41 protein-coding genes and 2 tRNA genes (1 of these 43 running past the window's edge) are annotated in these 57,671 nt (G+C 63.6%); 26 read left to right on the forward strand and 17 right to left on the reverse strand.

What is annotated here, in order from left to right; genetic code table 11:
* Positions 1 to 561 (reverse strand): ribonucleotide reductase N-terminal alpha domain-containing protein (locus tag Q1M07_RS08685; RefSeq protein WP_366984032.1); only part of this gene is annotated, 561 nt, incomplete at its 3' end.
* A gap of 335 nt (positions 562 to 896) precedes the next feature.
* Positions 897 to 2,315 carry a bifunctional enoyl-CoA hydratase/phosphate acetyltransferase gene (locus Q1M07_RS08690; RefSeq protein WP_300453049.1) on the reverse strand — a complete coding sequence of 473 codons (1,419 nt, stop codon included), beginning with the start codon at positions 2,313 to 2,315 and terminating at the stop codon, positions 897 to 899.
* A gap of 431 nt (positions 2,316 to 2,746) precedes the next feature.
* Between Q1M07_RS08690 and Q1M07_RS08695 the strand changes: the two genes are divergently transcribed.
* The 7 genes from Q1M07_RS08695 (at position 2,747) to Q1M07_RS08725 (ending at position 9,925) form a co-directional block, all read left to right on the forward strand.
* Positions 2,747 to 4,588 carry an NAD(P)H-dependent oxidoreductase subunit E gene (locus tag Q1M07_RS08695; RefSeq protein ID WP_300453051.1) on the forward strand — a complete coding sequence of 614 codons (1,842 nt, stop codon included), beginning with the start codon at positions 2,747 to 2,749 and terminating at the stop codon, positions 4,586 to 4,588.
* A complete protein-coding gene (locus Q1M07_RS08700; RefSeq protein ID WP_300453053.1) occupies positions 4,585 to 5,328 on the forward strand; it encodes a 2Fe-2S iron-sulfur cluster-binding protein in 744 nt (247 codons plus the stop codon). Before Q1M07_RS08695 ends, Q1M07_RS08700 begins: the two co-directional genes overlap by 4 nt.
* A 1-nt stretch (position 5,329) precedes the next feature.
* Complete coding sequence (locus Q1M07_RS08705) at positions 5,330 to 5,884, forward strand: NADP oxidoreductase (protein ID WP_300453055.1); 555 nt, start codon at positions 5,330 to 5,332, stop codon at positions 5,882 to 5,884.
* An 8-nt stretch (positions 5,885 to 5,892) separates the two neighbouring features.
* Positions 5,893 to 7,368, forward strand: a complete 1,476-nt coding sequence (locus tag Q1M07_RS08710; protein WP_300453057.1) for a Ni/Fe hydrogenase subunit alpha — start codon at positions 5,893 to 5,895, stop codon at positions 7,366 to 7,368.
* Between the two features lie 20 nt (positions 7,369 to 7,388).
* Positions 7,389 to 7,907 (forward strand): hydrogenase maturation protease, encoded by a 519-nt coding sequence (locus Q1M07_RS08715; protein ID WP_300453059.1) that lies wholly within the window; start codon positions 7,389 to 7,391, stop codon positions 7,905 to 7,907.
* A 149-nt stretch (positions 7,908 to 8,056) separates the two neighbouring features.
* The gene (locus tag Q1M07_RS08720; RefSeq protein WP_300453061.1) at positions 8,057 to 9,469 is read left to right on the forward strand and encodes a citrate transporter; all 1,413 of its coding nucleotides are present in this window, start codon (positions 8,057 to 8,059) and stop codon (positions 9,467 to 9,469) included.
* A gap of 30 nt (positions 9,470 to 9,499) precedes the next feature.
* Positions 9,500 to 9,925 carry a universal stress protein gene (locus tag Q1M07_RS08725; RefSeq protein WP_300453063.1) on the forward strand — a complete coding sequence of 142 codons (426 nt, stop codon included), beginning with the start codon at positions 9,500 to 9,502 and terminating at the stop codon, positions 9,923 to 9,925.
* Positions 9,926 to 10,042: 117 nt separating this feature from the next.
* On the opposite strand, the gene Q1M07_RS08730 is transcribed toward Q1M07_RS08725, so the two are convergent.
* On the reverse strand, positions 10,043 to 10,459 hold the full coding sequence (locus tag Q1M07_RS08730) for a universal stress protein (protein ID WP_300453171.1): 417 nt from the start codon (positions 10,457 to 10,459) through the stop codon (positions 10,043 to 10,045).
* A gap of 170 nt (positions 10,460 to 10,629) precedes the next feature.
* Here Q1M07_RS08730 and Q1M07_RS08735 point away from each other — a divergent pair, with 170 nt between their 5' ends.
* On the forward strand, positions 10,630 to 11,973 hold the full coding sequence (locus Q1M07_RS08735; protein ID WP_300453065.1) for a citrate transporter: 1,344 nt from the start codon (positions 10,630 to 10,632) through the stop codon (positions 11,971 to 11,973).
* Positions 11,974 to 12,056: 83 nt separating this feature from the next.
* Here the strand turns inward: Q1M07_RS08735 and Q1M07_RS08740 are convergent, their stop codons facing one another.
* Together Q1M07_RS08740 and Q1M07_RS08745 are read right to left on the reverse strand one after the other, a co-directional pair.
* Positions 12,057 to 13,304 (reverse strand): hemolysin family protein, encoded by a 1,248-nt coding sequence (locus tag Q1M07_RS08740; protein ID WP_300453068.1) that lies wholly within the window; start codon positions 13,302 to 13,304, stop codon positions 12,057 to 12,059.
* On the reverse strand, positions 13,297 to 14,703 hold the full coding sequence (locus Q1M07_RS08745) for a hemolysin family protein (protein ID WP_300453070.1): 1,407 nt from the start codon (positions 14,701 to 14,703) through the stop codon (positions 13,297 to 13,299). The genes Q1M07_RS08740 and Q1M07_RS08745 overlap by 8 nt, the downstream gene beginning before the upstream one ends.
* A gap of 773 nt (positions 14,704 to 15,476) precedes the next feature.
* Here Q1M07_RS08745 and aceA point away from each other — a divergent pair.
* Together aceA and Q1M07_RS08755 are read left to right on the forward strand one after the other, a co-directional pair.
* Positions 15,477 to 16,775, forward strand: coding sequence for an isocitrate lyase (gene aceA / locus Q1M07_RS08750; RefSeq protein ID WP_300453072.1), 1,299 nt, complete (start codon positions 15,477 to 15,479; stop codon positions 16,773 to 16,775).
* Positions 16,776 to 16,908: 133 nt separating this feature from the next.
* Entirely contained in the window at positions 16,909 to 19,842 is a 2,934-nt protein-coding gene (locus Q1M07_RS08755; RefSeq protein ID WP_300453074.1) for an HD domain-containing phosphohydrolase, read from the forward strand.
* 919 nt (positions 19,843 to 20,761) lie between these two features.
* Here Q1M07_RS08755 and Q1M07_RS08760 read toward each other — a convergent pair.
* Positions 20,762 to 21,679, reverse strand: coding sequence for a LysR family transcriptional regulator (locus Q1M07_RS08760; protein WP_300453076.1), 918 nt, complete (start codon positions 21,677 to 21,679; stop codon positions 20,762 to 20,764).
* Between the two features lie 117 nt (positions 21,680 to 21,796).
* Between Q1M07_RS08760 and aceB the strand changes: the two genes are divergently transcribed.
* The 4 genes from aceB to Q1M07_RS08785 all read left to right on the forward strand — a co-directional run bounded on the left by aceB (position 21,797) and on the right by Q1M07_RS08785 (position 27,451).
* Positions 21,797 to 23,395 (forward strand): malate synthase A, encoded by a 1,599-nt coding sequence (gene aceB, locus Q1M07_RS08765; protein ID WP_300453078.1) that lies wholly within the window; start codon positions 21,797 to 21,799, stop codon positions 23,393 to 23,395.
* A 538-nt stretch (positions 23,396 to 23,933) separates the two neighbouring features.
* Complete coding sequence (gene gstA, locus Q1M07_RS18740) at positions 23,934 to 26,186, forward strand: glutathione transferase GstA (protein ID WP_366984036.1); 2,253 nt, start codon at positions 23,934 to 23,936, stop codon at positions 26,184 to 26,186.
* Between the two features lie 199 nt (positions 26,187 to 26,385).
* Positions 26,386 to 26,766, forward strand: coding sequence for an antitoxin Xre-like helix-turn-helix domain-containing protein (locus tag Q1M07_RS08780; RefSeq protein ID WP_300453080.1), 381 nt, complete (start codon positions 26,386 to 26,388; stop codon positions 26,764 to 26,766).
* Positions 26,726 to 27,451, forward strand: coding sequence for an RES family NAD+ phosphorylase (locus Q1M07_RS08785; protein WP_300453082.1), 726 nt, complete (start codon positions 26,726 to 26,728; stop codon positions 27,449 to 27,451). The genes Q1M07_RS08780 and Q1M07_RS08785 overlap by 41 nt, the downstream gene beginning before the upstream one ends.
* A 94-nt stretch (positions 27,452 to 27,545) precedes the next feature.
* Here Q1M07_RS08785 and tldD read toward each other — a convergent pair whose 3' ends face one another.
* From tldD to Q1M07_RS08800, 3 genes are read right to left on the reverse strand one after another with little or no spacing between them, the layout of a single operon-like run.
* Positions 27,546 to 28,994, reverse strand: coding sequence for a metalloprotease TldD (tldD, locus tag Q1M07_RS08790; RefSeq protein WP_300453084.1), 1,449 nt, complete (start codon positions 28,992 to 28,994; stop codon positions 27,546 to 27,548).
* 31 nt (positions 28,995 to 29,025) lie between these two features.
* The gene (locus Q1M07_RS08795) at positions 29,026 to 29,874 is read right to left on the reverse strand and encodes a carbon-nitrogen hydrolase family protein (RefSeq protein WP_300453086.1); all 849 of its coding nucleotides are present in this window, start codon (positions 29,872 to 29,874) and stop codon (positions 29,026 to 29,028) included.
* Positions 29,875 to 29,902: 28 nt separating this feature from the next.
* Positions 29,903 to 33,823, reverse strand: a complete 3,921-nt coding sequence (locus tag Q1M07_RS08800; RefSeq protein WP_300453088.1) for a YhdP family protein — start codon at positions 33,821 to 33,823, stop codon at positions 29,903 to 29,905.
* 170 nt (positions 33,824 to 33,993) lie between these two features.
* Here Q1M07_RS08800 and glnE point away from each other — a divergent pair, with 170 nt between their 5' ends.
* Positions 33,994 to 36,738 carry a bifunctional [glutamate--ammonia ligase]-adenylyl-L-tyrosine phosphorylase/[glutamate--ammonia-ligase] adenylyltransferase gene (gene glnE / locus Q1M07_RS08805; protein ID WP_300453090.1) on the forward strand — a complete coding sequence of 915 codons (2,745 nt, stop codon included), beginning with the start codon at positions 33,994 to 33,996 and terminating at the stop codon, positions 36,736 to 36,738.
* A gap of 47 nt (positions 36,739 to 36,785) precedes the next feature.
* On the opposite strand, the gene Q1M07_RS08810 is transcribed toward glnE, so the two are convergent.
* Both Q1M07_RS08810 and Q1M07_RS08815 read right to left on the reverse strand, forming a co-directional pair.
* Positions 36,786 to 38,795, reverse strand: coding sequence for an acyl CoA:acetate/3-ketoacid CoA transferase (locus tag Q1M07_RS08810; protein WP_300453092.1), 2,010 nt, complete (start codon positions 38,793 to 38,795; stop codon positions 36,786 to 36,788).
* 105 nt (positions 38,796 to 38,900) lie between these two features.
* Positions 38,901 to 40,181 carry a glycerate kinase gene (locus Q1M07_RS08815; RefSeq protein ID WP_300453094.1) on the reverse strand — a complete coding sequence of 427 codons (1,281 nt, stop codon included), beginning with the start codon at positions 40,179 to 40,181 and terminating at the stop codon, positions 38,901 to 38,903.
* 497 nt (positions 40,182 to 40,678) lie between these two features.
* Between Q1M07_RS08815 and Q1M07_RS08820 the strand changes: the two genes are divergently transcribed.
* The 3 genes from Q1M07_RS08820 to hslU are packed head-to-tail and all read left to right on the forward strand — an operon-like array spanning position 40,679 to position 43,786.
* Entirely contained in the window at positions 40,679 to 41,890 is a 1,212-nt protein-coding gene (locus Q1M07_RS08820; protein WP_300453096.1) for an STAS domain-containing protein, read from the forward strand.
* Between the two features lie 25 nt (positions 41,891 to 41,915).
* Positions 41,916 to 42,452, forward strand: coding sequence for an ATP-dependent protease subunit HslV (hslV, locus tag Q1M07_RS08825; RefSeq protein WP_300453098.1), 537 nt, complete (start codon positions 41,916 to 41,918; stop codon positions 42,450 to 42,452).
* Positions 42,453 to 42,454: 2 nt separating this feature from the next.
* Positions 42,455 to 43,786, forward strand: coding sequence for an ATP-dependent protease ATPase subunit HslU (hslU, locus tag Q1M07_RS08830; RefSeq protein ID WP_300453100.1), 1,332 nt, complete (start codon positions 42,455 to 42,457; stop codon positions 43,784 to 43,786).
* Positions 43,787 to 43,819: 33 nt separating this feature from the next.
* Here the strand turns inward: hslU and Q1M07_RS08835 are convergent, their stop codons facing one another.
* Both Q1M07_RS08835 and Q1M07_RS08840 read right to left on the reverse strand, forming a co-directional pair.
* Complete coding sequence (locus Q1M07_RS08835) at positions 43,820 to 44,248, reverse strand: universal stress protein (protein WP_300453102.1); 429 nt, start codon at positions 44,246 to 44,248, stop codon at positions 43,820 to 43,822.
* Positions 44,245 to 44,988, reverse strand: a complete 744-nt coding sequence (locus Q1M07_RS08840) for a TerC family protein (protein ID WP_300453104.1) — start codon at positions 44,986 to 44,988, stop codon at positions 44,245 to 44,247. Before Q1M07_RS08840 ends, Q1M07_RS08835 begins: the two co-directional genes overlap by 4 nt.
* Before the next feature lie 343 nt (positions 44,989 to 45,331).
* Here Q1M07_RS08840 and Q1M07_RS08845 point away from each other — a divergent pair, with 343 nt between their 5' ends.
* Positions 45,332 to 47,122 carry a diguanylate cyclase gene (locus Q1M07_RS08845; RefSeq protein ID WP_300453106.1) on the forward strand — a complete coding sequence of 597 codons (1,791 nt, stop codon included), beginning with the start codon at positions 45,332 to 45,334 and terminating at the stop codon, positions 47,120 to 47,122.
* A gap of 60 nt (positions 47,123 to 47,182) precedes the next feature.
* Here the strand turns inward: Q1M07_RS08845 and tcdA are convergent, their stop codons facing one another.
* Positions 47,183 to 47,980: a tRNA cyclic N6-threonylcarbamoyladenosine(37) synthase TcdA gene (tcdA, locus tag Q1M07_RS08850; protein ID WP_300453108.1), complete on the reverse strand. Its 798-nt coding sequence runs from the start codon at positions 47,978 to 47,980 to the stop codon at positions 47,183 to 47,185.
* A 328-nt stretch (positions 47,981 to 48,308) separates the two neighbouring features.
* Positions 48,309 to 50,474, reverse strand: coding sequence for an exonuclease domain-containing protein (locus Q1M07_RS08855; RefSeq protein WP_300453110.1), 2,166 nt, complete (start codon positions 50,472 to 50,474; stop codon positions 48,309 to 48,311).
* Positions 50,475 to 50,649: 175 nt separating this feature from the next.
* Between Q1M07_RS08855 and gltX the strand changes: the two genes are divergently transcribed.
* From gltX to Q1M07_RS08870, 3 genes are all read left to right on the forward strand, one after another.
* Complete coding sequence (gltX, locus tag Q1M07_RS08860) at positions 50,650 to 52,068, forward strand: glutamate--tRNA ligase (RefSeq protein ID WP_300453112.1); 1,419 nt, start codon at positions 50,650 to 50,652, stop codon at positions 52,066 to 52,068.
* A 115-nt stretch (positions 52,069 to 52,183) separates the two neighbouring features.
* Positions 52,184 to 52,259 (forward strand) — tRNA-Ala (locus tag Q1M07_RS08865).
* A gap of 21 nt (positions 52,260 to 52,280) precedes the next feature.
* Positions 52,281 to 52,356: transfer RNA gene (locus Q1M07_RS08870), tRNA-Glu, on the forward strand.
* Here Q1M07_RS08870 and Q1M07_RS08875 read toward each other — a convergent pair.
* Together Q1M07_RS08875 and Q1M07_RS08880 are read right to left on the reverse strand one after the other, a co-directional pair.
* Positions 52,316 to 52,813, reverse strand: coding sequence for a D-aminoacyl-tRNA deacylase (locus Q1M07_RS08875; protein WP_300453175.1), 498 nt, complete (start codon positions 52,811 to 52,813; stop codon positions 52,316 to 52,318). The two genes, Q1M07_RS08870 and Q1M07_RS08875, sit on opposite strands and share 41 nt — an antisense overlap.
* Before the next feature lie 165 nt (positions 52,814 to 52,978).
* Positions 52,979 to 53,938, reverse strand: coding sequence for a cation diffusion facilitator family transporter (locus tag Q1M07_RS08880; protein WP_300453114.1), 960 nt, complete (start codon positions 53,936 to 53,938; stop codon positions 52,979 to 52,981).
* Positions 53,939 to 54,092: 154 nt separating this feature from the next.
* Between Q1M07_RS08880 and Q1M07_RS08885 the strand changes: the two genes are divergently transcribed.
* From Q1M07_RS08885 to napA, 4 genes are all read left to right on the forward strand, one after another.
* Positions 54,093 to 54,296: a hypothetical protein gene (locus tag Q1M07_RS08885; protein ID WP_300453116.1), complete on the forward strand. Its 204-nt coding sequence runs from the start codon at positions 54,093 to 54,095 to the stop codon at positions 54,294 to 54,296.
* 13 nt (positions 54,297 to 54,309) lie between these two features.
* The gene (locus Q1M07_RS08890; RefSeq protein WP_300453118.1) at positions 54,310 to 54,666 is read left to right on the forward strand and encodes a cell division protein ZapA; all 357 of its coding nucleotides are present in this window, start codon (positions 54,310 to 54,312) and stop codon (positions 54,664 to 54,666) included.
* A 530-nt stretch (positions 54,667 to 55,196) separates the two neighbouring features.
* Complete coding sequence (locus Q1M07_RS08895) at positions 55,197 to 55,445, forward strand: chaperone NapD (protein WP_300453120.1); 249 nt, start codon at positions 55,197 to 55,199, stop codon at positions 55,443 to 55,445.
* Between the two features lie 7 nt (positions 55,446 to 55,452).
* A protein-coding gene (gene napA / locus Q1M07_RS08900; RefSeq protein WP_300453176.1) for a nitrate reductase catalytic subunit NapA crosses the window boundary here: on the forward strand, positions 55,453 to 57,671 show its 5' portion. The gene runs 301 nt beyond the window's last position; 2,219 of the gene's 2,520 nt are visible here — the first part of the coding sequence; its start codon is at positions 55,453 to 55,455; its stop codon lies off the right edge, out of view.

The following is a 57,671-nucleotide window of genomic DNA, read 5'->3' on the forward strand; positions in this document are numbered from 1 at the left end:
CACACCCATCTGCGCGCCGCGCCGCGAGCCGGCCGATTCGACCGTTTCGCACGAGCGGTCGAAGACGCGCATGTACGATACCGGTCCGGAGGCGCGCGACTGCGTTCCTTTGACGAGCGCGCCCATCGGGCGGATCGACGAAAAGTCGTAGCCGACGCCGCCGCCGCGACGCATCGTTTCGGCCGCTTCGGCGAGTGCGCTGTAGATGCCCGGTTTGCCGTCGACGATCTCGACGACCGAGTCGCCGATCGGTTGTACGAAGCAGTTGATCAAGGTCGCCGCCAGCGTCGTGCCTGCCGCCGAGTTGATCCGGCCGGCGGGAACGAAACCGTTTTCCTGCGCCCACAGGAAGCGCGCTTCCCAGTCGGCACGCGGCTTCTCGTCCTCGCGCACGGCAAGCGCGCGCGCCACCCGTCGCCGCACATCGTGCACCGACGTCTCGTTGCCCTTGGCGTACTTCTCGACCAATACCTCGCCCGAGATCTCCTGTTCCGCCAGCGGAAGGTTAACGGGCGCTTCGGCGATGGCCGACAGCGGCAACTGGTGTACGAGCTGGTTCATGGGCTGTCCCTCGGGCATGGGTGGTCAACAGGGCGGGGCTGGAATGCCGGCTGTGAACGCCTTTTCCGGCACGCGTACCGGCCAGCGGGCAGACGCCGGGGGCGGGCAAGACCAAGGCTGTTCGCCGGCTCAACAGCCAATAAACTACTACATGTAGTTGTTCAGCGCAACAACATCACTAGATGTAGTTTCCCGACCGGTAACAGCCAGAATGGCGGAAAGACCTTGAAATCACGGCCTTGCATCGCTTTCGCAGCGCACCGCCGGTTGGCGCGGCGCTACGGCAGATCGCGCCAGCGCCAGGCGAGGTGAGCTTCGGACGAAAGCGCCCGCTATCAGTTCACCTTCTCCCGCTTGCGATTGGCGTGCGCGATCAGCGCTGCGATGACGCACGAGGCGATGCGCGTTTCGGCGGTATCGGCGCGGCTCGTCAGGACGACCGGGACGCTGGCGCCGAGAACGATACCGGCACTGAGCGCATTGGCCAGGTACTCGAGCTGCTTGGCGATCATGTTGCCGGACTCGAGGTCGGGAACGACGAGGATGTCGGCCCGCCCGGCCACGGCCGAATCGATACCCTTGGTCTTGGCGGCGACGATCGAGACGGCATTGTCGAAAGCCAGCGGGCCGTCCAGCAGACCGCCCTTGATCTGGCCGCGATCGGCCATCTTGCACAACGCGGCGGCGTCCAGTGTCGACTGTATCTTCGGGTTGACCGTTTCGACCGCCGAGAGAATCGCCACCTTGGGTTCCGGCGTGCCGATGATGTGCGCCAGGTCGATGGCGTTCTGGATGATGTCGACCTTGTCCTGCAGCGTCGGGAGGATGTTGATCGCCGCATCGGTAATCATGATCGGTCGCGGATAGGTCGGTACATCCATCATGAAGACGTGACTGATGCGGCGCGCCGTGCGCAGGCCACCGGCCCGCGAAACGACTTCGGCCATCAGTTCGTCGGTGTGCAGACTGCCCTTCATCAGCGCCTCGACGTCACCGCTGCGGACCAGGGTGACGGCCATCGCCGCGGCTTCGTGACTGTGCTTGACGTTGACGATGCGGTGCGATCCGAGGTCGAACCCGTTCTCTTCGGCAACCGCCCGGATTCTCTGCTCCGGTCCGATCAGGAAGGGGTCGATCAGCTTTGCCTCGGCGGCCAGCAGCGCACCGCGCAGCGACTCTCGGTCGCAGGGGTGAACGACCGCCATGTCGATCGGCGCCAGTCCCTCGGCGCGAGCGACGAGCACTTGCAGGCGGGCGTATTTGTCCGAAATAGTGATTTCCGGCATCACTGTCCGCTTGGTACGGATCTTAGCCGCCGGTGCCAGCACCTCGGCACTGCCGGAGACGACCAGCAGACCTTCCTGATTGAGGCAGGCACAATCAAGAATGATGTGCTGGTTGTGAGCGAACTTCTGCCGGACGGTCACGGTGACGGTGATCGTGTCGCCGATCGTCACGGGCCGCGCAAAGTGCAGGGTGGACTCGATGAGGACGGTTCCCGGACCCGGAAACTGCGTACCGAGAATGGTCGACAACAGCGACGCCGACCACATGCCATGCGCGATGAAATCCCTGAACAGCCCGCTGTGCCTGAAATCGGCGTTGGCCAGCGCGGGATTCATGTCGCCGGACATCAACGCAAACAGCTTGACGTCCTCCGGGCGCAGCGTGCGCAACAGCGAAGACGTGTCGCCGACGTTGATTTCGTCGTAGGGCCGACTTTCGAGATATTCCAGAGAGGTCTCAAAGTGCATGCTGGTTCTCCGAATGGTGCGCCGAAGGAAAGCCAGGGGCGGGTCGAGAAAACGCCCGACACCACGCCTGACTCAGTGGCTCATCCGGTGACCGGCCAACCCCGCTGGCCGACCGTAGGCCACCGCCGGTCGGCAAAGAGGCCGATAGTCTGGCCAGCAACGCCGCCCTGCCCTTATTATGCTGCAACGCACCACGGAATGGTAGGGGCGCGTTGAGCAAAGTTGCTCGGCCGCCGGAACGCCGCACCGGGGCTTTCGCCCTGCTCGCCACGCCAGTTCACCCGCATGGGTGGAAGGTCGCCAAGCGCTTGCAGCGCACGACGAATGGCCCTTTTTAACTCGCCCTTTGACCTGGATCAGCCCGCGTCATGGTCAAGGTACTACACTTCATGCAAGCGTATGGGAAACCGCCATGACCGCAGGAGGCCACCGTGACGGACGAAGGCATTGAAACACGACGGGTCGAGAAGTTGCTGTTGCCGATCCTCGACGGTCATCGACGCGATGCCGGCCGACTGGTGCAGATCCTGCGCCAGGCGCAGGAGGCTCTGGGCTACCTGCCGGCGGCCGCGCTGACGGTCATCGCCCGCGCCGTCGACCTGCCGCGCGCCCGTGTGGAAGGTGTCGCGGGGTTTTATTCCTTCTTTCATCAGAACCCGGTCGGCCACTATCGCGTGCTGTTCTCGGACAACATCACCGACCGCATGCTGGGCAGCGCCGAACTGATAGACCGCCTGTGCAACAAGCTGTGGATAGAGCGCGGCAAGGTCTCAGAGGACGGTCTGGTCAGCGTCGACACCACGTCCTGTACCGGCATGTGCGACCAGGGGCCGGCACTCCTGGTCAACGGGCGCGCCCTGACGCGCCTGTCGGCCGAGCGGGTCGACCGCATCAGCGAGCTGATTCGGGGGCAGGTGCCGCTGGCCGACTGGCCGCCGGACTATTTCGTCGTTGCCGACAACATCCGGCGGCGCGACGCCCTGCTGAACACCCAATGGCCAGCCGGCGAAGCCTTGCAGGCAGCAATCGCGCGCGGTGCCGAAGCGATGTTGTCCGAAATGAAACTCTCCAATCTGCGCGGTCGCGGCGGCGCCGGCTTCACGACGCACATCAAGTGGGAGTCGGCGCGCCGCGCGACCTGCCGCCATGAACCTGCCGCGCGCTATGTGGTTTGCAACGCCGACGAAGGCGAACCGGGAACCTTCAAGGATCGTGTCCTGCTCTCCAACTATGCCGACCTGCTGTTCGACGGCATGAGCGTGGCCGGCATCACGATCGGCGCCCAGCAGGGTCTGGTATACCTGCGCGGCGAGTACGCCTATCTGCTGCCGGCTCTGCGGGCGAACCTGGAACGTCGGCGCCAGAGCGGCCTCCTCGGGCCGGCGCTGTGCGGCCATCCGGATCTGGCTTTCGACATCGACATCCATCTCGGCGCCGGTGCCTACGTCTGCGGCGAGGAGACGGCGCTGCTCGAGTCGCTCGAAGGCAAGCGCGGTGTGCCGCGTGTGCGTCCGCCTTTCCCGGTCAGCGAAGGTTATCTCGGTCAGCCGACTGTCGTGAACAACGTCGAGACGCTGTGCAAGGCGGCGTTGATCGCGGTCCATGGCGGCGCCTGGTTTGCCGGCCTCGGCACCAAGCAGTCGACGGGGAGCAAACTGCTGTCGATCTCGGGCGACGTCGAATCGCCGGGGATTTACGAGTACCCCTTCGGCGTCTCGGTGGCCCAGGTGCTCAACGACTGCGGCGCCGGAAATGCGCAGGCGGTGCAGGTGAGCGGCCCCTCGGGAAACTGCCTGGCGATGCACGAGTTCTCGCGCCACATCGCTTTCGAGGACGTTCCGACGGCGGGCGCCTTCATGGTCTTCGGGGCGCACCGCGACATGTTCGAAGTGGCGCGCAACTTCGCCCATTTCTTCGCTCACGAGAGTTGCGGCTTTTGCACACCATGTCGGGTCGGCACGTCGCTGGTCGCCAACTGCATGGACAAGATCGCCAACGGCCTCGGCTCGCAATACGATATCGGCGAAATTTTCAAGATCCACCGCCTGCTGCACGCCGCCAGTCATTGCGGGCTGGGGCAGGCGGCGTGCAATCCGCTGTTCGATACTCTCAACAAATTCCGACCGGCTTATGAACGACGTCTGCGCTCGCTCGATTTCGAGCCCGCCTTCGACCTCGACCAGGCACTGGCCAGCGCCCGCCAGATGACCGGGCGAGACGACCCGGCGGCGCATTTCGGTCTGGCCGCCCGAGTGACAGGAGTCGAGCCATGAATGACGTCAGCCAGCCGCCCAGCCTCCTGCTCGACGGACTGCCCGTGCCGTTCCGTGACGGGCAGACGATCATGGACGCCGCGATGGCGGCCGAGATCTTCATCCCCCATTTGTGCCATCACCCCGAGTTCAAGCCGCAGGGCAGTTGCAAACTCTGTACGGTGAAGGCCAACGGCCGTTACGTCTCGGCATGCACCATGCCCGCCAGGGACGGCATGGAGGTCGAGAACAACTCGCCGGATCTCAACGACAAGCGGCGAACCATGTTGCAAATGCTGTTCGTCGAGGGCAATCACTTCTGCCCGTCGTGCGAGAAAAGCGGCGACTGCATGCTGCAAGCGCTGGCCTACGAACTCGAAATGCTGTCGCCGCACTTCGAACAGTTCTATCCCGACCGGCCGGTCGACGCTTCGCACCCCGATGTCTTGCTGGATTTCAACCGCTGCATTCTCTGCGAGTTGTGCGTGCGCGCGAGTCGCGATGTCGACGGCAAGAACGTCTTCGCGCTGTCCGGGCGCGGAATCACGAAACACCTGATCGTCAATGCCGAATCCGGTCGCCTGGCCGATACCAACTTCTCGCTCGCCGACCAGGCCGCACACGTCTGTCCGGTCGGCGTGATCCTGGAAAAGCGCCGCGGTTTCGCGGTGCCGATCGGTAGCCGGCGCTACGACGTCGACCCGATCGGCATGCAGGTCGAGCGCTTGGCGACGCGCAGCGCGACCGAAGAGGAGGCCTGAAATGGACACCGCCGTGCCAAGCCGCAAGCTCCGTCTGGCAACGACTTCGCTGGCCGGCTGCTTTGGCTGCCACATGTCCTTCCTCGATATCGACGAACGCCTGCTCGAACTGGTCGAGCGCGTCGACTTCGACCGTTCGCCGCTCACCGACATCAAGACCTGCGGTCCGTGCGACATCGGCCTCATCGAAGGCGGCGTCTGCAATGCCGAGAACATCCACGTGCTGCGCGATTTCCGTCGCCATTGCAAGGTGCTGATCGCGATCGGTGCCTGTGCCGTCAATGGCGGTCTGCCGGCGCAGCGCAACCATCTCGATCTCGGGCTCTGCCTGCAGGAGGTCTATCTTACGGCGCCGGGCAACGTCGGCCGGCAGATTCCCAACGATCCCGAACTGCCGCTGCCGCTCGACAAGGTCCACCCGATCCACGAGGTCGTACGCATCGACTATTTCATTCCCGGTTGCCCGCCGGCGGGCGATGCAATCTGGAAGTTTCTCACCGACCTGCTCGAGGGGCGCACGCCGCGTCTCGGGCATCCGCTGCTGCATTTCGACTGAGACAGACCATGGCCAGCGAGACTTTCGAACTCGAAACCGCCGCCGACGCCGGCACGCTGCGCCGGGTGGCAATCGACCCGGTATCGCGCGTCGAGGGGCACGGCAAAGTGACGCTGCTGCTCGACGAAAACGATCAGGTACGGCAGGTCCGCCTGCACATCGTCGAATTCCGCGGTTTCGAAAAGTTCATCCAGGGCCGGCCCTACTGGGAGGTGCCGGTGATGGTCCAGCGCCTGTGCGGCATCTGCCCCGTTTCCCACCATCTGGCGGCGGCCAAGGCGCTCGACCATGTGGTCGGCGCCGACCGCCTGACGACGAGTGCCGAGCAATTGCGCCGGCTGATGCACTACGGCCAGATTCTGCAATCGCATGCGCTGCATTTCTTCCATCTGTCGTCACCCGATCTGCTTTTCGGTTTCGACAGCGAGGTCGGCCGACGCAATATCGTCGGCGTCGCCGCCGCCCACCCCGAGGTCGCCCGAAAAGGCGTGCTGTTGCGCAAGTTCGGCCAGGAAGTGATTCGCCTGACGGCCGGCAAACGCGTTCACGGCACCGGCGCGATTCCCGGTGGCGTCAACCGCGCGCTCAGCCGCGAGGAGCGCGACGACCTGCTGGCCGACATCTACACGATCATCGGCTGGAGCCGGCAGGCCGTGCAACTCGTGAAGCGACTGCATGCGGCCGACCCGACGCTCTACGATACCTTCGGCACCTTCCGTTCGAACATCCTGTCGCTGGTCGGCGCCAACGGCGCGCTCGATTTTTACGAGGGCCGTCTGCGCGCGCGCGATGCCGACGGCCGGATTATCGTCGACGGCGTACACGTCAAGGACTACGTGAATCTGATCCGCGAGGAAGTCAAACCGTGGAGCTACATGAAGTTTCCCTTCCTCGCCGCACTCGGGCCACGCGACGGCTGGTACAAGGTCGGACCGCTGGCACGCGTGCAGAATTGCGACTCGATTCCTACGCCGCTGGCCGAAGCCGAGCGCCGCGAGTTCATCGACTATGGCCAGGGCAAGCCGATTCACGCGCCGCTGGCGTATCACTGGGCGCGCATGATCGAGATGCTGCACGCCGCCGAGACGATCAAGGATCTGCTGCACGACGACGACTTGTCGGGCAGCGACCTGATGACCAGCGGCAGCCGCAACCGAGAGGGCGTCGGCGCCATCGAAGCGCCGCGCGGCACGCTGATTCACCATTACCGCGTCGGCGACGACGATCTGGTGACGATGTGCAACCTGATCGTGTCGACGACGCACAACAACCAGCCGATGAACGAAGCGATCCGCCGTGTCGCCCGCCGCTACCTGAGTGGCCGCAAGCTGAGTGAAGGCTTGCTCAATCACATCGAAGTCGCGATCCGCTGCTTCGATCCCTGCCTGTCGTGCGCGACGCATGCCCTGGGCAGGATGCCGCTGCAAGTCGAATTGCTCGACGCCAATGACCGACTGATCGAGCGCTTGTACACGGGCTCCTGAAACACCGGGCAGGATCGCCGATGTCACGCGTACCCGCCAGGCCGCACGCACCCGTCGTCATCCTGGCCTGCGGCAACCCGAGTCGGGGCGACGACGCGCTGGGCCCCCTGCTTCTCGAGCAACTGCAGACTTGGCTCGAGGCGGCCGGTCTGGCTGACGACTTCGAGCTGATCGGCGACTTCCAGTTGCAGATCGAGCATGCGCTCGACCTCAGCGGACGGCGGCTGGCACTGTTCATCGATGCCGGGCAGCAGACGCCGGCCCCTTTTGTCTTTCGCCCGGTGGCAGCGGTCGATAGAGCCAGCCCGGGTACGCACGCCCTGCTCCCCGAGTCGGTGCTCGCCGTCCTGCCGCGCATCAGCGGCGAAGCACCGCCTCCAGCCTTCGTGTTGTGCGTGCGCGGCGAGCGCTTCGCCCTCGGGGAAGGGCTGAGCCCCGCGGCGGCGCGCCACGCCGATGCCGCTCTCGAACTACTGAAAGAGTTGGCTCGTGCCGCCTCGGCGGACAACTGGCAAGGCTACGTCAACGGAAGTCGTTGAGCAGTGATCTCGGCGGATAGGCGTCGAGACGGCTCAGTTCGGGCTCTCCGCCCTCGCCGCTCCCCGTGCTAGAATCCAGCACACACCGCAACACCCCTCTGTCGATATCAGCATTCACTCTGCCAAACTCCGTTGAGGACTCTTTTTTCATGTGTCGAGAACCCGCCCGCTGTCTCCGTCAGGGGACCGCCCTGCTGCTTTTTCTGCTTGCCTTTGGCCCCGCCTGGGCCGCCGACGCCGTGCCGGAAGGCCCCTCCCTTTTCGGCATCCCTGTCGACTTCATCCTGTTTGCCCTGACGTTACTGGGTGTTGCCCTGCTCCATCACTACACCTTGCAGGTGGCGCTGACCGGACTGGCAACGATCACTTTCTACAAGCTACTGTTCACCGGATTCAAGTTTGGCACCGGAATCGCCGGACTGTTGATTCACCTCCAGCACGAATGGGTGATGCTCAGTAACCTGCTTGGCCTGCTACTTGGCTTTGCTCTGCTCGCTCGCCATTTCGAGGACAGCCGGGTGCCCGAAGCCCTGCCGCGCTACCTGCCTAACGGCTGGCCGGGTGGCTTTGTCCTGCTGGTCATGATTTTCGTCCTCTCAAGCTTTCTCGACAATATCGCGGCCGCTTTGATCGGCGGCACCATCGCCCGCATCGTCTTTCGCCACCGCCTCCATATTGGCTACCTCGCGGCGATCGTTGCCGCATCCAACGCCGGTGGATCGGGAAGCGTCGTCGGCGACACAACCACGACCATGATGTGGATCGATGGCGTCAGCCCGCTTGATGTCACGCATGCTTACGTAGCCGCGGTAGTGGCACTGGTGCTTTGCGGCATTCCCGCCGCGCTGCAACAGCAACGCCACTCGCCAATCGTCGCACACACCGGCGAAAGCGCCCACATCGACTGGGCGCGGGTTGTCATCGTCGCTTTCATATTGCTCGCCGCAATCGTCACTAACGTCACGGTGAACGTGGTTTTTCCCGAGATCTCCGATCGCTTCCCCTTCCTCGGTGTAGCCGTCTGGGTCGCGCTGCTATTGGCGACGCCACTGCGCAAACCTCAGTGGAACCTGTTACCGGATGCCTTCAAAGGCAGCATTTTCTTGCTCTCGCTGGTGCTGTGCGCGTCGATGATGCCGGTCGAGAAACTGCCCGCGGCGTCCTGGCAAACAGCGATGGGACTCGGCTTCGTGTCAGCGGTATTCGACAACATCCCCTTGACAGCCCTGGCGCTTACCCAGGGCGGTTACGACTGGGGCTTTCTTGCCTATGCCGTCGGCTTCGGCGGATCGATGATCTGGTTCGGCTCCTCGGCCGGAGTCGCGCTGGCAAACATGTTTCCGGAGGCCAAGTCCGCCGGCCGCTGGCTGTTGCACGGTTGGCACGTTACCCTAGGCTACGTAGTCGGTTTCTTTGCCCTGCTTGTCGTGCTCGGCTGGCAGCCTCATGCCAAGCATAAAGCTGAGGTGATCGATCCGACCGGGCCAGCGCGGCTCGCCGCCAGCCACACGACTTCGGGGCCTCTGCCGCGCCTCACGGCGCGATCGGTCGCAGCCGACTGACCGTCAAATCACCTTGTGGGAGATCCGCCAATGCTCAAGGCACTCATTCCATTCGACGGTTCCGATAATGCGCTGCGCGCCGTCGATCATCTCATACATCTCGTGCGGAACCGTGAGCCGATGACGGTCCACCTGCTGAACGTGCGTGAACCGATCGACGCGTGGGAAGTCCGACGTGTATTGACAGCCGACGAAATCACGGCGTTGCAACTCTCCGAAGGCGATGACATTCTACAGCCCGCCAGGCAGCGCCTCGACGCGGCCGGTGTGCCATATGTCGCCGAAGTGCTGATCGGAGATGTCGGCCCGACCATAGCAAGGCATGCCGAGGAGAGTGGCTGCGACAAGATCATCATGGGGAGTCGCGGCGTATCAGCGATCGCCGGGCTGTTGCTCGGTTCGGTGACGACGAAAGTGATCCACTTCGCGCAGGTGCCGGTGACGGTGGTCAAGTGAGGCCGCGTGGTGTTGCGGACACGATCGCCGTAACTCTCGTAATCGCGTCGGCGCACCCGCCGACCGCATCGAAGACCGGACGGCAATTCGCCCTGACGACCAGGCCACGCCAGGCCATTACTTGATCAGCATGACCGGCAGACCGGTCAGTCTAAGGACCTGCGTGCTGACCGAGCCCATTAGGACTCCAGCAACCAGCCCTTGGCCACGGGTGCCCATGACAATACCGTCACATCCCTGTTCTGTGGCGACGCTGACGATCGTTTCGGCTGCCTGACCGATCGCCACAAGAGGCGTGAAGCGCACCCCGGCAGCCTTTAGCACGCCACATTCCGGCCGCAGGACATCGCCGCCCCGGCTAACCTCCATGGCTTCTATTTCTTCCGGCCTCAGCACGCGGCGGACGCTCCACTCGTCGACTTCGGGCTGAACGTTAAGCAGAACGGCCTCGAACGACGGGTCGCGACCGGCCAACGCCACGACATGCCGAACCGCGCGGTGCGCTGGAGCAGAGCCATCTACGGGGACGAGCACTTTGCGCAAGGCGGACTCCTCCAGTGGAGGGAAATATACAGGGTAAAAGGGCCACATCGGAAAAGCGCGGCAGGCACCGGGCATCCTGCGAAAATCCTCGACGGAGCGAGCCATCCTTGCCTCAGCCGAGAATGTTATCATGAGGAATCAACCGAAAGAAGGGCGCAGCAATGAAGCCACAAGTACGTGACCAACCGCTTGTCCGGTCAGTGACAAGCCTTGCGCTGTGGTCGATTGCTCCGCTGGCCTGCGCCGTAGACGAGTTGGAACCATCTGGCATCCCTTTGGACTTCGTCCTGTTCGCGGCGACGCTGCTTGGCGTTGCCATTTTTCATCGTCACGTACTCAAGGTGGCACTGACCGGGTTGGCGGTGATCGCCCTGTACAAAATCGCCTATACGGGCTTCAAGACCGGTGACGGTGTTGCCGGTTTCGCGACACACATGACGCACGAGTGGGTTCTGCTGGTCAATCTGCTCGCCCTCTTGGTCGGTTTCGCCTTGTTGGCGCGGCATTTCGAGGAAAGTGGGATCCCGGAGCTGCTGCCCAGTTTGCTGCCGGCAAGCTGGTTGGGACCTTTCGTCCTGCTCGGAATCATCTTCCTTCTCTCCGGCTTCCTAGACAACATTGCGGCGGCGCTGATCGGCGGCACGGTTGCCGCCAGCGTTTTCCAGCGCCGCTTGCATATGGGCTACCTGGCGGCAATCGTCGCTGCTTCGAACGCTGGCGGCGCGGGTAGCGTGGTGGGTGACACGACGACCACGATGATGTGGATCGCCGGAGTAAGTCCGTTCGATGTCCTGCCCGCCTTCGTTGCGTCCGGAGTGGCTCTCGTCGTGTTCGGTGTCCCGGCCTCGTTGCAACAGCATTCTCACCAACCGATGGTGCGCCAATCGCAGACCTCCGGTCATGTCGACTGGGTACGGCTCGGCATCGTCGGTTTCATGTTGGTGGCGGCGATCGTCACCAACGTCACGGTCAATGTCCGCTTCCCCGCCGCTGCCGATCACTTCCCGTTTCTCGGTGCCGCTGTGTGGGTGGCCCTACTGCTCACGGTACCGCTGCGCAGACCAGAGTGGAGCTTGGTTCCAGACGCCTTTAAGGGATCCATCTTTCTCCTCGCTCTGGTAGTCTGCGCATCGATGATGCCGGTCGAGAGCCTGCCTGCCCCTTCCTGGCGGACCGCGCTTGGCCTGGGTTTCGTGTCAGCCGTGTTCGACAACATCCCGCTGACCGCTCTGGCCTTGAAGCAGGGTGGCTACGACTGGGGATTTCTTGCCTTCGCCGTAGGTTTCGGAGGTTCCATGATGTGGTTCGGCTCGTCGGCGGGCGTAGCGCTGGCGAACCTGTTTCCCGCTGCAAAGTCGGCCGGTCAATGGCTACGCCAAGGCTGGCATGTGCCCGTCGGCTACCTAGCTGGATTCTTCGCGCTATTGCTGCTCGTCGGCTGGCATCCCAACGACCCGTACCAGCCACTTCCCGGAGCATCGTCAGGAGCAACGGCCAAGCGCTGACGAACATTCGCGCTCGCGCCACTGGAGGGCGGACGGGTAGTTATGTCACGCGTTTGAAAAATCCGCGAACGATCCGGCCGCGCTTACCAGCGTATCTGCACTTCCTGGATCACCTGCGGTGTCGCGCGCTGGATCGTAAACCTGATGCCCTCCACTTCGATCGTTACTCCGGCGTTGGGGATCTCGCGGGCATACTCAAGCAGGAAACCGGACAGCGTATCGTAATGGCCCTTGCCCGGCAACCTCAGCCCAAGCTTTTCGATCAGCATCGCGGGATCGGCGCGGGCACTCACCAGATAATCGCGATGGCCGAGCTTCTTCAGCCACTCGGCCGGCTTCTCCTGGCGATCGTATTCGTCCTGGATATCCTCAACCACATCCTCGATGATGTCCTCGATGGTAACGATTCCCTCGGCGCCGCCAAATTCGTCCATCACCACGGCCATCGCATCGCCGTCCTTGCGCAGTTCGACGAGCATCGACTCGGCGCTCTTGCTAGCCGGTACGTAGCGCGTCGGGTTGACGAAAGGCGCGAGCGGCAAGCGCTCGTCGACACCAAGCAGGTCCATCGTATTTAGCACACCAACCACTCGGTCTATACGACCATCGTAGACCGGAAGGCGAACATGCGAGCACTGAACAGCCAGACGTACCGCATCGCCGACTGTGCTGCTTTTATCGATGGCACTGACGTCTATCAGCGGAACCATCACGTTATAAACGGTAGTTTCGGAGAAGTTAAACATGCGCCGAATCATCGTTTTCTCGATGGGCTGGATATCGCCGCCTTCGTGCGGCGGCATCTGTACCATACTCTGAATCTGCTCGCGCAAGGTGAAGGGATTGTGTTCGTCGCGACTCCCGGCGAGACGCGAGAGAAATTTCGACAACGCCACAAAACCAATCAAGATCGGCCAAAAAACGATCGAAAAAAAGCGCAGAACGTAGATCACGTAGGGCGTGATGGCGTCGGCGCGCTGCTGGAAGATGCTTTTCGGAACGATCTCGCCGAAAACCCAGATCAACGGCGCGACCAAGAACACCGCCAGCCAACTGCCGGCCTCACCGAACAACGAGATCATCAACGCGGTGGCGATGGTTGAGTTCGCAACGACCGCGATATTGGTTCCGACTAGCGTCGTAGACAACAACCATTCCGGCCGTTTCTCGAGCATTTCAAGCGCTAGGCGGGCGCCGCGCGAGCCCTTGGCGGCATCGTGACGCAATTTCATGCGGTCGGCGCTGACCACGCCAAGCTCGGATCCAGAAAAGAATCCTTCGGCAAGCAGGCAGACGACCATGAGCAAGGCAGTAATCCAGATATCAGACACTCGAAGGCCCTCCGCTTCTGGTTGGCGTCGCTTCGCTTTCCGCAACGGAGGCGGCGAGATCGCTCTCGATGCCGGAAGGCGCGCTTTTGTCGGTAGATGTGCGAGCGGTCCCGCTATCGCTTTCGGTCGGCAACGGTAGGCGCTCTACAACGACACGCGTAATGCGGTTGTGCTCGATCCCGTCGACCGTAAACCTCAAGCCACAAAGAATGGTCTCCGCCCCGGTGGCCGGCAGTTCACCGAAGGCTTCGAGCAATGCTCCGGCAAGCGTCTCGACATCTTCGCTTCCCACGTCAACTTGGTAAGCCCGGTTGAAGTCTTCGAGCGAAAGGCTGGTGTCGATCAGGCGCCGGCCGTCGGCGAGTTCGCTGACCAGATGACGGCTAGCGGCCTCACCGTCAGATGGGCTGGCGATCTCGCCGAAAACGCACTCGAGCAAGTCTTCCATGGTTACGAGGCCGGTAACGCCGCCGTATTCGTCAACCACCAGCGCGAAAGACAGCTTGCGCTGGCGAAAATTGTGAAAAAGCTCTACCGCCGGCTTAGACTCGGGAAAGAAGCTCGGCTGCCGTAGGAGCTTGCGGAAACCCTGCGGATCGCGCTCGAGCCTGGCCAGGTCTACACCGAGCAGGTCGCGCGCGTGCAAAATGCCAAGGATGGTGTCGCGGTGCCCCTTGAATACCGGATAACGCGACTGACGGCTCAGCCTGATCTGGGCAATCAGATCAGCTACCGGTAGGTCCGCGGATAGGAAGTGGATATCCGATCGCGGTCGCATGATGTCGCGCAGCGATTTGTTGCCGAACTCGAAGATCTTTTCGATGTAGTGGGCTTCCTGACTGTCGAGCGCACCTTCGCCCACGGCATCCTGGACTAGCGTGCGAATCATGTCCTCGGTGACCAGATTGCCCTGTGAGCGTTGCTTGCCGACGATCAGAGTGATGAACAGGTCCGCGATGCGCCTGATCACTTCGCGCAGCGGAGTGATCAGGCGGGCAAAAAGGTCGATTGGGCGGCACTCGGCATTCGCAAACGCGACGTTGTTGCGTATCGCTAGTACCTTTGGCGTAATCTCGCCGAACAGCAGCAGGATCGGCACCATCACCAGCAGATTGATCATCTCGTTCTCGGCGCCAAAAAGATGAATCACCATCGCCGCCGAAATCACTGAAGCCGAAACATTGACAAACTCGTTGCCGATCAGAATGGTGACGATGAGCCGCCTGGGCTCGCCGCGCAGACGTTCGATCAACTCGATACGCGGATTCTTGGCGGCGCGCATCTGTTCAAGTTGGAATGCACTCAGCGAGAACAATGAGGTTTCGGTGCTCGAAAAGAATCCTGAGCAGCCGAGCAGGACGACAAAAACGATCAGCTCGATCCAGAGCGCAGCATCCATGGATTACCCTCACATCAGCTTGGTGGTCACAACGTTGCCGGCGCCGGGCCTCAAACGTTGCCGCAACGACTGGCTCGGCAGGGGCAGGTCATACAGCTGTCCGAGCACCACGCCCCCGCACCCCTCGCTAGCCTTGAAACACTCGCAGACGAGCGGGCTATTATGTGTCAATTTAATGTCATGATCAAATACACCGAATAGCGCCAATGAGCGTTTGTCTGCCCAAATACATCGGAGCCAGGCGCTGGCTTCACCAATAGGCGGCACCGAACGCTCCGTGAGTTGCCGCTTCCAGCCCGTGATCCGATTCTGCTGAAAGCCGTACTGCTTCGCGAGCGCCGGCAGCGTTTTGTCGCTCTCCAGCGGCGCCAGTACCGCTGGCGCCTGGAATGCCGGCGCGTGGTTCGGCCTCGTCTTTTTGACGTGTCCTAGCCACTGTTGTCGCCGCGGCCGCTTCCGCCGCCGTTCGTCGGGACAAGGCCTACCACTCACCTACCACCTGTCCGGGCTTCCTGTACTCGCTCTGCCGGCACCGAAGCAATGAGTTTCACGACAAAAGATTTCGTTCCGTAATGCGGGAAGAAATCCGCAAGCGCCTGTTTTGTCTGTACAAAAAATATATCTTATGTCTTATATAAGACTATTGCCGGCAAGGGCAAAGGCCTTTATACTTTCATCCATTGGTTGCCCCGAGTCGTCGTCTGTCCCGCTTGTCTCGACTCGCCGGCACTACCATAGTCCCGTCACCCTCACTACTCCTGGAGAGATAAGTCATGAGCACGAGAGAGCAGCAGATCGCCGAACTGGAAAAGGACTGGGCCGAAAACCCACGTTGGAAGGGCATCAAGCGTGGCTACTCCGCCGCCGATGTCGTCCGCCTGCGCGGTTCCTTTCCGATCGAATACACGGTCGCCCGTCGCGGCGCCGAAAAGCTGTGGAATCTGGTCAACAACGAAGCCTACGTCAACTGCCTCGGCGCCCTGACCGGTGGCCAAGCCATGCAGCAGGTCAAGGCGGGAGTGAAGGCGATCTATCTGTCGGGCTGGCAGGTCGCGGCCGACAACAATTCCTATGCCGCGATGTACCCCGACCAGTCGCTGTATCCGGTGGACTCCGTACCGAAGGTCGTCGAGCGGATCAACAACTCTTTCCGCCGGGCCGACGAAATCCAGCACTCGAAGGACGTCAACCCTGGCGACAAAGGCTACGTCGACTACTTTGCGCCGATCGTCGCCGATGCCGAAGCTGGTTTCGGTGGTGTGCTGAACGCCTTCGAACTGATGAAGGCCATGATTCGCGCCGGCGCTGCCGGCGTCCACTGGGAGGACCAGCTTGCCTCGGTGAAGAAATGCGGTCACATGGGGGGCAAGGTTCTGGTGCCGACGCAGGAAGCGGTTCAGAAACTGATCGCGGCTCGTTTCGCCGCCGACGTCTGCGGGGTGCCGACGCTGGTCATCGCGCGCACCGATGCCGAAGCCGCCGACCTGCTGACTTCCGATTGCGATGCCAACGACACGCCTTTCGTCACTGGCGAGCGCACCTCGGAAGGCTTCTACAAAACCAGAAAGGGCCTCGAACAGGCGATCTCGCGTGCGGTTGCCTACGCCGAGTATGCCGATCTGGTGTGGTGCGAAACCGGCACGCCGGATCTCGAATTTGCCCGCAAGTTTGCCGAAGCGGTACGCGCCAAACACCCGGGCAAGCTGCTCGCCTACAACTGTTCGCCGTCGTTCAACTGGAAGAAGAATCTCGACGACGCGACGATCGCCAAGTTCCAGAAGGAGCTGGGTGCGATGGGCTACAAGTACCAGTTCATCACTTTGGCCGGCATCCACAACATGTGGTACCACATGTTCGATCTGGCGCAAGACTACGTCGCCCGCGGCATGACCGCTTACGTCGAGAAGGTGCAGGAGCCGGAATTCGCCGCGCGTGAGCGCGGTTACACCTTCGTCTCGCATCAGCAGGAAGTCGGTACGGGCTACTTCGACGAGGTGACGACCGTCATTCAGGGCGGCAGTTCTTCGGTCACCGCGCTGACCGGTTCGACGGAAGAGGAGCAGTTCCACTAAGCCGGGCGAGATTCCCTGCGAGCCGCGCCTGGGCGCGGCTTTTTTTTTGCTCGTCGCGACACAGCCGGACGACGGACGACAGATCATTTCCGGCTATCCTTGGCTACCCTCCACTCACCGGGAGAATCCGCCCATGCGCCGTCGCTATCCTTTGCACTTGCACATCTCGACGCTCTTCCTGGTGTTGATTCTCCTGGTCTGCGGACTCCTCGGCGGAATTGGCTACCGGCTCAGCAGCGACCTGCTGGAAGCGTCGGCAAGCGACCTGACGAAACGGATCAGCCGTGAAGCGCTGATCGAAATGCAACGCCTCATCGAGCCGGCCGAAATGGCGACGCGTCTTTTAAGCTTGCAGCAGGTCGGCAGAGCCAAGTCGCTCGATGAACGCCTGCACAGCCTGGAGTTCCTGCGCCGGGCACTGGACAGTTCGTCGGCCCTCTCGTCGCTCTATGTCGGTTACGACAATGGCGACTTCTTTCTCGTCGGACGTGTCGGCCACGGTAGCGCCAACGAAGCGGCGCGCGTTCCCGCCGGCACGAGCTACGTCGTACAGAGTATCGAACAAACCCCCGGCGGACCGCGCGGCCGCTTCATCTATTTCGACGCCACCTTGAAGATGCTGCGCGAGGACCAGCGGCCCGACTACGCCGCCGCCTACGATCCCCGCCAGCGACCGTGGTACAGCCAGGGCCTGGCGTCCGCGACCCAGATCAAGACGCCACCCTACCTCTTCTTTTCCAGCGGCCGGGTAGGCACGACGCTGGCGGGTCGAAGCGTCGATGGACGCAGCGTCGTCGGCGCCGACATTCTTCTCGACACCATCGGACAGACCCTGGCCAGACAGAAGGCGACGCCGGGCAGCCAGTTGGTGCTGGTCAATGCGCAGGGCTACGCACTGGCCTACGAAGAGCCATCGCGCTTGCTACGGGCAGCGACCGGGAATGAGGACACACCGTCGCTGGCGAGAATCGACCAACTGGGAGTTCCGGCCCTCGCACCGCTCCTGGCGACCGTCCGCAACATGGGGGGCGAGGACAGCCAGGCGCGGCGCGTAGACGTAGCGGGCAGCCCTTGGCGGGCTTCCGTCAACACGCTGGTCCTCGAAGGCGTACCGCCTCTCTACCTCGTGACAGTTATTCCCGAGGACGAGTTGATGGCGGGTGCGCTGAAGCTGAGGCGGCATTCCTTGTTCGCCACGCTGCTCGTCCTGCTATTTTCCATCCCCGTCACCTGGTTGTTGGCGCGCAGCATTTCGCGCTCGCTCGGTACTTTGGCCAACGAGGCCGAAGCCATACGCCACTTCGAGTTTTCGCAGCCGATCGAGCTGCAGTCTTCGATCAAGGAGGTCAGCCAACTCGCGCGAACGATGGACGGGATGAAACGCACCATTCGCCGCTTTCTCGACATCAGTCATGCGGTCGCCGCCGAGCAAAGCTTCGACCGCCTGTTGCCGCGCCTGCTGGCCGATACGCTTTCGGCCGCGGACGCCGACGCGGGGATTCTCTACCTCGCGGAGGGAGCGCAACTCAAGCCGGCGGCGGCGCTCACCAGTGACGGTTCCGCACTGAGCGAGCCACTGCCGTCAATCCAGCTTGCCGATGCCGGTCCCTTGCTCGCTGCGGCGCTCGCCGATGGCCAGGCACGTGCCGACCAACTGCAAGTGGAAGATCGCCGCCGGCTGGGCTTGACGACGGCCGGGTGGACAGCGCGCCGTCACGCCATTGCCGTACCGCTCCTCAACCGAAAGACCGAGCTGGCTGGCGCGATGATCCTGTTGCGCACCTCCGCCACCGACAGCAGCCATCTCAGTTTCGTGCAAGCGCTTTCGGGATCGGCGGCGGTATCGCTCGAAAGCAAGGAGCTGATCAAGGCGCAGAAGGATCTGTTCGAAGCCTTCATCCAGTTGATCGCCGCCGCGATCGACGCCAAGAGCCCCTACACCGGCGGCCACTGCGCGCGCGTTCCCGAACTGACCAAGATGCTCGCGCGCGCCGCCTCTGCGGCTGACAGCGGCCCTTACCGGGACTTCCAGTTGAGCGAGGACGACTGGGAAGCGGTGCACGTCGCCGCCTGGCTGCATGATTGCGGCAAAGTGACGACGCCGGAATATGTGGTCGACAAGGCGACCAAGCTCGAGACCCTGCATGATCGCATTCACGAGGTGCGCATGCGCTTCGAAGTGCTCAAGCGCGACGCGCAAATCGACTGCCTGCAGGCGATCGCGAAGGGCGAAGATGAAGCCGCGGCGCGCCGTCGGCTGCATGCCGAGTGGCAACGCATCGACGACGACTTCGTCTTCGTCGCCACCTGCAACGAGGGCGGCGAGTCCATGGCGGCCGAGAGCGTCGCCCGCCTGCGGTCGATTGCCGGGCGCACCTGGCTGCGCACGCTCGACGACCGTATCGGCATCTCGCAGGAAGAAAGGCAGCGCAAGGCCGGCACCCCGCCGGTGCCGCTGCCGGCGGTCGAGCCCTTGCTCGCCGACAAGCCCGAGCACCTCATCGCCAGGCGACCGCAGGACGCGTTGCCGGCCGACAACCCGTGGGGATTCCGCATGCCCGTTCCGACGCTGCTTTACAACCGGGGCGAGATCTACAACCTGGCCATCGGGCGCGGCACGTTGTCGGAGGAAGAGCGCTACAAGATCAACGAGCACATCGTGCAGACCCTGATGATGTTGTCGCAACTCCCCTTTCCCCGGCATCTGCGACAGGTGCCCGAAATTGCTGGCGGACACCACGAAAAAATGGACGGCAGCGGCTACCCGCGCCGTCTCAAGCGCGAGCAAATGAGCCCGCTGGCGCGGATGATGGCCATCGCCGACATCTTCGAAGCGCTGACCGCGATCGACCGCCCGTACAAGCGGGGCAAGACGCTGTCCGAGGCGATCGGCATCATGGCTCGCCTGCAGGCCGAGCAGCACATCGATGCCGATCTTTTCGCCCTCTTCCTGCGTTCCGGCGTTCATCTCGACTACGCCAGACGATTCCTGCGCCCCGAGCAGATCGATAGTGTGGATGTCGATCGCCTCCTCGGCGGGAGCGACAGCGCGAGTACCGCCGTCTGACCGCCTGCCGCCACGCGCGTCGGACTTGCGCTGTCAGTTTTTTTTACAGCCGCTGCCCCAGTGTCGCCCTCAATCCGATAAGCAAGACATCAACAGACTGATTAAATAAACAAAACTTATTATTCGGCATAGTCCTTGCTTATTCCTGCCTAGGTCGCTCGTCCTGGGACGGGCACCACCGTCAACGATTGCCGCTGCTGGGTACGACTTCGGTCGGCCGTTGGCACCCTCCAGGTGACGGCCGGCGGGCTTCCTGCCTAGCGGTGCTCGGCGCTTCGTCTGGCAGGACGCGGCTTTCCCGTGGTTCGGGGAGTCCGCGCGACGCCTTCTGCCGGCGCACTGCGGCGACCGGCGCAGGCCGAAAACGGCACGCCAAGGGGCGGCTTTACAGGGATCCCGGGAAAACGTCACTTATCAGCAACGAGAAATCCTCAACAATCTTATTTATTTATTCATTTTTCTGATGGGCACGCTCTTTCCTTACAGCTTGCGAGTTCGGATCTTGCCGGACCCGGCCGCCGACCGCCGGCTTTCCCGACACGGCCCCGGAGTAGCGCCTTCCGATCACCCAGAATCCTGCCGAGGCCGGCCTTCGCGCTTCTTCGCCGCACTGAGCCGAACTTCCCGGCCCGGGCTAACCAATTGCTTCCCCTACCCTCGGTAAGAGCCCATGGACACCAAGGTTTGCGTCAAGTGCAAGCAGCAGAAGTCCGTCTTGGAGTTTCACAAGAACTCCCGGAGCTCAGACGGCCTGCATTCCTACTGCAAAGAATGCAACAGGGCTCAGGCGCTGGCACACATCCGCGCCGAGAAGACCCGAAAGGCTCTGCTCAGAGCGGCGAAAAAGGCCACCGCCCTCGCTGGCGAGTAATGGGCGTGCTGTTGCGCCGAGTGCTGGCATCGTGCCGCGATTTCACCATCAATCGCTGGTCGTCCCGCCGATTTCCCAATACTGCGCGTCACCGAAAGTCGTCTTGAGCTGGTCGATGAACAAGCGGACGCGCAGCGGAAGGTGTCGTCGTTGCGGGAAAACGGCATGAATTCCCACTGGCGGAGTCGCGTATTCGTCAAGCAAGGAAACCAGCCGGCCACGGCGCAGGTCGTCACCCACTTCCCACATCGACCGCCAGGCCAACCCCTTGCCGGCGAGGGCCCATTCGTGCAGGACCGCGCCGTCGTTGCATTCGAAGGTTCCCGCCACCTTGCGGTTGACGGCTTCGCCGGTCGGTGTTTCACGCAAGGTCCAGCCACGCTGCTGGTCCAGCGAAAGGCAGTTGTGATCTGACAATTCGTCCGGCGTGCGCGGTGTCCCGTGGCGCGCCAGATAGGCCGGGCTGGCGACCACCACGCGGCGCATTTCGCCGAGTTTGCTGCTTGCCAGACTCGAATCGGCCATTTCGCCGATGCGCACCGCGCAGTCGACTCCCTCATTGACGAGATCGACCAGGCGATCGGTCAGGTCCAGCCGTACCGTCACGTCCGGATTGGCCGACATGAATACCGCCACCTGCGGCGCCACGTGGCGGCGGCCGAATCCGGCGGGGGCCGATACCTTGAGGTGTCCGCTGGCGCGAATGCTGCCCAGCGAAACCGCCGCCTCGGCATTGGCCAGATCATTCAACACGCGCTGGCAGTCTTCCAGGAAGGCTTGCCCTTCCGAGGTCAGTGACAATCGGCGCGTGCTGCGCCTGAGCAGCTTGACGCCGAGGCGTGCCTCGAGCGCGTCGAGCCGGCGCCCGATCACCGCCGGAGTAACGGTTGCCGCTCTGGCGGCGGCCGAGAGGCTGCCGCGCGTCGCCGAATCGACGAAAGCCTGGATCTGCTTGATCTGGTCCATATCGCTATTCGATACCTGAAGTAAAAAATAATTTGATTATTATCGATCTTATCTTTAAATGTTGCGTCTAATACAATCGAATCATCGCCTCAACACCCATCGACAGGAGTTCAAAGCATGAGCCTCAATCTGCCCGCCGGAATGCAAATCAACGCTCCGATCCAACCCGCTTACGAAACCATTCTCACGGCCGACGCGCTGGCTCTGGTGGCGAAACTGCACCGCGCCTTCGAGGGCCGACGCCAGGAACTGCTGCGCGCCCGGGTGGCGCGCCAGTTGCGCATCGACGCTGGCGAGATGCCGGACTTTCTGCCTGAGACGAAGCACATTCGCGACGGTGATTGGAAGATCGCGCCGCTGCCCACGGCACTCGAGCGCCGTCGGACGGAGATCACCGGCCCCGTCGAAGCCAAGATGATCATCAATGCCTACAACTCGGGCGCCGATTCCTACATGACGGACTTCGAGGATTCAAACAGCCCGAAATGGGACAACCAGATCCAGGGACAGGTGAACCTCTACCAGGCGATCCGTCGTCAGCTCTCGTTCGTCAACGAAGCCGGCAAGGAATACCGGCTCAACGACAGGGTGGCCACCTTGCAGATCCGTCCGCGCGGCTGGCACCTCGACGAAAAGCACGTGACCGTCGACGGGCAACGAGTGTCGGGCGGCATCTTCGATTTCGCGCTGGTCTTTTTTCACAATGCCAAGGAGCAGATCGCGCGCGGTGCCGGCCCGTTCTACTACCTGCCGAAAATGGAATCGCATCTCGAAGCGCGTTTGTGGAACGACATCTTCATCATGGCTCAGGATCACATCGGTCTGCCGCGCGGAACGATCAAGGCGACCGTGCTGATCGAGACCATTCTGGCGACTTTCGAGATGGAAGAAATCCTCTACGAGCTGCGCGAACACTCCGCCGGCCTCAACGCCGGGCGCTGGGACTACATCTTCTCGTGCATCAAGAAGTTCAAGAAGAACCCGGACTTCTGTCTTGCCAACCGTGGCGCAATCACCATGGAAGTTCCCTTCATGCGCAGCTATGCCCTGCAACTCGTGAAAATATGTCACAAGCGCGGAGCGCCGGCGATGGGCGGTATGAGCGCGCTGATCCCGATCAAGAACGATCCTGAAGCAAACGAGAAAGCGCTGGCCGGCATCCGCCACGACAAGGCGCGCGACGCCAGCGACGGTTTCGACGGTGGCTGGGTCGCTCACCCGGGACTCGTTTCGATCGCCGCCGAAGAGTTTCAGAAGGTTCTGGGCGACCGGCCGAACCAGTGGGAGAAACAGCGCAGCGAGAATTTCGGTGCGGCCGACTTCCTCAACTTCCAGCCGTCGCAGCCGATTACCGAGGCTGGAGTGCGCAACAACATCAATGTCGGCATCCATTACCTGGGCAGTTGGCTGGCTGGCAATGGCTGCGTGCCGATCCACAATCTGATGGAAGACGCCGCGACGGCGGAGATCTCGCGCTCGCAGATCTGGCAGTGGGTGGTCTCGCCGAAAGGGGTGCTCGACGACGGCCGGAAGGTCACCGCCGAAATGGTGCGCGGCATGATCGCCGAGGAACTCGTCAAGGTGACCGCCACCGTCAGCGCCCAGGGCGAAGATACCGCCAGCTACGACCAGGCGGCGGTGATATTCGACAAGATGTCGCTGACGGCGGATTACCCTGAATTCCTGACTCTGCCGTTGTACGAGGCGATGGACTGAAGCCAGTCGGCGGGCCCCCATGCCCGCCGACTTCTGGACGGCTTGATCCGGCCCCGCACCGCCCCGAGGCGAGGCGGGCCGGACAGTGGCACTTTGAGCCCTGCCGATGGAGCTTGCCCGAACTCCACGAGTGCCATGCCACCCATCGGCGCCGTGGTTCGACGGCGGCTGTTCGGGCGGCACGTCTATTGATGATCGAAGCGCTCGCCGATCCGCCGGACAGCGCGCGAGCGGGCCTTCGATCTTCTGTCAACAATCCCTCCGCGCAGCGGCTTCCTCCGACACTGCCACCAATACCTCGACCGTCAGGATTTACCGGACGGCCAGCAAGGTTCTAGCGCCCGATCCCGCCCTCAACGGCAACGCCGACTCCGCGGGCACGCGGCCTAAGCAGCCCGATGAGTAGCACTCTTCCAGTTCTGTGTAACCCAAAGTCGTCGCTCAGGAGAGTATGCTTGCGGATCCCAAACCCGCTGCGCATCGCCGTCGAGTTGCCGACCAACAGCGGGTGGCAATGCGCTGACCATGAGGAGAATCGATGACCAGACAGATCGTTGTTTGCATGGACGGGACGTGGAACGACCCGGTCGAGCAAACCAATGTGTACCGCTTGTTCCAGATGCTTCCCGGCGACGAGCGGCAGGTCGAGGAAAACGGGCCGATCCGTTCGCACCTCGTCAAGAGCAGCGAGGAATTGGCCGCCTTTTATCTCAAGAGTGTCGGCAACGGGGGGCGCACACAAGGACTGCTCGGCGGTACGCAGGGCATCGGCCTGCACGACTGCATGATCGACGCCTATCTGCTGGTTTCGCAGGTGTACCGCCGAGGCGACAAGATCTGGCTGTTCGGTTTTTCGCGCGGCGCCTGGGCGGCGCGCAGCCTGGGCGCTTTCATCGCCCGCTCGGGTCTCATTCCGGCGGTCAATGCCGACGACGACGACGCGGCCGACCAGGCCGAGCAGATCTGGCTGAACTACAAGGAAGACCGTGGCAAGAAGCGCGGCGGACGCTTCTGGCGACACCACGACGAAACACCGATCCGCATGATAGGCGTCTGGGATACCGTCGGAGAATTGGGCGTACCGCTGTTCACCGGTCTGCGCATGGTCGACCGGGATGAACTCCGCTTCCTCAAGTTCAGCGATCGCGAGCTCAGTCCGCGCGTCGAGTACGGCCGGCAGGCGCTGGCCATCGACGAGGAACGCGCCGATTTCACGCCGACGCTGTGGGTCGAGCGCGAGGGGATCAAGCAGGTTTGGTTCGCCGGCGCGCATGCGGATATCGGAGGCGGTTACGAGAATCGGGGCCTCGCAGATGTAGCTCTCGACTGGATGATGCAGGAAGTCAACAGCCTCGACGCCGGGCTGCGGCTGTCGCCCGGCCAACTGAGCCCGGCGCTGCTCCCCGACGCGCTGCAGGACCGCCACGATGAAACCCGTGGCCCGGTCTGGCGGACGCGACCGCACAAGGAGCGCAAAATCCCCGACGATGCCGAACTGCATTCCAGCGTTCTGTACCGCTTGAGCGAGCGGGCCGATTACCGGCCAAAGGCCCTCGAGGAAATGCCGGCCTGCACCGAGTTCTACCAGGAAGACGAGGAGGCTTATCTGATCGAAGAGTTGCAGCAGGAACGTGAGGCCCTGCCGTTCCGCAAGCTGCCCGTCGATGGCTCGACGAGTTTTCCGGCTTACGCTCACAAGTGGTGGAATGCTTCCGGCGTCGAGGTCGACGTCGGCGAACGCTATCGCATCGAAGCCAGCGGCACTTGGATCGACAAGACCGTCCCGGCTGGCGTCGACGGCTACGAATCCAAGGCGTGGCTTCTGCACCTCACGGAAGGCAGCCGCCGCCTGGAAGACCGCCCGTGGTTCTCATTGGTTGCCGCCATCCATCCGCGGCCCGACCTCGAGGCACACAATCCGGATTCGGAGAACCTGCTCACCGGTCTGATCGAGAGCGCCATCAACGGTGTGGCGCGCATCGACGATGAGAGCAGCCTGGTCGCGACTCCGAATGGCTGTGAGATCGAGATCATCGAACCGGGGTTTCTGTACTTTTTTGCCAACGATTCGTCGTTCTCCTATGGCAACAACAGCGGCTTCCTGACCGTCGTAGTCACTCGGCTTCCGTGGTCGGAGCAAGTCGAGCAGAAGCCTTTGCCGAGCCCTCAACCGGTCCCCGGTAGCCTCGACGTGAGACTCTACTTCACCCCCGGAAGCAGCTCGCTGGCACCGCACATCGCCCTGCGTGAAGCAGGTCTCGATTTCGACCTCGTGCGCGTCGATCTCCATCAGCGCCGGCTGGCCGACGGCAGCGACTTCGTCGCCATCAACCCCAAGGGTTACGTGCCGGTACTCGAAATCGACACCGGTGTCTGTCTCACCGAGGTTCCGGCGATCGTGCAGTACATTGCCGATCGCATCCCGGAAAGGGGACTGGCACCGCGACCCTACACCTTCGAGCGCTACCGCTTGCAGGAGTGGCTCGGCTTCATCAGTTCCGAACTGCACAAGGCCTTTGTCCCGCTGTTCAAGCCCGGCACGCCCGAGGAATACAAACGCTGTACCAGGGAAGCACTGGCCGCCCGTCTCGGCTACGTGGCGGCTCGTCTGGAAGGCAACGACTACCTGCTGGGCGATCAGTTCACCGTGGCCGACGCCTACCTGTTCGCCGTTCTCACCTGGTGCAACGCGGTAGAGATCGACCTCGGCGCCTGGCCGGCACTGCTCGCTTTCCAGGAACGTATCGGTCAGCGCCCAAGCGTGTGCGACGCCCTGGCGGCGGAAGGCTGACGAAGCTCGGGGTCGTTTGGAACACCGGCGCTCGGTTCATGACAGTTCGGCGGCCCGCCGCCGCGCGCCGGAAACGGGCGGCGATCCCAGCGTGCCAGTTCGCTCCCAGCCGTCGGTCATGGCGAGTCGAACCGACCCCAAAACCCGGCTTTCTAAGGAAAGAGGCATGCTCTATAATTGCTGCTGAAAGGAGAGTGTGATGCCTCGGAGCAGTGTTCAGACGGCCAGCAACCCCGAGCCCGCCGCCGTTCTCAGCAAGGCCGTAACGCGTGCGGCTGATTACCTCGATATCCCGCGCTCGATACTGGCCAAGGTTCTCGGTGTCAGTGCCGCCACGGTCACCCGACTCTACTCCGGCGCGTATCAACTGGACCCGAAGCGCAAGGAATGGGAACTGGCCTTGTTGTTCGTGCGCGCCTTCCGTGCGCTGGATTCGATCGTCGGCGAGCAGGGGAGCGCACGGAAGTGGCTCGTCGGCGACAACCGCGGTCTAAACGGTCGCCCGGTCGATCTCCTCCGCAGCACAGAAGGACTCGTGCGTGTCGTCCATTACCTGGACGCCTCACGCGGTCTCGTCTGAGGCGCGCGAGCGGCGCGCTCTGATCTGGCGCGTCGTCGAGGCGCAGCAGGTGGCGTCGACCATGAAGATCGTCGACCAGGCCGCCGAACACGAAGTCCTGGAAGCTCTCCTCGAAGCCAGCAAGCCGGCTTTGCCGGAGGCGGCGGCGGAACTCGACTATCTGCTGGCGACGCCGTTTCGCTACCCGCCCGCCGGACACGGTTCCCGCTTCCGGGCCGTCTCCGATCCCGGCGTCTTCTACGGCGCGGCAACGGTTCGTACGGCTTGCGCCGAACTTGGCTACTGGCGCTGGAGATTCCTTCAGGATGCCGCGGAACTCGACCGTATCGGCCCGGTTGCCCACACGGCCTTCCGTTGCGAGGTGCGCACCCTCACCGTTGATCTCCGCCTCGCCCCCTTCGGCACCCCGGACGCGTCCTGGACACACCCGACCGACTATCGCGCAACGCAGGCCTTCGCCCGCGTCGCCCGGGAGGCCGGTGTCGGGGCGATCTGCTATCGCTCGGTGCGCGACCCGCAGCCGAGTTGGTGTCTGGCGGTGCTCACCGCGAGCGCGTTTCCCGCCAGGCGGCCTTTGCCGACCCGCCAGTGCTGGTGGCTCGGCGTGCATCCGCAAGGCGTTATCTGGCGGCGTGATCACGAGGTCATCGCCTTTGCGATGCCTTACCCTGAGGAGAAGCCGTAGTCGATGGCAAACGCCCGCGTTCGCCACCCGCAACGCGACGAGGATGGACTGTGGTGGCACGCCGTCTAGTCCCGTCGGCCGGCCGATGCGTCGCTCAGGCCGTGCCGCCGACCGTCAGTCCGTCGATGCGCAGGGTCGGCTGCCCGACGCCGACCGGCACGCTCTGCCCGTCCTTGCCGCAGGTACCGACACCGGGGTCGAGGCAGGTGTCGTTGCCGATCATCGACACCCTCGTCATCGCTTCCGGCCCGCTGCCGATCAAGGTCGCGCCCTTGATCGGCGCACCGATTCTGCCATCCTCGATGAGGTAGGCTTCAGACATCGAAAAGACGAACTTGCCGTTGGTGATGTCGACCTGCCCACCACCGAAGTTGACCGCGTAGATCCCCTTCCTGACCGAGCGAATGATCTCCTCGGGATTCTTGTCGCCGTTCAGCATCGAGGTATTGGTCATGCGCGGCAGCGGCAGGTGAGCGAAGGACTCGCGCCGGCCGTTGCCGGTCGGCTCGACGCCCATCAGCCGCGCGTTGAGGCTGTCCTGCAGATAACCCAAAAGAATGCCGTCCTCGATCAGCACCGTGCGCTGTGTCGGATTGCCCTCGTCGTCGATGTTGAGCGATCCTCGTCGCTCGCTGATCGTTCCATCGTCGATCACGGTAACGCCCGGCGCCGCGACGCGGCTGCCGATCCGGCCGGCAAAGGTCGAACTGCCCTTGCGATTGAAATCGCCTTCGAGACCATGGCCGACGGCCTCGTGCAGCAGAATCCCGGGCCAGCCGGGGCCGAGGACGACGGTCATCGTGCCGGCCGGCGCCGGGCGAGCGGCCAGATTGGTCACCGCCTGATGGACCGCCTCGCGCGCGTAGCCGGCCAGCATCGCCTCGCTGAAGTAAGCGTAGTCGGTGCGCCCGCCGCCACCCGCCGATCCCTGCTCGCGCCGGCCGTTTTCCTCGACGATGACGGTCAGCGAAACGCGCACCAGCGGCCGCACGTCGGCTGCCAAGCGACCGTCGCTGCCGGCCACCAGAATCACCTCGTACTCGCCGGCAAGATGCGCCATGACCTGCGTCACACGTTGGTCCAAGCCGCGCGCCATCGCCTCGAGCCGTTCGAGCAGCCGCACCTTGCTCGCCGCGTCGAGCGACGCTAGCGGATCCTGCGGTACGTAGAGAGTGTGGCCACGGCGCCCCTTCAGCACCGCGACGCGCCGCTGCTGACCGGCGACGGCAATCGCGCGCACGGCCCCCGCCGCGTCGCCGAGCGCCTGCGCGCTGATATCGTCGGAATACGCAAAGGCCGTTTTCTCACCCGCCACGGCGCGCACGCCGACACCTTCGTCGATGCTGAAGCTCCCCGCCTTGACGATTCCTTCCTCGAGGCTCCAGGCCTCGGAACGGCTGTACTGAAAATAGAGATCGGCGTAATCGACCTGATGCGCCATGATCTTGCCGAAAACCTTCGTCAGGTCGGCGACATCGAGGCCGTAGGGCGTGAGCAGGGTTTTCTGCGCCTGCGCAAGCAGGCTGGCGGCGGGTCTATTCATGGCATTTCCGTTATGGAGGTACTGGCGCGGACTACATGACGCGGTGTGCGAGCGCCGGCAGACTGGCGCGAACTTCACTCAGGCGGATCGTATCGACATCCCCGATAGCGATTCCCGGGCCCTTCATCTTGCGATCGACGATGATTCCCCAGGGATCGATCAGCATGCTGTTGCCGTGCGTTTCGCGACCGTTCTCGTGCTGGCCGCCCTGGGCGACGGCCAGCACGTAACACTGATTCTCGATGGCGCGTGCGCGCAGGAGAATCTCCCAGTGCGCCCGTCCGGTGGTTTCCGTAAAGGCCGCCGGAACCACCAGCAGATCGGTCACGCCCAGCGCCCGGTAAAGTTCCGGAAAGCGCAGGTCGTAGCAGATCGACAGGCCGACGCGGCCGCCTGGAGTAGCGAAAGCCACCGGCTGACGTCCGGCCTCGATCGTCGCGCTTTCGTCGTAGCATTCGTTCCCCTGGCGGAAGCCGAACAGGTGGATCTTGTCGTAGCGCGCCACGCAAGCGCCCTGCGGATCGTAGGCCAGGCAGGAATTGAGGACCTTGTCCGGATGATCGCTGCGCAGCGGCAAGGAACCGCCGATCAGCCAGATACGGTGCGCCAGTGCGGTCGCCGAGAGAAAATCCTGGATCGGCCCCTGACCGGGGTCTTCGCGCACCTTGACCTTGTCGGCGTCGCTCATCCCCATGATCGGGAAGTACTCGGGCAGGGCCACCAGTTCGGCGCCCTGCGCCACGGCGTCGGCGATCAGGCGCGCCGCGGCACGCAGGTTTTCGTCGACGCGCGGCGTCGACACCATCTGTACGGCGGCGACACGCAGACGGGCGGCTTTCGGTGCCGTACCCGGTGAAACGTCATCAGTCGGCGAATTCATGGCCTGTACTCCTCTCGGGGTTCGGTGATCACGGCGTCGTCGCGGCGGGCGCGGGGGCGGCCGGGGCGCGCTCGACCTTGGGGTCGTCCCAGGTGCCGGTGACCAGATAGTCGAAGCTGAAGATCTTGTTCAGCGGATTCTGCAATACCTTGTGCGCCAGCAAGGTGGCAACGCCGGCCAGCGGATTGACGACGGCGACGCCCAAGGCGGCGCTGCCGCCGAGTTCGGGCTGCACGGTCACGTTCAGATGCTGGGTTTCCTGCTTGAGGTCGGTTTCGCCGCGCATCACGACGCGCGCCGACGGGCCGTCGATCTGCAGACGCGAGGTACGCATCAACCCGTCCTTGACGGTCATCTTGCCGCCAATGCTGTCGAAGGCGAAACCCTCGCTGAAAACGTCTCCGAAATCGAGCGACAAACGGCGCGGCAGCCCCTGCAGACTGATCAGTCCGAGCAGCTTGCCGGCGGCTCCGGGATCGAGCTTGACGAACTGCCCCTTGCCGACCTCGAGCTTCATGTCGCCGCTCAGGCTGCTGTAGTCGAGCGCCGCCGGCGACCCGTTCCAGCCGATCCTGCCTTCCAGCGTCGTCCCGGCGCCGCGCACGGCGCCCAGGTAGCCCAGCCGGTCGAGCAGTTTGCCCGCATCGCTGGCGTGCAGCGCGAAATCGAGCTGCGTGCGGTTGCCGTTGGCGAGCTGCCACTGTCCACTCCCGGACAGCCGGCCGAAGGGGTTGAGAATGTCGATCTTGTCAAGCCGCCAAATACCGGCTTCGTTGTGCGCCTGCACCTCGAGGCGCCCGAAACGTCGCACGCCGACGACGAAGTCGTCCACCACGATGTCGAGCGCCGGCAGCTCCTTGAGGACCTCGGCCGGCTGGCTGTTCACGCTTTCCTTGTCGGGGCGGCGCCATCTCTTGAAGTGTGCCGCCAGTTTGCCCGCCCCGGCCCCGTCCCACTGAAAGCTGCCGACCGCCTCGCGCGACTGCAGCGTTCCGCGCCACAGCGGCGCGGCACTGCTGACCGTCGCCGTAACCTCGTTGTAATACTTGCCGAGAATCACCAGTTCGTCGGCCTTGAGGTCGACGCTGATCGGCCAGCTCGGCGGCGAAGCCGAAGCGCCTGCCTTGGTAGCGCTGCGCAGCATGCGCTGCCAATAGTCCAGGTCGAGACTGCGCGCACTGACGCCGATCTGGATGCCGCGCTCGGGCAAGGGCGGCAGCGGCCGGCCGACGGTGACGGCGCCCCGTTCGGGCAGACTGTCGTCGCCCTGCTTGCGCCGGATCAACTGCATGTTCAAGAGGTTGCCGAGGGTCAGCCGGATCTGGTCGCGCGCCACCGGCTGGCCGCCGCGCGACGGTACCGGCGGCAGCATGCTGCTTTCGAAGTGCATCGGCAGCGCCTCGCTGGCGCTCTTGGCAAAGGGTGGCGACAAGCTCGAAGCAACGCCGACCAGGTTCGAATCGACCACCAGTTCGACATTGCGCTTCCGGCTGCCGACTTCGAGACGATAGGCGGCGGTGCCGCTCAGCGCATCGAGCAGCGGCCATTCCAGGCGGCGGCGCAATTCGTCCATGCCCAGCGAACCGTTGGCGACGACCATCACCTTGCCGCCCTGCGCGCCGCCCTTGATGCGCACCGGACCACCAAACAGCACGGCGCTGATCTCCGGTATCCGCAAATCTTTCTCCGAAAACGCCAGACTGCCATTGACCTGCCGCAAGGGAGGCAGAGCCGGGTCGACGGTCACCTCGTTGGCGACGAAGACGTAGTTGCCCTCGATCTTCGATTCGCCGAGGCGGGCTTCCTCGAGCGGAATCGAGAGCCCGATGTCGAGCCGCCCCTTGCCGCTGGCGCTCATGTTTTCGGTGAAATGGTCGATCTGTGCGGCGACCGGACTCTGTGCCACGTACTTCAGGAATTCCGCCGTCTCGCCTTCGACGCGGCCCTTGACCTTGAGCATCGACACCGGCGCGTCGAAATCCGGAATCTCGGCCCGCGTCTGCGACAGATTGGCGCCGAGAATCGCACCACGCCTGGCCTCGACGACCATGCCCGCACCGACGAACTTGAGGTCGGCATCGATGCCGGTGATCATCGGCCAGCCGGTCCCGTAGTCGAGAGTCACGTCGTTCGCCTTGACGGTGACCAGGAACTGCCCCTGGCGCGGGTCGAGAAACGGGAAGTGCGCCAAGTCGCCCTTGAGGATCAGCTTGGCCTCACTGGCAACGCCTTTCTTGAGCGCATCGCGAACCCAGTGGCGAGCCGCCGTGTTGATCGAACCCGGCAGGTAGCGCCACACGGCGCGCGCGTCGGCCCGGCTGAGCGCGGCGCTCAGGTCGATGCTGCCGGGCCCGTCGCCGGTATAGCGGAAAGTCCCCTGTGCCAACCCGGCGGCGTCCGGGCTGGCAAACTCGGCGCGCGCCAGTTCGGCGTCGACACGCCCCTGACTGATCTTCCATTTGCCCTGCGCGTTGAGCGTATCGAGCGCGATCGACGACTCGGGAAAAACGGTCGGCAGGTCGATATCGACCTTTTCCGAGCGCAAGTTGACGCTGCCGCCGAGTTCGTTCGCCTCGAGCCAACCCGACAAACCGGAGACTCCCGGCAGACTGCCCTGCGGCCGCAAAGCGAGAGCGTCGAAACGCGTCTTCAGCGAATAGCTCAGCAAGCCGTCAGCCTTGCCATCCCAAGTGGCGCGCAGTTCGCTGATGCGGCCGCGCGGTGCGAAATCGTCGAGCAACTGGCGCGATCCGGCGTCGAGCGGCAGATGCCCGGCCAATGCGGCAAAAGCCCCCAGTTCGAGAGCGTTGGCCGTTGCGCTGCCGCGTACCGAAGCCCCGGGCTGGTGCTGCCAGTCCACGTGAAAGTCCGTCGGCGGGATACGGATTCCCGACGCCGCGCTGTTACGTCCGGCGGCCGGCGAACTGGTCACGAGTTCGACGCGACGTCCGTCGAGGCTCGCCCCGGTGGGCAGAAAACGGGCGCCGAGACGGCCGGACATGTGATCCAGTTCGAGCGCCGGCAAGTCCTTCGCCAGGCGCAGGCTGACCCCGCGCAGCGCCAGGTCGGCGGTCAGTTCGCGCAAGCTGCCCTCGGCGAAAGCGGCCCAAGCGCGCACGGCACCACGGCCGTGCGGCAAGGCCAGCGGATAATCGAGCCAGGCACGCCAGACCGCCAGATCGGCGTAGTCGATCTGGGCAAAGGCCTGCCCCTGCCAGGAGGCCAAATCCTCGACCGCCTTGCCGCGGAAATCCCCCCTCAGATCGATGCGCGACGCCAGTTCGGCCGGTGGCAGCGCGGTGAGGCCGAAGCGGTGCTGCCGGCCGTGGTTGTCGAGCGCGAAGTTAACGTCCTCGAGAATCAGCGGCGGCGCATCGCGCCTGGCGTCTTCCCAGACCACGGTCGCCCCGTTCACGCGGATGCGTTGCTGCGCCAGAACCCAATCGGCGATCGCTCCGTCACCCGCCGCGTGGCTGACCGCGATGCCTGCCACGTACAGACTGCCGTCGGTGTCGCGCCGCAAGTGCAGCGTCGGCTCGTCGATCTGCAGGCGCCGCAGGCGCAACTGCCAGCGCGCGACCGACGACCACGAAAGGACGCCTTCGACGCGCGCGAAGGCCAGCGCCGGCTGCCCCCGCGCATCGGCGATACGCACGTCGGAGAGCGTCAGATCGGGGTTCAGGCCATCCCAGCTCGCCGCGATCCGGCCGATGGCGACCGACAGACCGAGCGCCTGACTGAGCTGACGTTCGATCGCCGGCCGATAGCTCTCGATGTTCGGCAGAACGAGATGGCGCAAGGCGAGGATCGTCAGGACGAAAGCGAAATAGAGCAGCCACAGGCTGCGTCCGACGAGCCGCCCGATAGTCCGTGCCGCCGGATGCGAGACGACAGGCAACAGCCAGTGCAGGCGATGATAGAGCGCCGGGCGCAACTCTTCCTGGCGCATCAGCGGGAGCCAATGCGCAGAGACTTTTGCCAATAGTCGGTCGGCGTCACTAGAATGTCGGGATATCTGAACGGGCGGTCGAAGCGCCCATTGTAGCGGCTTTGCCCCGCCCCATCAGTGCCCACGACGCGACGGCGGCGAACGTCCACGGAAAAGCGAGAGAAAGAAGTATGGAAACCCCCGTCGAACCCCAAGCCACCGCTGCGCCAACGCCCGGTCCCCCCTGGCCGCAGGCGCAAGCGCACAGTCGCTACCTGCGCGATCTGCTCGCCGCGCGGCCCGAACTCGCCGCCTGGCTCGGCGAACATGGCGCGCGGCCGCTCAGCGCCGTCGAGATGTACGATTTCCTGACCGTCACCGCGCCGGCCGGCGACGACGACCTCAAGCGCGCGCTGCGCCAGCTTCGTCAGCGCGTCATGGCGAACGTCATCGTGCGCGACCTCGGCGCCGCCGCGCCGCTCGCCGAGATCGTCGAAAGCATGACCAGCCTGGCCGACGTGACGACCAACTTCGCGCTCGACTTCCTGCACCGGCAGCTTGCCGAGCAGTTCGGCGAACCGCTCGATAGCCGCGGCCGGCCACAGCGCCTGCTGGTGGTCGGCATGGGCAAGCTCGGCGGACGCGAGCTGAACGTCTCGTCGGACGTCGACTACATCTTCGTCTACCCCGAGGAAGGACAGACCGCCGGCGCCAGCCGCCGGATAGACAACTACGATTTTTTCCTGCGCCTCGGCAAGCGCCTGATCGGCGCGCTCGGCGACCTGACCGGCGACGGGCGGGTCTTCCGTGTCGACATGCGGCTGCGGCCGAACGGCGACTCCGGACCGCTGGTCGGCTCGCTCGGCTCGCTGGAAAACTACTTCATCGCGCAAGGCCGCGAATGGGAGCGCTACGCGTGGATCAAGGCGCGCGTGATGAACGAAGGCGCCAACCTGCAGCCGGAATGGGTCGCGGCGCTGCAGAACATCGGCCGCCCCTTCGTCTTCCGCAAGTACCTCGATTTCGGTGCCATCAACGCCATGCGCGCCCTGCACGCGCAAATCCGTCGCGAAGTGGCACGCAAGGAAATGGCCGAGCACATCAAGCTCGGTCCGGGCGGCATCCGCGAGATCGAATTCATCGCCCAGGTCTTCCAGTTGATTCGCGGCGGCCGCGATGCCGCGCTGCAGGCACGGCCGACGCTGCACGTTCTCGAACTGCTCGTCGAACGCCGTCTGTTGCCGGTCGAGCACGCGCGCGAGCTGGCTGTGGCCTACGACTTCCTGCGTCGCCTCGAACACCGACTGCAATACGTCGACGACGCGCAAACCCACCGCCTGCCGGCCGGCGACGACGAACGCCGGTTGATCGCCGTCTCGCTCGGCTTCGACGGTTGGGAGTCCTTTGTCGCTGCTCTCGACGTTCAGCGGGCCAACGTCGCGCGCCACTTCGAGCAGGTCTTCTCCGAACCCGAGGAGGGAACACATCCGCTGGCCGGGCTGTGGGACGCACCGATGATCGGCGACGAGGCGTTCGAGTCACTGGCGACGCTCGGCTTCCGACAACCCAAAGCGATGCTCGAACGTCTGCAAAGCTTCCGCCAAAGCAGCCGTTACCAGCAACTGCCGGCCAGCAACCGCGAGCGCATCGACGCGCTCGGTCCGCGCTTGATCGACGCCGCAGCGGCCACCGACGCGCCCGACGCCACCTGGCAGCGCGGTCTCGATTTTCTCGAAACGATCAGCCGGCGCGGCGCCTACCTGGCATTGCTGCAGCAATATCCACAAGCACTGAACAAACTCGCCGAGCTGATCGGCAGCTCGTCATGGGCCGCCGACTACCTGACGCGGCACCCGATTCTGCTCGACGAGCTGCTCGATCCGCGCATGTTCGACGTCAGCACCGACTGGAACGGGTTCCGCACCAACCTGCAGGGACGTCTGGCGCAGCACGCCGGCGACACCGAACGCGAAATGGACATCCTGCGCGAAGCCCACCACGCCCAGGTTTTCCACTTTCTGGCGCAGGACATCGCCGGGCTGCACACCGTCGAGCACCTCGCCGACCGGCTCAGCGAACTGGCCGACATCCTGCTGCAGACGACCCTCGATCTCTGCTGGCAAAAGCTCAAGCAGCGCCATCCGCATCCCGAGCGGCCGCCGCGCTTCGCCGTCGTCGGCTACGGCAAGCTTGGCGGCAAGGAACTCGGCTTCGCGTCCGACCTCGACCTGGTCTACCTGCACGACGACCCCGAGCCCGACGCCGGCGAACTCTACGCCCGCCTCGGCCAGCGCATGAGCACCTGGATGTCGACCCAGACTTCGGCCGGCATGCTCTTCGAGGTGGACCTGCGGCTGCGGCCGAACGGCGATTCGGGAATGCTCGTCTGCCCGGTCGCCGCGTTTCGCGACTATCAGCTCAAGCACGCCTGGGTGTGGGAGCACCAGGCGCTGACGCGGGCGCGTTTCTGCGCCGGTGACCCGGCGGTCGGCGAGCAGTTCGAGGCGATTCGCGTCGACATCCTGCGCCAGCCGCGCGACCTGGCGACGCTGCGCCAGGAAGTGCTGTCGATGCGCCAGCGCATGCTCGACCAGCACGCCTCGCGCAACGCCGAGAGCTTCGACATCAAGCACGATCGGGGCGGCATCATCGACGTCGAGTTCATCGTCCAGTATCTGATCCTCGGCTACGCGCACCGCCACGCCCGGCTGTGCGGCAACCTCGGCAACATCGCCCTGCTCGGCATCGCGGCCGAACTCGGCCTGATCCCGACCCGGCTGGCCGAACCGGTGCGCAGCGCCTACCGCGAGTTTCGCCGCCTCCAGCACGTGCAGCGACTCAACGCCGGCCGCCGGGCGCGCGTCGAACGCGCCGCCGTCGGGCGCCGCATCGACGCCGTCAACGCGCTGTGGCAGGCGGTGTTCGGAACGCCTTGAGCCGACTCGTCGCCGCCGCCGGACCCGATGCGGCGACACCGATTCGCTCAAGCGCCGTCCGGCAGGTTCTGCTGCGCCTGGCGGCGTGTGGCGAAGATATTCGGGTCGGCGACCTGCTTCCTGAAGGCTTCGCCGAGCTTGGCGCGCAGGAAGGTGCTCGAGGTGTAGCGCGTCACCGCGCTGTAGTAGCGCTCCATGAGGCTTTTGACCATCCCGGTGTAGTCGTCGATCAGTTCCGGCGTGATGCTGAAACGATCGTAGTTGACGATCGCGGCAACCTGGTGGCCGATCGGCGCCAGCCTCCACTCGACGGCCTGACGGATGCGCTCGATATCCTGCGCACTACGCACCGACAAGGCATCGAAGTTGACGAAGAAGAGGTTTTGCCGGGCATCGTAGCTCAGTCGGTCGGCAATCGGAATTTCCAGCATTTGCGGCCGCAGACCCATGGGTGGCGAGGCGAAGATCCGCTCGTCCATGAGCGCCGGTGCCTGCCGCATGATGGGAACGAAGTCCATGCGATCGAGAATGTCGCGCTGCAGATCGACGCCGCGGGCAATCTCGATCAGTTCGAGCCCGTCGGCGCAAAGGCGGAAGACGCAGCGTTCGGTGATGTAGAGCACCGTCTTGCCGTCCTTCGCCGCCACCGGACCACTGAAGCTGCGGTGTTCGACTTCGTGTACGAACTTTCTCGCCTGGCCGTCAGCCAGAATCCTGATGCCGCCGGCTGCCAGCGCGATCTTTAGTCCGCCGGCGCTGAAGGTGCCGACGAACACCACCTTCTTGGCATTCTGGCTGATGTTGATGAAGCCGCCGGCGCCGGCCAGCCTGGGGCCGAACTTCGATACGTTCAGATTTCCTTCGCGATCGGCCTGGGCCAGCCCCAGGAAGGCGAGATCCAGCCCACCCCCATCGTAGAAATCGAACTGGCTCGGTTGGTCGACGATGGCCTGCGTATTGGTCGCCGCGCCGAAACTCAGGCCGCCGGCCGGCACGCCGCCGATCACCCCCGGTTCGGCGGTGAGAGTGATCAGGTCGATGATTTGCTCCTCGGCAGCGACCGAGGCGATTCCCTCCGGCATGCCGATGCCAAGATTCACCACGTCGTTGGCCGACAGCTCCATTGCGGCGCGACGCGCGATGATCTTGCGCTCGTCCATCGCCATCGCCGGGATGGCCGACATCGGCACGCGTATTTCGCCGGAGTACGCGGGGTTGTAGGTCTCGACGAAGGTCTGCATGTGGTACTCGGGCTTTTCGGCCACCACCACGCAGTCCACCACGACGCCGGGTATCTTGACTTGGCGCGAGTTGAGCGTGTGGCGTTCGGCGATCCGCTCGACCTGGGCAATGACGATGCCGCCCGAATTGTGCGCCGCCATCGCGATGGCCTGCGCTTCGAGCGTCAAAGCCTCCTTCTCCATCGTGATGTTGCCGTCCGGATCGGCGGTCGTGCCGCGGACGATGCCGACGTTGATCGGGAAGGCCCGGTAGAACAGATAGTCCTTGCCGTCGACCGGCATCAGACGAACGAGATCGACACCGCTGTCGACGGTCCGCTTGTTCAACTTGCCGCCACCGTGCCGCGGATCGACGAAAGTTCCCAGACCGACCCGGGTCAGCGTTCCCGGTTTGCCGGCCGCGATGTCGCGGAAAAGGTGGCAGATCACGCCTTGCGGCAGGTTCCAGGCCTCGATGCGATTGGCCACCGCCAGTCGCTGCAGCTTGGGTACCAGGCCCCAGTGACCGCCGATGACGCGCTTGAGCAGCCCGTCGTGGCCGAGGTGGTTGAGGCCGCGCTCCTTGCCGTCGCCCTGGCCGGCGGCATAGACCAGTGTCAGGTTGCGCGGCCGGCCGAGACCCTGCCGGTCGGTTTTCCTGCTGTCAAGAAACAGCGCCTCGATGGCGACGGCAATGTTCTCGGCGAAGCCGATGCCGACGAAGCCGGCCGTGGCCAGCGTGTCGCCGTCGCGGATGAGCTGCACCGCCTGGCGCGCGCTCATCACTTTGCCGGTATCGCTGCCGCGCAGTGAGGCAAGCATGGGGTGTTGGGACATTCGATACTCCTCTCGTTCGGGTGAGTCGCTTCCGCGATCTCCGGCGGCTGGCGGACGGTCATCGCCGTCGCCGGCTTGATCTCGCCGCGACACGTCGGAGAACGATCAGGCAGGCCGGTCGTCAACCAGGATCGCCCGGAAGTCATTGACGTTGGTCAGCGTCGGGCCAGTGACCAGAGAGTCGCCCAAGGCGCCGAAAAACGTGTGGCCGTCGTTGTCGTCGAGGCTGGCGAGCGGCGCGATGCCCTTGGCCCAGGCACGGCTCAGGCTGTCCGGCGCCAACCAGGCGCCGGCGATTTCGGCCAGGCCGTCCACCCCGTCGGTGTCGCCGGCGATGGCGTGGATGCGGCGATGGCCGTTGAGCGCCAGGCCGAGGGCGAGCAGAAACTCGACATTGCGCCCGCCGCACCCGCTGCCGCGTACGGTGACCGTCGTCTCGCCGCCGGACAGCAGGACGCAGGGCGCGGCGAAGGGCTGGCCGCGGTCAGCCACCTGCAAGGCAATCCCGGCCATGACCTTGGCCACATCACGCGCTTCGCCTTCGATGGCGTCACCCAGAACGTGCGCCGCCACACCGGCCCGGCGCGCCACCGCGGCGGCCGCTTCGAGTGCCATCTGCGGCGTCGCGATCAGGCGCGTCTCCACCCTGGCCAGGCGCGCGTCGCCCGGCTTGATCGACTCGCCGCGACCACTTTCGAGGAGTTCGATCACCTCCGGCGGGACGACGATACCGTAGCGGCGGACGATCGCCAGCGCCTCGTCGCAATGCGTCGGGTCAGCGACCGTCGGACCGGAGGCGATGTCGATCGGGTTGTCGCCCGGCACGTCAGAGATCAGGAGGTTCAGCACACGCGCCGGATGACAGGCTGCGGCCAGGCGCCCGCCCTTGATCGCCGACAGGTGACGACGGACGCAGTTGATCTCCGAGATCGAAGCCCCGGACTTGAGCAAGGCTTTGCTGAGCGCCTGCTTGTCGGTCAGGCTCAGCCCGTCGAGCGGCCGCACAAGCAGCGAAGAGCCGCCGCCCGAGATCAGGCACAGCACGGTATCGTCGGCGCCGAGCCCGCGCACCAGGGCTTCGATGCGTCGCGTGGCGGCGACTCCGGCGGCATCCGGAAGCGGGTGCGCCGCCTCGACGATCTCGATGCGCCGGCAAGGAAGAGCGTAGCCGTAACGGGTCACCACCAGTCCGCACAAGTCGCCCGGCCAGTGGTCCTCCAAGGTTTTGGCCATCGCGGCCGAAGCCTTGCCGGCACCAATCACGATCAGCCGGCCGCGCGGCGGCGCAGCGGGCAGGTGCGGCGGCACGCAGTGTGCCGGCTGGGCGGCGGCGATCGCCGCCGCGAACATGTCGCGCAGCAGTCGGCGTGCTTGCTTGCTCTCCATCCTTGATCTCCTCGGCAGGCGGCCGCCGATCGCTCGGGCTTGGGACATCCAGCGGTCGACGTCGAGCCGCTGCAGCATACCGGCAAGGCGCCTCCTCCGACAAGCTGACCTCTCCGGCGACACGGATTCCGCCAGGCGGCGCTCACCCGATCACTCGGCGCGGGCACACCGAAGACCCGCGACACATTCAACACGCACAGGCGGCTCGGGGCGATGAACGGCGCCGCGGGTCATCCGGAACGTCGCCCAACCCTCGTCGGCACGACCGAACTCCGGCAGGACACCATGGACAGACAAGCTCCCCGTCCTGCTTCCCGGCCGACGGCGCTGTCTCGACATCCGGTTCACCACTCGCCACAAACCTGCGTCGGCGCGCCGGCGGGCCATTTCAAATTGCAGAGTGCCGGGCGATGTGTTACAAGACGAATTTTTCGCCAACCTCTCCGCAGGCCTTCCCGCCCATGGTTTTCTCGTTTTTCAAGAAGCCTGAAAAGAAAATGGTTGCCCGACCGGCGGCTGTTCCGCGTCCGCGCGAGGAACGGGCGGCGGTGTCTGGCACGGAGGCGGAAGATAAGCACAAGAACGCGACACCGCCTCCGGCCGCTGGACTGGCGCGGGGAGATCTTCCCTTTGCCACGCCGGTGGTGCAACCGGAGACTCCGCCGCTGGATCTCAGCGAGTTCGTTTTCAGTGAGGTATCGACCGAGTACCAGGTCGAGGCCGAAGTCGATCCGATCGACGCCGACGCCGAAGAGGCAGCGATGCTGTATGCCAACGGCCAGGATCGGGCGGTACGCGCGCTGCTCGAGAAGTCCACGCGCCTTTACCGATCCGGTGCTGGCGAGCGCTTGTGGCTGATGTTGTTTGACTTTTTCCGGCTGACCGGTCAGAAAGCAGCTTTCGAAGCGCTCGAGATCGAGTACGCCGAGTGTTTCGAAAAATCACCGCCGGGTTGGCGGGAGGCGGTGGCCGCCGTGCCGACCCGTGCCAAGGCAACGGGAACCGTGTTGTTCAAGGGCGAGTTGACCGGTGACAACGCAGCGGGCTTCGATACGCTTCGCCAGGCTGTGGACAAGAACTTGCACCTTCGTCTCGATTTGTCCAAGGTGCGCCGCTTGGACGCCGCCGGCTGCGAGCAACTCCTCGCCCTGCTGCTGCAGGCCCGCCGGAAGCGTCACGAGGTCGAGTTGCTGGGCCGCGATCAAATCGCCGCGTTGCTCGACGGCCGGGTCATCCCCGGCCGTGCGGAGGATCGTGGCTGCTGGCTGCTGAAACTCGAGTTCTGCCAGTTGCGCGGCCAGCTCGAAGCCTTCGAGGAAGTGGCGATCGACTATGCGGTGACCTTCGAGATTTCCCCGCCTTCTTGGGAACCCAATCGCGTTCAGGAGACCGAACCGGCGGCGCTCGACCTGACGCTGGCGGTAGTCGGCGACCTGGAAACCGAGGCGTATGTGATCAAAGGCGACGTCAAGTCGTCGCGCTTTGGCGATCTACTGGCCTACGCGGCGGCCAACGATCCGGTACTCATCGACTGCTCGGCAGTGACGCGCATGGATTTTCTCAGCGCCGGCACCTTGCTCAACGTGCTCGCGACAGTCAAGCGGACGGGCCGGCAGATCGTCTTTCGGCACCCCAATCACCTGCTGGCCGAGTTGTTCCGCGTCGTTGGCCTGAAGAACGTCGCCGAAATCGTCCTCGCGAGAAATTGACCAGGACAAGCATCGGGAGTCTTGCATGGAGCAGTATCACGGTACGACGATCCTTTCGGTTCGTCGCGGCAATCGCGTTGCCATGGGCGGCGACGGGCAGGTAACGCTCGGCAATCTGGTGATCAAAGCCAGCGCACGCAAGGTTCGGCGCATTCACAAAGGGCAGATCCTGGCCGGTTTCGCCGGAGGGACGGCTGACGCTTTTACGCTCTTCGAGCGTTTCGAGGCCAAACTCGACATGTACCAGGGAAATCTTCTGCGCTCGGCGGTTGAACTGGCCAAGGATTGGCGAAGCGATCGCGCTTTGCGTCGGCTCGAGGCGATGCTGGCCGTCGCCGACCGGGACAACTCGCTGATCATTACCGGCAACGGTGACGTCGTCGACCCCGAGTACGGCATCGTGGCCATCGGCTCGGGAGGCGCTTTCGCCCACTCGGCGGCACGCGCACTGGTCGAGAACAGCGAGCTCGATCCGGCGGTGGTCGTCCGCAAATCGCTGCAGATCGCCAGCGAGCTGTGCATCTACACCAATCAGAACTTCACCATCGAGGTGCTGGAATAATCATGTCGGCCATGACCCCGCAGGAAATTGTCTACGAACTCGATAAACACATTGTCGGTCAGGGCAAGGCAAAGAAAGCCGTCGCCATCGCACTGCGCAACCGCTGGCGGCGGGGGCAGGTGGCCGAACCTTTGCGCCAGGAAATCACACCGAAAAATATCCTGATGATCGGCCCGACCGGCGTCGGCAAGACCGAGATCGCGCGTCGCCTGGCGCGACTGGCCAACGCACCCTTCATCAAGGTCGAGGCGAGCAAATTCACCGAGGTGGGCTACGTTGGGCGCGACGTCGAAACGATCGTTCGCGATCTGGTCGAGATCGCCGTCAAGAGCGGTCGTGAGCAAGCCATGAAAGGGGTGCGAACGCGCGCCGAGGATGCGGCCGAAGATCGCATCCTCGACGCTCTGTTGCCGCCGGCGCGCGGAAATTTCTTCAACGACGCGCAGTCGACCGAAGACAATGCGACACGACAGAAATTCCGCAAGCGACTGCGCGAGGGCGAACTCGACGACAAGGAGATCGAGGTAGACATCGCGGCGCCGTCGATGCAGGCCGAGATCTTCGCGCCGCCGGGAATGGAGGAACTGACCGCACAGATCCAGGGCATGTTCCAGAACATCGGGGGTGGTCGCAAGAAATCGCGCAAGCTGAAGATCTCCGAAGCGCGTCGCTTGCTGATCGACGAGGAAGCGGCGAAACAGGTCAACGACGAGGAAGTCAAGCTGGAGGCCGTCAGGAACGTCGAGCAGAACGGTATCGTGTTTCTCGATGAGATCGACAAGATTGCCTCGCGCAGTGACACGCATGGCGTCGATGTCTCGCGTCAGGGCGTGCAGCGCGACCTGTTACCACTTGTCGAAGGCACCACCGTGTCGACCAAGTACGGGATGATTCGTACCGACCACGTACTTTTCATCGCCAGCGGCGCGTTTCACCTCGCCAAACCTTCGGACCTGATTCCCGAATTGCAGGGGCGCTTTCCGATTCGCGTCGAGCTCGACTCGCTGTCGGTGGCCGACTTCGAGTGCATTCTGACGCAAACCGACGCCTGCCTGACCAAACAGTACCAAGCCTTACTGGCGACGGAAGGAGTGACGCTCGATTTTTCCGCCGACGGAGTCAAGCGCCTGGCGGAAATCGCCTGGTCGGTCAACGAGCGGACCGAGAACATCGGCGCGCGCCGCCTGTACACCGTCATGGAACGGCTACTCGAAGACGTGTCGTTTTCGGCCGGCAAAGGCTCGGGCGGGACAGTGGCCATCGATGCCACCTACGTCGACGGCCGCCTGGCAGAACTGGCACAGAACGAGGATCTTTCGCGCTACGTCCTGTAGCCGCCGCCGGCCGCTACGGCACCTTCGTCGCTCCTATTTGACGACCAGAACCGGCAGGTCGGTGAGGTGGACGACGCGGTTGGTGACCGAACCGAGCAATACCCCGGCGACCGAACCGAGGCCGCGCGCTCCCATGACGATCTGCGTGCAGTGCTGCCGGCTGGCGAAATCGACGATCGTCTGGGCGGTCTCGCCGACCACAATGTGCGCCGAGCAGGACAGCCCGGCGGCCTCCAGTTTGGCGCGCGCACTGGCCAGAGCGACCTCTCCCGCGTCACGGTGGTAATCATGGACGACTGTGCTGTCCACGAAGCGGGTGACGTCGGAAGGTAAGGGCGCCTGTACGTTCAGCAGAATGATTACCGGCGCAACCGCATCCCTGGCCGCTTCGCGAACGACGTACTCGACGGCGCGCAGCGCATGCGGCGAACCATCGACCGGAACCAACCACAGAGCACTCATTGCGCATCTCCTGTCTGGCGAGTCTGGGCAGCCGTCGTGGCCAGTTCGGCCTTGCGCTGTGCCGCGTACTGCCGGTTGGCCAGCCACTTGCCGACGACGACGACGAGCAGCGCGCCGGTGGCCGAGGCCAGCGTGCTGGCGTGGGGAATGAGATCTCGCCAGGTCGCGGGCAGCGCCGGGTCGGTGACCAGCATACCGCCACCGATCCAGCCGAGGAGCGCACCACCGGCCGTGATCACGACCGGGAAGCGGTCCATCAGCGCAAGCACCAGTTTGCTGCCCCAGACGACTATCGGAATCGAGACGGTAATGCCGAAAACGACGAGAACGATCGAACCATGTGCCGCGCCGGCCACCGCGATGACGTTGTCGATGCTCATCACGGCGTCGGCGACAATGATCGTCTTGATCGCTCCGATGAGCGTGCTGCTGCCCTGAACGGCGCCGTGCGCGTCCTCGTGTTCGGGGAGTACCAGCTTGATACCGATCCAGAACAACAGTAACCCGCCGACGATCTTCAAGTAAGAAATCGCCAGCAGTTGCAGCGCGAAATAGATCAAGGCGATCCGCAGGCCGATGGCGCCGAAAACGCCCCAAAAAATTCCCTTGTTGCGCTGCGCTTGGGGCAACTTCCGGCAGGCAAGCGCAATGACCACGGCGTTGTCGCCACCGAGCAGGATGTCGATGGCGATGATCTGGAGTACGGACACCCAGAAAACCGGCGAAGCGAGATCGTGCATTTATCTTCCTCATCCTTCCGTCAGTTTGGCGGCTTTCCTTCACGCAGGTCGGAAGCGGATAAGCGACTCTGGCAAAAGGCGACTGGACATAAAGAGTCGCGCATTGTCTCACACTTGGCCGATGAACAAACTCGGAGAGCCTTGCCCAACAGGACAAGGCCTGGTTCATACGCCGTCGTCTGATATCAACCCGCTTTCAAGCTGGCGCCTGAGTAGAAGAGACGACAATCGTCGCCTGTCGACAGACGGAGCGACGACCGGCGCGTTTGCTGTCGACAGGCCATTGTTTCGCCACTGGCGAGCCACTGCTAGAATGCACCGACTGTTTTCTCGGTGTTGTGCCATGCCCAGCCTGTCAAACCCATCCGAAATTGCGCGTGAAGCCTTGCGCCTGTTGGCGGTAAGGCGGATGTCCCCATCCCCCGAGAACTACCGGGCGCTCTACCACGAGATCGCCGGCATCGCTGACGTTTCTGGCGAGCCCTTTCCGGAGCGCGAATTGAACGCGCTCCTTGCCTCGCTGCCACGTGAGACGCCGGTTCAGCAAAAACTGGCCAAACGATTTGGACTGGCACTCAAAGGCGGGAGCTGGGAGAAAATCCAGCAGGGCATCGGCGAACTCGTAAGGGAGATCGGCAAGGAATACGAACTACCGTGGAGCGAGTTGTTGGCCGACTTCCTGCGCCAGTGGGAAGGCAAGCAAGCGGGCCTTACCGTCGCTCGCAAGCGGGAGTCGCTGGAACGTGTTCTGGCCGGTGGTTCGACGAACCGCGAGCTGTTTTTCGGACGCTTGCAGGGCTTGGTCAGATCGTGGGCGAGCAATGCTCCGGTAGCCGACGAGATGCCTCTCGTCGCCGCCGAGACGGCAGCCGCACAGACGGCGGCACCGCCAGCCGACGCCAGCGACACACCGGCAATTACGGATGGTGTCAGCGAGCTGTCGACCGAGTTGCGTGATCTGTTCGCGTACACACTCGAAGTCGTCGTCGCCACCCAACTCGACGACGAGCCGGACTTGGCGGCCAACGCGCGGGATCTGGCGCACAAGGTACGCACCGCGACCTCGCGCGCGGCGATCGACGGATTGCTGGCAGGCGTCAAACGCTTCACCTTCCGCTTGGAAATTCTGGCCGAAGACCGCGCCGAACTGCGTGCCGGCCTGCTCAAGCTGCTGCAGTTGCTGATCGAGAACGTTGGCGAGCTGGTCGTCGAGGACCACTGGCTGAAAGGGCAGATCGACATCGTGCGTGATATCGTCGCGCAACCTTTGAGCATTCGCTCTATCGGCGACGCCGAAAGCCGACTCAAGGAAGTCATTTTCAAGCAGAGCCAGCTCAAGCAAAGCCTCAACGAGGCCAAGGAAGCGCTCAAGCAGATGCTGGCCGGCTTTGTCGATCATCTGGCCGAATTCGCCGACACGACATCGGACTATCACGACAAGATCGAGGTCTGCGCCGCCCGGATCAGCAAGGCCGAAGACATCTCCGAACTCCAGGGTGTTCTTGCGGAAGTGGTGCGCGAGACACGCATCATTCAGTTGAATGCTCAACGCTCCCGTGACGAGCTCCGTGCGGCCAGGCTGCGCGTCGAAGAAGCCGAGCAGCGGATCAGCGAACTACAGGCGGAACTCGACAAGGCCAGCACGCTGGTGCGCCACGACCAGCTCACCGGTACGCTCAACCGCCGTGGTCTCGAAGAAGCCTTTGGCAAGGAAGCGGCCCGCTCCCAGCGCCGCCAGTCCAGCCTCTGCGTCGCTTTGCTGGACATCGACAACTTCAAGAAGCTTAACGATTCTCTCGGCCACGACGCGGGCGATGCGGCGCTGATTCATCTCGCGACGGTGATTCGGGAAACCATGCGGCCGCACGATACGATCGCACGCTTCGGTGGCGAGGAATTCATCATCCTGCTGCCCGATACGTCGATCGACGACGCGCAGACGGCCGTCGTCCGCCTGCAGCGCGAGCTGACGCGTCGCTTTTTTCTGCACAACAACAACCGGCAACTGATCACCTTCAGCGCTGGCGTAACCGATTTCCGTTCGGACGATACGCAGGCCTCGGTCACCAAGCGCGCCGACGAAGCCATGTATGCCGCCAAGCAGGCCGGAAAGAATCGCGTGTTGATCGGCTAAAGCGAGGCCCTGGCGAGCGTCGCGCGGAACGCTGGCGAGTACCCGGAGGCCGCTCTCGCTTCACCTCTCGTCGCCGGCCTGATCGCGTCGGCCGGCCAGTGACCTGAGCACTTCGCCGGCCGCCAGCAACCCGAAAACCGCAGTGACGCAGACCGACGAACCGAAGCCGGCACAGTTCAGACCGCCCGGGCGACGCGCCGGCTCGCACGCGGTGGCGCGCTCCGGATAGCGTAAGGGCTCGCCGGAAAAGACGGCGGGAATTCCGAACGTCTTCTTCGCTTCGCGGGTGAAATGGTAGTCCTTCCGCAGCAGCGATCGTACCCTGGCCAGCAGGGGGTCCTGGATGGTCAGCGCGAGGTCGGCAATCCGAATCCGTGTCGGGTCGGCCTGCCCGCCCGCGCCACCGGCGGTGATGAGCGGGACCGCGTGACGCTTCGACCAGGCGATCATCGCCGCCTTGGCGCGTACTTGATCGATGGCGTCGATGACGTAGTCGAAACGGCCATCGAGAATCGTCTCGACGTTCTCCGGGGCCACGAAATCCTCGACTTCGGTGATCACGCAATCCGGGTTGATCGCCTTGATGCGCTGCGCCATCGCGCTGACCTTGGCCAGGCCGAAGGCGCCGTCGAGCGCGTGAACCTGGCGGTTGACGTTGGATTCGGCAACCATGTCCAGATCGATCAGTGTGATTCCACCGACGGCCGAACGTGCCAGCGCCTCTGCCGCCCACGATCCGACACCGCCGATGCCGACCACCGCGACTCGAGCGCTGGTGAAACGTTGCCAGGCGGCCGGTCCGTAAAGGCGGGCGATGCCGCCGAAACGCCGGGCCGGATCGGCCGTCGCTTCGCTCATCGTGGCGTGACGCAGTGGCAGAAGACGCCGCCGCAAGGCGCATCGCGCGGAATTCCGCGGAAGTCCACGCCTGCCGAACGCCGGGCGCCCGAGTTTGGCGGTGCCGCCTGGAGTTCCGTCGGGAGGAGCTTACGGCAACGCATTTCGGCCAGCTCGACAGTCGTCAACCGGCCGCTCATCGGCACCGACAATCGCCGACGCGGCAAACATCTACCATCCATCACGTCTCCCCGCTGGCTCGTGTACTGCGAGTTTAGCGGAAACCCGCAGCAGTCGTCGGCCAACTGTGGCCAACAGCGGGCACCCGGAGAAGACGATTCGGCAACGCTCAGTATTTCACGCGGGCGAAGTAGGTCTTCTCCGAAGCCTCCAGGGCCTGCCTCAGCGTGGTGATTCCCGTTTGGGCGAGCAGCGGCAGCATCTTCAGGAAAACTTCGGCGGTCGCGCAGGCGTCGCCTCGCGCGCTGTGTCGACCTTCGATCGCGACCCCGAGCCGCTCGGCGATGTCGTCCAGTTGGTGGGACTCCTGATTGGAGTGCAGTACCCCTGACAGGAGCAGCGTATCGAGGACCGGCTGCGTGAACACCACGCCGGTTCGCTCTTCCTTGAGTTGCAAAAAGCGCATGTCGAAGGCGGCGTTGTGCGCCACGAGCACCGTTTCGCTACAGAAGTCGTGAAAAGCGGGGAGAACGATGTCAATCGTCGGCTGGCCGCGCAGCATGTCGGCGGTGATGCCGTGGATGCGGACGCCCGCCGGGCGCAGGAAACGTTCGGGATCGACCAGTTGATCGAAGCTTTCGTTGCGCAGCAGGCGGCCGTTGACGATGCGTACCGCGCCGATCTGGATGATCTCGTCGCCGGCGGCGGGCTCAAGCCCGGTGGTTTCGGTATCGAAGACCGTATAAGCCAGATCCGACAGCGGGCGATCGAGGTCGATGCTCTGGTCCCGAAAATGAAACAAGTCGAAGTCGTAATACTCGGGACGTACACCGCTGTCGTCGATCGCTTCTCCGGCGATCTGATGATCCGGCGAAGCGACCGGGAGAACAAAGCGGAAAAAGGCACGATGCGCGGCCTTCTCCCGCTCGTACCAGATTTCGCCTCCGTGACGATCAACCACGTCGCGCAGCGACAATGGCGACACCTCCCTGCCCAATTGCATGGTCTCGGTTTCCCAGGTGTAGGAGGCTTCCGACGACATCGCGTGACCAGCCCAGATGAGATCCAGGTAGGCCAGTTTTCCGAAAGGTAGAAGCCGGAAGCGAAGCTCCTTGATCTGATAGTGCTCGATCAGGCGGGAGGTGAGAAAACAGATCGAGAAGACCAGCGAAAAGCTCTCCGCCCGCAGCCACAGAGTTTCGTCGATCTCCTCGTTCTTGGTCGGCAGACCCAACTGCTGCTCGATGCGGCGTCGCGCAGCGGCCAGAATGTCGGCTCCCAGCACGTCCTCGAGTGGCCAGCGAGTCTTCAGCGAATCGGCAAACTCACTCATGGTGCGATCGAGCCGCTGACTCATACGCACGACCTCGTCGCTGATGATGCCGACGAAGCGCTCGCGAATCTCCGGCCCCATGTCGGGATAGTCGGTCAGGTTGCCAACGGCGACGCGGATGTTCGCCAGGCTGCCCCGGCTGCCATCGGTCAGCGATTGCAGAACCTGGTCGCGGCGCGACTCCTGCTCGAGGCTGCGTGTGATGTTCTCTACGGTGAGCACATAACCGGTCATTGCGCTGTGTCCCGCATCATCGCTGGTCGCCAGCACGGGAACCAGTTGAACGCGCAGCAGTTGTCCGCCGCGCGCCGTCGTGATGAAGTTGGCGATCGCTGTCGCGGCGCTTCTGCCCAGCCGCTGGCGAACCACTTCCAGCGCGTGGTCGATCTGATTGCGTTCGAGAATCGAAAAGATCGAGCGGCCGAGACCAATCAGGGCGCCGCTCGCGAGCGCCGTGCCCCCTTGCGCCAAGGCTCTGAACTGCAAGCGCGCACGGCTGTTGTAGAGCAGGATGCGGCCGTCCAGGTTGCACACCACAACCGCTTGCGCCAGCTCGGACATCAGGGCGGCGAGCCGGTTCTTTTCCTCCTCCACCGAGGCCTTGGCGGCGATAATCTGAGCGTTTACGTCGTCCATCAGGCCATCCCGCTGCTCCGCCAGCGCGTTGGCCGCCTGCGCCAGCAGGCGGACTTCTGGCGGCCCTTCCGGCGTCACCCTGAAATCGCGGTTGGCCGACAGCATCAGGCGCAGATTCTCGACCATCCTGAGCAGGCCGTGAACGTATTGGCCAAACAAATGGCGCATCACCAGAAGGCCCAGAACGAAACCGAAAGCGGTCATCATTACGCCGAGCGACAGGTGCGGTGCGATCAACTCGGCAAGCCGCGCCTGTTCGTCAGGCTGTGCGCCTGCCCAGATCAGGCCAGCCGTGATGACGAAAGGTCCGGTCATCAGCAGGCCGAGAATGATCACGGCAGCAATGAAACGAGCGCGCGCGTTCATCGCAGAGAGCCGCTCAACAACCGCAAGGTTTGTGGCATTCATCGCGTTCCTTTCCGTGCACCGCCCATTTTACCGGCTTAACGCCTGTCGCTCGCGTCGGCGGTCGCGGCCGAGCCGCGCGGCAACCCGGCGGCGGTCTAAAATAGGCGCTTTCCTGAGACAGCGACCGACGATCATGATCCGTACCCGTTTTGCCCCTTCCCCGACCGGCTTCCTGCACATCGGCGGCGCGCGTACGGCTCTATTTTCCTGGGCGTACGCCCGCCGCCACGGCGGCCGCTTCATCCTGCGCGTCGAGGACACCGATCTCGCCCGTTCGACGCCAGAAGCCGTACAGGCGATTCTCGACGGCATGCATTGGCTCGGCCTCGACTACGACGAGGGCCCGTTCTATCAGACTCAACGGATGGATCGCTACCGCGCCGTGATCGCGGAAATGCTCGCTACCGGCAGTGCCTATCACTGCTACATGGCGCCGGAGGAACTCGAGCGCCTGCGCGATACCCAGCGCGCGCGAGGCGAGAAGCCGCGCTACAACGGCTTCTGGCGTCCGGAACCCGGCAAGACGTTGCCGACACCGCCGATCGGGGTTCAGCCGGTGGTCCGTTTCAGGAACCCGGACAAAGGAACGGTTGCTTGGGACGACCTCGTCAAAGGCCGCATCGAAATCGCCAATAGCGAACTCGACGATCTGGTCATCGCACGCGCCGACGGTACGCCGACCTATAATTTCTGTGTCGTCGTCGATGATCGGGACATGGGTATCACGCACGTCATCCGCGGCGACGATCACGTCAACAATACCCCACGCCAGATCAACATCCTGCGCGCGCTTGCCGCGCCGGTACCGCTTTACGCACACTTGTCGATGATCCTCGGGGACGATGGGCAGAAACTGTCCAAGCGGCACGGAGCGGTCAGCGTCATGCAATACGAAGAGGACGGTTACCTGCCGGAAGCCGTGCTCAACTATCTCGCGCGCTTAGGCTGGTCGCACGGTGACGACGAAGTATTCTCGATGCAGCAGTTCTGCGAATGGTTCGACCTCGACCATATCACGCCGTCGGCGGCACAGTTCAACAGTGAAAAGCTGAACTGGCTGAACGCTCATTACCTTAGGCGTACCGATCCGGACCGGCTGGCCAGCCTGGTACGCCAGCGCCTCGAGGCACGCGGGGTGACACTGGGGAACGCGCCGTCGCTCGAAGGCATCGTCGGACTCTACCGGGAACGCGTCGTCAGTCTCAACGGCTTGGCCGACGCGGCCGAGTTGTTCTACGTCGAGCCGCACCCCAGGGCCGAGTTGCTGGCCAAACATCTGACGCCGGAAGTGTTGCCGCCATTGTCCGACTTCCTTGCCCGCTTGCCCGACGTCGCTTGGGAAGCCAAGGCGATAGCCGCTCTGATCAAGGAATCCGCCGCCCGGTACGGGCTGAAGATGGCGAAACTAGCGATGCCGATCCGCGTGCTGCTGACCGGCCAGGAACAGACGCCTTCGGTCGATGCTTTGGTCGTGTCATTCACACGTCAAACGGTGCTCGCGCGGCTGGCGGCACGCTGCAGCGCAGAGCTTCCGGCGGCCGAGCAGCCGTGAGGCGCGTTTTGGTTCCTGCTCGCCAGCCGATCTGGCGCCCGCCGCAGCTGAACTTGCTGCGACAGCGCTTTACAGCGCCGAGCAGCTTCCTTATAATCGCGCCTTCTTTCGGGACGGGGGTATAGCTCAGCTGGGAGAGCGCTTGCATGGCATGCAAGAGGTCCGCGGTTCGATCCCGCGTACCTCCACCAGAACACCGAAAGAAGGTCCGGGTCCCCATCGTCTAGAGGCCTAGGACACTACCCTTTCACGGTAGGTACCGGGGTTCGAATCCCCGTGGGGACGCCACTCTATCCCCGGCGCTGAGCCGGTAGGATATCCGGAATGTCGACGCGTCAAGGTCGATTTCCACCTTCTCGAGCAGGCCGCGGACGAAATCCTTCAGCCGATCGCGATCGATGGTCTCTACGTCCTCGGCCAGCGCGCGAAGGATTCTCGTTACCTGCGCCTCGGTCAGCCCGCGCACTTTTTCTGCCTCTGCCTCGATCTGTGAGCGGCGCGTGACTTCTTCTTCCAGGGCGACGCGCCTTACCTCGTGAGTCTCGATGAGGCTGTGATTCATCCGACCCGTCGGGTCGGAGAAGATCCTGAGCCTGGCAAGCTTGGCCGACATCCACGCGAGATCGGCATCGGCGTCGTTCGCTTCGAATCCGACCAGAACCAGTAAGCCAGACCCGATGACAGCGGTGATCAAGCCGTCAACTTCGACTCGCGCCGAGGCGACGCGCTGCACCACAACCCGCATGGTATCGAGTGTGCTAGCCGCTCGCGCCAGCGAGGCTCGCCGGCACCCGGTTTGCCCGCCGATCCCACGCCGAGCATCGACAGTTCTGCCCGGCAACGGCCCTAGAAGGGCATACACAAGACCCGCCCGCGCCGTGATCCTTGCTCGATACCTCGCTGGCCTGCTTCACTTCAAGTCGCGGCGGCGGTCGTCCGGATACGGCAGCCAGTGAACGTTGTTGGTCAAGGGCTCCGGCTGCAGTGTCACGTGCGTGATTCGCCGCTCGGCGAGCGCGTGTCGACTGGCAGCAAGCACCGCCGGCCAAGCTTGCAGCGAGTCGACGACGAGATGAGCTGAGAGCGCCACCCGGTTCGACGACAGGGTCCAGATATGCAGATCGTGCACCGAAGCGACGCCTGGAATGCTCGCCAGCAGTCGACCGACCTGCTCGCTCGACAGGCTGATCGGGACACCCTCCATCAGCGCCTGCAGAACCTCACGCAGAAGGCGCAAGCTGGAAGCCAGCATCAGTACGCAGATGAGGAGCGAAAGCAGGGGGTCTACCGTCATCCAACCGGTCCACATGACCACCGCGCCGGAGACGAGTGCCGCCACCGAACCGAGGAGGTCGCCCAGAACGTGAAGCAGGGCGCCGCGTGTATTCATCGATTGCTCGCCGTGCATCAGCAACCAGGCGACACCGATGTTGAGGAGCAGCCCAAGAGCGGCGACTAAGGTGACCGCCTCGCCATTGACCGTTGCCGGCTCGAAAATGCGAAGCACCGCGGCGACCGAAATGCCGACCACGACTACCACCATGAACAAGACGTTGGCCAGGGCGGCCAGCGTTTCGACACGGCCATAGCCATAAGTGTGACGCTCTGTCGGCGGGCGCCGCGCAAGCCAGGCAGCGAACGCGGCGAGGGCGAGAGAAGCGCTGTCGGTCACCATGTGCCCGGCATCTCCGAGGAGTGCCAGCGAGCCCGACAAGATACCCGTGGCCGCCTCGACGGCGGCAAAACCGAGCGTCAGCAACAACGCCCAGACGAGGCGAGGCCCCGAATCCGCAGGGTGATGGTGGGCGTGGCCGCCATGCGGCCCATGCTCGTGGCGGGGGTGGTCGCCGTGATCGTGATCAGCGTTCATCGTCCTGAAATTTTAACCCAGATCGCGACGCCCTCGCTTCAAGTGGCCTCGACAACGAACGGTTCGCTTGCGGAGAGCCGGACGCTCCGTCCGTTGCCAACAAGCCCCGCTTACGCCTTGACCGAACAAGCTTCTTGAATCTATAGTCCGCCCCATGCTTACTAATGAACTCGACGCGCTCGAGAGTCGGATCGCGCAAGTCGTTTCGCTCTGCCACACTCTGCGCACCGAGAATGACGCACTGCGAGCGCAACTCGCGACCGCCGAGGCCGACCGGGCGCGCCTCGCCGAACGCATGGCCGCCGCTTCCGCCCGACTCGAAGAACTTGCCCAGCAACTGCCCGAAGCCAGGGCCTGAAGACGCTCACCCGATGCCCAATGAAGCCCGTTTTCTCGACATCACCTTGCTTGGCAAGGGATACCGTGTCGCTTGCCCGCCTGAGGAACGAGCCGCGCTGCTCGACGCGGCAGCCTACGTAGATGGCAAGATGCGCGACATTGCCGAGAAGACTAAGAGCAATCTCAACGAGCGGATTGCCGTCATGGCAGCCCTGAACATCGCCCACGAGCACCTCCACCAGCATCAGGAAATTCCCGCACCGCATCAGAAAATTGAATCTGAAATAGCCCTGGACATCGACGGCGTTCGGCGTAGAATTTCTTCCATGGAGGCAGAGTTGGAGGCGGCCTTGGGGCCGCAGCCGGGCAGTGAGGACGGTGAATCATAGTAGCAAGCTTGTCCTTTCCCTGTCTCCGAGAGAGTTCCCTGCGGTGTTTGTTAAGGTCATAGATTCCTTGGACCAATGCTAATTGGCATCGGTCGCCGACCATCGAAACTGCTGTTGTGTGTGCCCCTAATGTCGGGTATACCTGATGCGGAAGGAGAGTGACCCAACTGAATCGAGGTTCAGGATGCCGGCCTGACGGCACTCGCGGGGACAAGATGCAAGAAATGGCGCGGAACTTCGGTTCCGCGTTTTTTTTTTGCCTGGATGGACCCGCAACTGGCCATCCGAAACAGCGGCGCTCGTCGCAACGGCCGCTTAGTCGAGCCGACAACGTCTTTACGCTGCCTGCGCTTTGCCGCCAGGGGCGCTTGCCGAGAATCCCCGTAGCGCATTGGTTTTGGCTTGATTTGTATCAAGAAAAAGCACCTCCAAGAGGCATAGAGTAAGCGTCTGATAGAGGCCCGCCATGGTTGCAGCGGATGGTCGCGGCACGCTGGTCGATTGGCCTTTGCGCAGGAGCATCTCGGTTCATGAATCTGTCCAGCGTATTGGTCAATGCGCGGCCCGCGGCGCTGCCGCAGGTTCTCGCGGCCCTCGCATGCTTCGGCGGCGTCGAAGTTCACGCCACAACCGAGGATGGCCGGATGATCGTGACCATCGAGGCCGACTCGGCTCAAGCCGTGGCGGACATCTTCGCTCAGATCAACCAGCAGCCGGGCGTCCTCTCGGCGTCCATGGTGTACCACCAGTTCGAACCCGATCCTGATGAGGAAGCATGAGATGAAATTGGCCTTGACACGTCGTGACTTTATCAAGAGCAACGCGCTTGCCGCGGCGGCCAGTGTCGCCGGCATCAGTCTCCCCGTTCTCGCCCAGACCGTCCCGGGCAAGGGCGACGGCGTGCGCTGGGACAAGGGCGCCTGCCGCTACTGCGGCACGGGCTGCGGGGTGCTGGTCGGCACCAAGGATGGTCGCATCGTAGCCACGCAGGGAGACCCCGACGCGCCGGTCAATCGGGGCCTCAACTGTATCAAGGGCTACTTCCTGTCGAAGATTCAGTATGGCAAAGATCGCCTGACAACGCCTCTGCTGCGCATGAAGGACGGTCGCTTCGACAAGAACGGCGAGTTCGCACCGATCTCTTGGGAGCAGGCTTTCGACATCATGGCCGACAAGTGCAAGGCGGCGCTCAAGAAGGGGGGGCCGCGCAACGTCGCCATGTTCGGATCGGGTCAATGGACGATCTGGGAAGGCTACGCGGCCGCCAAACTGATGAAGGCCGGGCTGCTGACCAACAACCTCGACCCGAATGCCCGTCACTGCATGGCTTCTGCCGTCGCTGGATTCATGCGGACTTTCGGCATCGATGAGCCGATGGGGTGCTACGACGACATCGAACACGCCGACGCTTTCGTGTTGTGGGGGTCGAACATGGCCGAAATGCATCCCATCCTGTGGTCGCGAATCACCGACCGTCGCCTGACCGGCAAGAACGTCAAGATCCATGTTCTCTCGACCTTCAGCCACCGGTCGACCGAACTCGCCGACAGCGAGTTGATCTTCAAGCCACAGAGCGATCTGGCGATCCTCAACTACCTTTGCAACTACATCATCCAGAACAACGCAGTGAATCAGGAGTTCGTTGCCCGTAACGTCAGCTTCAAGAAGGGAGTCACCGACATCGGCTACGGCCTGCGGGCCGATCATCCGCTGGAAAAAGTGGCGATGAACAACGGCTATCCTGGCGAAGACGGCAAGACAAAGGGCAATCCGGCGGCCGCGAGCGCGATGACTTTCGACGAGTTCAAGGCGTTCGTTGCGGAATACACGCTCGACAAGGCGCACGAAATTTCCGGCGTGCCGAAAGACCGGCTCGAAGCGCTGGCCAAGGCCTACGCCGACCCGAAGATCAAGGTCACGTCGTTCTGGACCATGGGCTTCAACCAGCACACGCGCGGTACGTGGGTCAATAACATGATCTACAACGTGCATCTTCTGGTCGGCAAGATATCGGAACCCGGCAACAGCCCGTTTTCGTTGACCGGCCAGCCCTCGGCCTGCGGCACGGCGCGCGAAGTCGGCACCTTCGCGCACCGCCTGCCGGCCGACATGCTGGTGACCAATCCCAAGCACCGTGAAGTGACCGAGAAGTTGTGGAAACTGCCCGCCGGCACACTGCCCGATTGGATCGGTGCGCACGCGGTGGCGCAAAGCCGCCTGCTCAAGGACGGCAAAATCAATTTCTACTGGACGACGACGACCAACAACATGCAAGCCGGACCGAACGTCAATGGCGAGATCTTCCCCGGCTGGCGTAACCCCGACAATTTCATCGTGGTTTCCGACGCCTATCCGACGGTTTCGGCGATGTCGGCGGACCTGATCCTGCCGTCGGCGATGTGGATGGAGAAAGAAGGCGCTTTCGGCAATGCCGAGCGACGCACCCAGTTCTGGCGCCAACAGGTCCGGGCGCCGGGACAGGCGAAATCCGACCTCTGGCAGTACGTCGAGTTTTCGAAGCGTTTCAAGACCGACGAGGTGTGGCCGGCGGCCCTGCTTGACAAGAATCCGGAGTACAAAGGCAAGACCTTGTACGACGTGCTCTACGCCAATGGCCAGGTCAACAAGTTCCCGCTCAGCCAGACCTACAAGGGTTTCGACAATGACGAGTCGAAGGCGGTCGGCTTCTATCTGCAAAAGGGCCTGTTCGAGGAGTACGCCGCTTTCGGTCGAGGCCATGCCCACGATCTGGCGGATTTCGACACCTATCACAAGGCACGCGGCTTGCGCTGGCCGGTCGTCGACGGCAAGGAAACCTTGTGGCGCTTTCGCGAGGGCTACGATCCCTACGTCAAGAAAGGGGAAGGAGTCAGGTTCTATGGTCATCCCGACGGCAAGGCGGTGGTCTTTGCCCTGCCCTACCAGCCGGCCGCCGAAATGCCCGACAAGGAGTATGACCTCTGGTTGTGCACCGGGCGCGTTCTCGAGCACTGGCATACCGGCTC

The sequence above is a fragment of the Accumulibacter sp. genome, assembly GCF_029255285.1.
Lineage (GTDB): Bacteria > Pseudomonadota > Gammaproteobacteria > Burkholderiales > Rhodocyclaceae > Accumulibacter.

What these genes read in the sequence shown, in the direction of transcription:
- Q1M07_RS08690 (WP_300453049.1), bottom strand. Translation starts at nt 2,315, where the DNA reads ATGCACTTTGAGACCTCTCTGGAATATCTCGAAAGTCGGCCCTACGAC.
- Q1M07_RS08700 (WP_300453053.1), top strand. Translation starts at nt 4,585, where the DNA reads ATGAATGACGTCAGCCAGCCGCCCAGCCTCCTGCTCGACGGACTGCCC.
- Q1M07_RS08705 (WP_300453055.1), top strand. Translation starts at nt 5,330, where the DNA reads ATGGACACCGCCGTGCCAAGCCGCAAGCTCCGTCTGGCAACGACTTCG.
- Q1M07_RS08710 (WP_300453057.1), top strand. Translation starts at nt 5,893, where the DNA reads ATGGCCAGCGAGACTTTCGAACTCGAAACCGCCGCCGACGCCGGCACG.
- Q1M07_RS08715 (WP_300453059.1), top strand. Translation starts at nt 7,389, where the DNA reads ATGTCACGCGTACCCGCCAGGCCGCACGCACCCGTCGTCATCCTGGCC.
- Q1M07_RS08720 (WP_300453061.1), top strand. Translation starts at nt 8,057, where the DNA reads ATGTGTCGAGAACCCGCCCGCTGTCTCCGTCAGGGGACCGCCCTGCTG.
- Q1M07_RS08725 (WP_300453063.1), top strand. Translation starts at nt 9,500, where the DNA reads ATGCTCAAGGCACTCATTCCATTCGACGGTTCCGATAATGCGCTGCGC.
- Q1M07_RS08735 (WP_300453065.1), top strand. Translation starts at nt 10,630, where the DNA reads ATGAAGCCACAAGTACGTGACCAACCGCTTGTCCGGTCAGTGACAAGC.
- Q1M07_RS08745 (WP_300453070.1), bottom strand. Translation starts at nt 14,703, where the DNA reads ATGGATGCTGCGCTCTGGATCGAGCTGATCGTTTTTGTCGTCCTGCTC.
- aceA (WP_300453072.1), top strand. Translation starts at nt 15,477, where the DNA reads ATGAGCACGAGAGAGCAGCAGATCGCCGAACTGGAAAAGGACTGGGCC.
- Q1M07_RS08755 (WP_300453074.1), top strand. Translation starts at nt 16,909, where the DNA reads ATGCGCCGTCGCTATCCTTTGCACTTGCACATCTCGACGCTCTTCCTG.
- Q1M07_RS08760 (WP_300453076.1), bottom strand. Translation starts at nt 21,679, where the DNA reads ATGGACCAGATCAAGCAGATCCAGGCTTTCGTCGATTCGGCGACGCGC.
- aceB (WP_300453078.1), top strand. Translation starts at nt 21,797, where the DNA reads ATGAGCCTCAATCTGCCCGCCGGAATGCAAATCAACGCTCCGATCCAA.
- gstA (WP_366984036.1), top strand. Translation starts at nt 23,934, where the DNA reads ATGACCAGACAGATCGTTGTTTGCATGGACGGGACGTGGAACGACCCG.
- Q1M07_RS08780 (WP_300453080.1), top strand. Translation starts at nt 26,386, where the DNA reads ATGCCTCGGAGCAGTGTTCAGACGGCCAGCAACCCCGAGCCCGCCGCC.
- tldD (WP_300453084.1), bottom strand. Translation starts at nt 28,994, where the DNA reads ATGAATAGACCCGCCGCCAGCCTGCTTGCGCAGGCGCAGAAAACCCTG.
- Q1M07_RS08795 (WP_300453086.1), bottom strand. Translation starts at nt 29,874, where the DNA reads ATGAATTCGCCGACTGATGACGTTTCACCGGGTACGGCACCGAAAGCC.
- Q1M07_RS08800 (WP_300453088.1), bottom strand. Translation starts at nt 33,823, where the DNA reads ATGCGCCAGGAAGAGTTGCGCCCGGCGCTCTATCATCGCCTGCACTGG.
- glnE (WP_300453090.1), top strand. Translation starts at nt 33,994, where the DNA reads ATGGAAACCCCCGTCGAACCCCAAGCCACCGCTGCGCCAACGCCCGGT.
- Q1M07_RS08810 (WP_300453092.1), bottom strand. Translation starts at nt 38,795, where the DNA reads ATGTCCCAACACCCCATGCTTGCCTCACTGCGCGGCAGCGATACCGGC.
- Q1M07_RS08815 (WP_300453094.1), bottom strand. Translation starts at nt 40,181, where the DNA reads ATGGAGAGCAAGCAAGCACGCCGACTGCTGCGCGACATGTTCGCGGCG.
- Q1M07_RS08820 (WP_300453096.1), top strand. Translation starts at nt 40,679, where the DNA reads ATGGTTGCCCGACCGGCGGCTGTTCCGCGTCCGCGCGAGGAACGGGCG.
- hslV (WP_300453098.1), top strand. Translation starts at nt 41,916, where the DNA reads ATGGAGCAGTATCACGGTACGACGATCCTTTCGGTTCGTCGCGGCAAT.
- hslU (WP_300453100.1), top strand. Translation starts at nt 42,455, where the DNA reads ATGTCGGCCATGACCCCGCAGGAAATTGTCTACGAACTCGATAAACAC.
- Q1M07_RS08835 (WP_300453102.1), bottom strand. Translation starts at nt 44,248, where the DNA reads ATGAGTGCTCTGTGGTTGGTTCCGGTCGATGGTTCGCCGCATGCGCTG.
- Q1M07_RS08840 (WP_300453104.1), bottom strand. Translation starts at nt 44,988, where the DNA reads ATGCACGATCTCGCTTCGCCGGTTTTCTGGGTGTCCGTACTCCAGATC.
- Q1M07_RS08845 (WP_300453106.1), top strand. Translation starts at nt 45,332, where the DNA reads ATGCCCAGCCTGTCAAACCCATCCGAAATTGCGCGTGAAGCCTTGCGC.
- tcdA (WP_300453108.1), bottom strand. Translation starts at nt 47,980, where the DNA reads ATGAGCGAAGCGACGGCCGATCCGGCCCGGCGTTTCGGCGGCATCGCC.
- Q1M07_RS08855 (WP_300453110.1), bottom strand. Translation starts at nt 50,474, where the DNA reads ATGAACGCGCGCGCTCGTTTCATTGCTGCCGTGATCATTCTCGGCCTG.
- gltX (WP_300453112.1), top strand. Translation starts at nt 50,650, where the DNA reads ATGATCCGTACCCGTTTTGCCCCTTCCCCGACCGGCTTCCTGCACATC.
- Q1M07_RS08875 (WP_300453175.1), bottom strand. Translation starts at nt 52,813, where the DNA reads ATGCGGGTTGTGGTGCAGCGCGTCGCCTCGGCGCGAGTCGAAGTTGAC.
- Q1M07_RS08880 (WP_300453114.1), bottom strand. Translation starts at nt 53,938, where the DNA reads ATGAACGCTGATCACGATCACGGCGACCACCCCCGCCACGAGCATGGG.
- Q1M07_RS08885 (WP_300453116.1), top strand. Translation starts at nt 54,093, where the DNA reads ATGCTTACTAATGAACTCGACGCGCTCGAGAGTCGGATCGCGCAAGTC.
- Q1M07_RS08890 (WP_300453118.1), top strand. Translation starts at nt 54,310, where the DNA reads ATGCCCAATGAAGCCCGTTTTCTCGACATCACCTTGCTTGGCAAGGGA.
- Q1M07_RS08895 (WP_300453120.1), top strand. Translation starts at nt 55,197, where the DNA reads ATGAATCTGTCCAGCGTATTGGTCAATGCGCGGCCCGCGGCGCTGCCG.